Genomic DNA, 57,013 nt, shown 5'->3' with positions numbered 1-57,013 from the left:
ATGCCGATACCGGCGCGCAGGATCGGTACCACGGTAATTTTCTTACCGGCGATTTTCTCCACTTGTACGGGACCGGCCCAACCGGGGATCTCGTAGGTTTCCAGGGGCAAATCCTTGGTGGCTTCGTAAGTGAGCAACGCTCCGACTTCCTGAGCAAGCTCACGGAAGTTCTTCGTGCTAATGTCGGCACGGCGCATAAGGCCGAGTTTGTGTCGGATCAGCGGGTGGCGGATCTCGCGAGTGGGCATAGGAAAGGCTCCGGCGGCGGGCAAAAAAACCGGCCTAGATTAATCTATCCGAGGGTGTTGTCCTATAGACATCAAGTACGTTAGTCCATAAAGGCTTGATTGGAGCGCACGAGAAGCGTACCTTCGCCCGCTTTTCTTGCCACAGCACCCCCTTGGAGAGCGCCATGTCTGCTGATCTCGAGCATATCCGTCAAATCATGCACGAGGCTGACTGCCTGTACACCGAAGCGCAAGTCGAAGCAGCGATCGCCAAGGTCGGCGCGCACATTACTCGTGAAATGGCCGACACCAACCCGGTGGTCTTCTGCGTGATGAACGGTGGCCTGATCTTCGCCGGCAAATTGCTGACTCACCTGCAGTTCCCATTGGAAGCCTCTTACCTGCATGCCACCCGCTATCGCAATGAAACCAGCGGCGGCGACTTGTTCTGGAAGGCCAAGCCGGAAGTGTCTTTCATCGACCGTGATGTGCTGATCATCGATGACATTCTCGATGAGGGTCACACCCTGGGTGCGATCATCGACTTCTGCAAACATGCCGGCGCACGCAAAGTGCACACCGCCGTACTGATCGACAAAGACCACGACCGCAAGGCTCGTCCTGAGCTCAAAGCCGATTTCGTCGGATTGCCGTGCGTTGACCGTTATATCTTCGGGTATGGCATGGACTACAAGGGCTACTGGCGTAACGCCAATGGCATCTATGCCGTTAAAGGGATGTAATCGGTAGACGCCGTTTGCCGAGCTGGCCGCGGGGGCTTGTTTCTCGCCGCTTTCGAAGCCGGCGTCGCGCAGGTAGACTTCAAACCCCGTGTAAATGTCTGCAGGCTGGAGTCGGTAATGCGTAAAGATAAGAAACAGGTGATTGGCGACGAAATCGGTGACGACCAGATCAAGTTGTTCCTGGACTTCGAGCCGGTTGATGCGACGTCGCCGTCCCTGCACAAACTGATCAAGGCCTATCGCGGCCTGCGTATCGACGACTTCGAGCGTTTCCTGGGCTTTTTCAAAGAAGCAGGCCTGGACCTGGACGGCAAGGACGAGCATGGCCAGACCTTCGTCGACCTGATCAAGGACCAGCGCAACGCCGCCGAGTACATCGAACTGATCGACAACGCCCGCGGCTGATTGTCCGAGCAAAAAAAACGCCCCGGCTTTAGAGTCCGGGGCGTTTTGCTTTTAACGGTAGGAGCGAGCTTGCTCGCGAAGAACCTGAGAGCGGCGCCTTAATCCACTTGCGCCGCGTTATCGTTGACGTTTTTCGCGAGCGAGCTCGCTCCTACAGGTTCCACCAGCTCCAGGCTGATGTTGTTCTGCGTGTTGATCTTGCGATACAGCTCGGCGTCCGTCTCCAGCACTTTCTCGCGCGCCGGGAAGATCTCGTGCAGCTTGGTGGCCCATTCACCGGCGGCTTTCTGCGGGAAGCAGCGCTCGATCAGCTCCAGCATGATCGAGACGGTGACCGAAGCACCAGGAGACGCGCCCAGCAGCGCCGCAAGCGAACCGTCCTTGGCAGCAACCAGTTCGGTGCCGAACTGCAGCACGCCGCCTTTCTTCGGATCTTTCTTGATGATTTGCACGCGCTGGCCGGCCACTTCCAGGCGCCAGTCTTCGGCTTTCGCCTCGGGGTAGAAGCGACGCAGGGATTCCAGGCGCTGTTCCATGGACTGGCGCACTTCGCTGACCAGGTACTTGGTCAGGTCCATGTTGTCGCGGGCCACGGCCAGCATCGGGCCGATGTTGCCGGCGCGAATCGACATCGGCAGGTCAAGGAACGAGCCGTGTTTGAGGAACTTGGTGGTGAAACCGGCGTATGGCCCGAACAGCAGGGATTTCTTGCCATCCACCACGCGGGTGTCCAGGTGCGGCACGGACATCGGCGGCGAGCCCACGGCAGCCTGGCTGTAGACCTTGGCCTGGTGCTGCTTGACCACTTCCGGGTTGTCGCAACGCAGCCACTGGCCGCTCACCGGGAAGCCGCCGAAGCCTTTGCTCTCTTCGATGCCCGAGGCCTGCAGCAACGGCAGCGCCGCACCGCCAGCGCCGAGGAATACGAACTTGGCATCGACGTCGCGGCTGTTACCGCTGTTCACGTCCTTGATACTCACGGTCCAGCCCGCGCCGTTGCGCTTGAGGCCGGTCACGCGTTTGCAGTACTTGACCTGGGCGTCCGGCGAGCTGGTCAGGTGGCTGAGCAACTGATTGGTCAGGGCGCCAAAGTTGACGTCTGTGCCGTTCATCACACGGGTGGCGGCGATTTTTTCATCGAGCGGGCGGCCCGGCATCATCAGCGGCATCCACTCGGCCATTTCGCTGCGGTCTTCGGTGTAGTGCATGTCCGAAAACGCGTGGTGCTGGCTGAGGGTCTCAAAGCGCTTCTTGAGGAAGGACACGCCTTTGTCGCCCTGCACGAAGCTCAGGTGGGGCACCGGGCTGATGAACGACCTGGACGAGCCAAAGGTGCCCTTCTTGGTCAGGTAAGCCCAGAACTGCTTCGACACCTCGAACTGGGTGTTGATGTGCACGGCTTTCTTGATGTCGATGGAGCCATCGGCGGCCTGCGGCGTGTAGTTCAGCTCACACAGCCCGGCGTGGCCGGTACCGGCGTTGTTCCACGGGTTGGAACTCTCCGCGGCACCCGAATCCATCAGCTCAACGACTTCCAGCGTGAGGCCGGGGTCGAGCTCTTTGAGCAGTACGGCCAGGGTGGCACTCATGATGCCGGCCCCTACCAGTACTACGTCGACTGCTTCGTTATGCGCCATTTAACGCGTCTCCAAAATCTGCAGCACCAAATTGACGGCATGGCTGCCAGGAGTGATGGGGCGGTTCACGTGTTGCCCCAGGTTACCCATGGCCAGGATCGCCATGTCCGATTCGCAATTCTTTGCAACTTCAGCACACGCTTCCTGCCGGGCTAATCTGCCTATGAACGCATTCATGGGCGCCTGTGGCAATTCGACTTATGGTCAAAGCGTGCGATTCGTGCAACCAATCCGTAGCGGACAGGCTCAAGCTCCGGTTTTTGAGGAAGGCTCGATCCTGTGTAATTGGGCTGACCCAGACGCTGATGGTGCTTGTACAAACGCCAAACTATTCATTTGCTCGCCACACTCTTGTGAAGTTGTGAAAACCCGTTTTTTCACGCTCTTTTGAAGACGTGAACCTCAAAAAAGGGCTGCCCCAGCCTGGCACCTGGCCCGTAAACCTCTGCCGACACGCGGCAAAACGGGCAAACAACTCAAGTGGCCGAGCGCAATGGCAGCTCTGGCAGATTCGATAAAAGACGGGGTGGTTTGCAAAGGAAACAGCAAGCACGCCAGCTTCACTCGATCTGTGTGGGCGGCTCTCTGTGGGCGATTTTGGGGCTAATGCCTGGGCATTAACGATGCTGCGAGGCCCGATCAGGAGACGTCCTTATAATCGGGGGGAGATTGTAGCGAAGAACGTCAGTGAAATGGGCGTGTTTTATGACTTTTATTAGGGGCCTGGTCAGGAGGCCAACGCTTGCCGGTGTCGTGGGCGAAAAACCTTTGGGCTGACCCGGGCGCTGGCCGGCAGTGGGCGGTGCATCCAGCCCAGGTGAGTCTCGGTCACTTCCACCCAGCCTTCACCGACGGGCGGCAGGCTGCACTGCTTGAAGGCCAGGCAATGTCCGTGGGCATCAAGCAGGGCAAAGTGGCGATGACGAGCGTGGGACATGAACAGGGTCTTGAGAAGGCGCATGGCTGTGTACCTAGTGTGTTACATGCTTGAAGGTTGCCAGTGTGGCATGACACTGGGGTGACGAATTTATGCGAATTTGTAATTTGCGCAGGGGCTTCAGCCGCCGTTCAGGATCGCTGGTGAGTGGTGCGCGTGCACCGTTATACTGGCGTCCTGTCTGCACCTAGTCCTGGAGAAATGCGTATGTTGCAACGCCTGTTGTTCGGTTTGATCACTGTGACCAGTTTGACCCTTGTCGGCTGCGCCAACAGCCCGCAACAACTCAGCCCGCAACCTAAAGTCACCGCGCAGTTGGCGGCGGTAGGCCACGGCCAGCCGGTTTCGGTACGCGTGGTTGACGGTCGCCCGTCGCCAACCCTGGGTTCGCGTGGCGGCCTGTATCCTGAGACCGCACTGATTTCGGTGAACGGCCAGGATGTGCTGCCCAAGTTGCAGGCCCAGGCTGAAGCCGCTGTGCGTTTGCTGGGCTTTACGCCGACCAACTCGCCAGGCGTGCCGCAACTGACCGTGACCCTGGCCGAGCTGAAATACCAGTCGCCCAAAGACGGCCTGTATGTGACCGAGGCTTCCATCGGCGCTACCTTCAAGTCTGACGTCAGTGCCGGTACCCGCCGCTACAGTGGCCGCTACGCAGCCTCGCTCAACCAGCGGTTCGGCATGTCGCCCAACCAGGAAACCAACACCAAGCTGGTCAGCGACGTGCTCAGTGATGCCTTGACCCGCCTGTTCAAGGACCCAAGCATCGGTCAACTGCTCAGCGCGCAATAAGCCGCTCACAAAAAACCGGGCTCATCGCTGAGCCCGGTTTTTTTGTGCCCGTGGTTTTTGTCATGCGGCCGTATCGACATAAAAGTCCAGCATGCTCACACCGGTGAGCAGATCCAGCTCCGGCAGATCGGCATGCTGGTGCCCGCCGAGGGCGCAATACACCAGCCAATGGCGGTCCTGAACGTTGAACGCGAGACTGCCGATCAGCGCCTCCTGTTCCTCGCTCTGGGCGATCAAATACAGCCGATCCTGGTTTTGCGCATGCAACATGACAAGCTCCTCAAGCGTCGAAGGGCAACAGAGTGGCTTGTTAAGGTGACGTTCAGGTGACGGCGTAAATTACTGGATACATTAGCCGTCAATGGGGAAGGAGCATTAAATGCGCAGGAGGCGACTGTCGTTCAGGTGTGTACCTGGACTGATACCCGAAGACTGATTTACCGAGGTTTGCGATGGCGCTGCCCGCACTGCTCATTAATATTGTTGCCCTGTTGGTTGCCTGCTCGGGCGCCTGGGTGTTGTTCATCACCCGTCTGCATGCACAGCGTGCGATAGCTGACCTGGCCCTGCGCAGCGAAGAGCGCGCTATCGACCAACCGATGCTGTTTCTGGATACACGCACCGAACGGGCGCATCGCCTGGCGTACCGCGTCGGGTTCGCCTGCCTTGGCTTGGCCCTGGCCATCTCCTGGCTCAGCACCCGCTTATAATTCCACTGCGAAACCAAATGTGGGAGCGGGCTTGCCCGCGAAGGCGGTGTATCAGCCACTGAATCTTTAACTGAACCAACGCTATCGCAGGCAAGCCAGCTCCCACACTGGCCATGTACTGCCCGCAGAGTCAGCGCCTGCCACATATCCCCTGTGGGCTCACTATTACAGGGGGATGCCAGCCTTGACTCGGTATTGGTTGCGTACCGGCGTCGCATACTGCACCACCAGATAAGGCCGGTGCTCCGCCGGGCACTCGTTCAAGCGCCGCTCCCATTCCGCCTTCGCCTTGGCCAGCTCATCGGCCGGGAACACGTCCGCCGCCTTGGGCACCTGCAATTGCGGGTCGGCATCACTCCACTGCGCGTACGCCAGGTAGTGCACCGGAAACAAGCGGTAGCCACCGAGGATCTGCCGGTCCATTTCCGCGGCCAGCAGCTTGGTGTCTTCGAAACGCTCGGTGATCGGCGGCGCAAAGTTCACGTGCACTCGGCCTTTATAGCCGGTAATGCCCAAGGCAATGCTCACATCATCCTCTCCCGGTGCCTTGGTGTAGGTGCCGGTGGTGGCGCGGATATACAGCTCGCGGGCCTTGGCGGCATCGCAGGGGTCGTACTCGTAGCTGATGGACACAGGCGTCAGGTTCAACGACTGGATGACCTCGGCAAATGGCTCGTCCTTGCGGCTGACGTGGAACATCTTGAGGATCGCCGATTCGGTACGGTCATCGCCATCCTTGGCCCGGCCTTCAGCCTGGGCAATCCAGATCGACTGGCAGTCGTTGCGGATCGAATGGTTGATGTAGGCCGACAGCAAGTTGTAAGCCGCCATCTTCTCCTTTCGCCCGGTGATCGAACGGTGCACGATGAAGCTCTTGTTCAAGCGCATCAGGTCGCTGACAAACGGCTTTTGCAGCAGGTTGTCGCCGATGGCGATGCGCGGCGTCGGCAGGCCGGCGTGGTACACGGCGTAGTTGACGAAGGCCGGGTCCATCACGATGTCGCGGTGGTTGGCCAGGAACAGGTAGGCGGTGCCGGATTTCAGTTGCTCGACGCCGGTATAGGTCACGCCGTCGGTCGCCCGGTCAATGGTGTGGTCAACGTAGTACTCGACCTTGTCCTGCAGCGTGGCCACGGTGGTGACGCCAGCGAACTCGCGGCGCAGTTTGCGCGCAATCATTGGCTTGAGCAGCCAGCCCAGGGCGCCTGCAAAGCGCGGGAAGCGGAAGTGGGTCAGGATGTCCAGAAAGGCCTTGTCACTGAACAGGCGCGCCAGCACTGCCGGGACTTCGCTGTCGTTGTAAGGTCGGATGGTATCGAATTCGCCCATCATGCTCTCTTGTTAGAAACGGCTAGGGTAAGTAAAAGGAAATGTCAGGGTGCGGTCCGAATAAGGGGCCGGCCAAGAATAGCCCTGTAAATAGACCGGCGATTATACGCACAAGTCACCTAGGAGACTGCGATGCTCGAAACTGCGCTGTACGATTGTCCTTATTGTGGCGAAGCGGTCGAGACGACGGTGGATTTGTCTGGCGGGGACCAGACCTATATAGAAGACTGCCAAGTGTGTTGCCGGCCGATCACGTTCGACCTGCAAGTTGATGGTGAAGAGTGGATGCTTGAAACCCGCAGCGAAAATGAATAATGCGCAGCGAGAACGAATAAAAAGGTACGCCCATGCAGCGAATCTACGAACCGGAAAACCTGATGGAGGGCGAGTTGCTGCAGCAGATGCTTGCCAGTGAAGGCATCGAGGCGCACCTGGTGGGACGCCATTTGCTCGGTGGCACGGGCGAGTTGCCGATATTCGGCTTGCTGGGGCTGGAGGTCGATAACGACCAGGCCGCCTGCGCCCGCGAGCTGATCACCGCCTATATCGGCGCCCAACCCTTGCCCGGCGACGAACCCGACAGCTTCCCCGACGTATTGGTCTGTTAGGCTGTCGGTCGGTTTACCCCAAGAGTCGTGTTGCCCCATGTGTGGACGTTATGCCCTGTTTCGCTGGAACCCTGCCTTTGCTGCCTTGCCCGGCTTCCCCGCCGACCAGCAGGCCCAGTGGAACATCTCACCCAATGATTCGGTGCTGATCCAGCGCCTGAGCGAGGGCCGACTCACCCTGGCGCGTGCCCGTTGGGGCCTTACGCCGCCCTGGTTGACAGACCTGTCGCGCACCCCGGCCCATGCCCGCGCAGAAACCCTGGCCGAACAACCGATGTTTCGTGAAGCCTTCCGCTTGCGCCGTTGCCTGCTGCCCGCCAATGGCTTTTATGAGTGGCGCGGCACCCAGCGCAAGCGCCCGTACTGGCTCACGCCGGGGGAGGGCTCCACGTTGTTCTTTGCCGCAGTGTGGGAAGCGTATCCGGTGCAGGAGCAGGTGTGGCTGAGCACCGCGGTGGTTACCCAGGCGGCGCAAAGTCAGCGACGACCATTGATCCTGGACGCGGCAGGGCAGGCCGCCTGGCTCGATCCCGAGACTCCGCTGCAGGTGCTGCAGGGCCTGCTGGCGGCTGAGCCTGCCGTGCTGCGCGAGCGGGTGCTGGCCAATATGGTCAACGATCCGAAGCTCAATGGGCCGGAGTGCCTGACCCCGGCATGAGCTTTGTCCGTCGAGCCGCGTTCGGATGTATCTTAAATTCAGCGGTTAAACGTCCAGGGTATCTGGCGCAGATACAAATGACCGCCTACGATACGCGCCATGTTTTCAGGGAGCGTGTTCATGAAGAAGTCATTGGTGGTAAGTGGTTTGGTTGCAGCAATGCTGCTGGCGGGTTGCCAGTCGGTCAATACCACCAGCGGCGGCGCCGTTGGGGTAGAGCGCAAGCAGTACATGTTCAGCATGCTGTCGAGTCAGGAAGTCGACCAGATGTATGCCCAGTCTTATCAGCAGACCCTGGGTGAAGCCAGCAGCAAAGGGGTGCTGGACAAGACCAGCGCCAACGCCAAGCGCGTGCAGGCAATTGCCAAGCGCCTGATCGCCCAGGCTCCGACTTTCCGCGCGGATGCGGCCCAGTGGAACTGGGACGTGAACCTGATCAAAAGCGATGAGATGAACGCCAACTGCGGGCCAGGCGGCAAGATCCTGGTGTACAGCGGCTTGATCGACAACCTCAAGCTCACCGATGACGAGCTGGCTGCCGTGATGGGTCATGAAATCGCCCACGCACTGCGTGAACACGGCCGCGAAGCCATGTCCAAGGCCTACGGTATCCAGATGGCCAAGCAGGGCGCCGGGGCAATATTCGGTCTCGGCCAGGACAGCCTGGCACTGGCCGATACCGTGGCCAACTACGGCATGACCTTGCCCAACAGCCGCAGCAACGAAAACGAAGCCGACCTGATCGGCCTGGAGCTGGCCGCCCGCGCTGGCTACAACCCGAACGCGGCCATCACGTTGTGGAACAAGATGGCCAAGGCTTCGGAAGGCGCACCGCCGGAATTCATGAGCACGCACCCGGCTTCGGACAGCCGCATCGCGTCCTTGCAGGCGGCGATTCCGAAGGTGATGCCGCTCTACCAGCAGGCCAAGAAGTCCTGATCGACGCCGTGTAGGAGCGAGCTTGCTCGCGAAAAACGTCAACGATAACGCGTGTTGCCTGAATAAACGCGGCGCCGGTGAGTTTTTCGCGAGCAAGCTTGCTCCTACAGGCATCAGGGCAAACCATCTTCCGTGTTTGCCTTAGATCCAGCCGCTGCTCTGCATGGCCTTGTACACTGCAATAATCGCCAGCACGAAGAACGCCGTAGCCGCCAAGCGACGAATCAAGGTCAGCGGCAGTTTCTCCGCGGCAAAATTCCCCGCCAGCACCACCGGCACGTTGGCAATCAACATGCCCAGGGTGGTACCGATAATCACCAGCCACAGTTCCGGGTATTGCGCCGCCAGCATCACCGTGGCGATCTGGGTTTTGTCACCGATTTCGGCGAGGAAGAACGCAATCAAGGTGGTCAGGAAGGGCCCGAACTTACGGGTGGTACTGGCTTCGTCATCATCGAGTTTGTCCGGCACCAGGGTCCACAGCGCCGTGGCGCAGAAGCTCGCGGCGAGGATCCAGTGCAGCACCGCATCCGAGAAGAAACTCCCGAACCAGGCGCCCACGGCACCGGCCGCCGCATGGTTGGCCAGGGTCGCGGCAACGATGCCGGCGATGATCGGCCAGGGCTTGCGAAAGCGAGCAGCAAGGATGAGTGCGAGCAGTTGCGTCTTGTCGCCGATTTCGGCCAAGGCAACGATTGCGGTAGGAACGAGTAGTGAATCCAGCATCAGGTAGTTTCCAGGGGCGGGTCGACACGGCTATGACACGTACAGCCTTCCCGCCCCGGGTAAGGTGTGCGTGTCATAGGTCTTGTCAAACCCCGGTCCGTCTGTGCGGACTCCTGGGTCGCATACGCCATGGTCTGCTGACCAAGTATGTTGACGTATGCCGGACGAGCATGGCTCGTGGGAGACTACTCCCCTAGGACGCTGCGGATTCTGCCTAGGCAAAACCCATTCGGCAAGCGTTCTTTTTCAAACGTCCGTCAGGGGCGCTTGGCGCGGTAAATGCGAAAACCATTGCCTTCGGCCTTGATTGCGCAGATGCCCAAATGCTCTTCGATCAATGGCTGGTACTTCAGGAAGCTATTGGCAACCAGGCGAAGTTCGCCACCTTTTGCCAGGTGTTTCGCTGCTTTTCGCAGCAGGTTCTCCGTGGCGAAATAATCGGTGTGCACGCCGACATGGAACGGCGGATTGCTCAAAATCGCGTTCAAACCCATGGGCGCCGCGTCGATTCCGTCGCCGGTCAACACGTCGGCTTCCAGGCCGTTCGCTACCAGCGTCAGGCGACTGCTGGCAGCGGCGAAGGCATCCACATCCAGCATCGTCACGGTGTTATGCGGGTAGCGGCGTTTGACCGCAGCCCCCAGTACGCCAGCGCCGCAACCGAAATCGAGCAGGTTGCCGCTGGGCAGCTTGTCCAAGTGCTCCAGCAACAACTCGGTGCCGCGGTCCAGGCGACCATGGCTGAACACCCCTGGCAAGCTCACCACCTTCAGCGGACCTTCGGCCAGGGGTACGTCGAAGACCTGCGCCAGGCTCTCAAGCTCCACGGCTTGCGGCGCGTTAGCGACAGTGACCTGCCATAGTTGGCAATGCCGTGCGCTATCGAGCTTGCGCGGTTTGCCGAACGGAACCATCTGCTTGGCGGCACTTTCGATACCCCCCTTTTTCTCGCCCACCAGAAACAGCTCGGCGCCAGGCAGGCGCGCGGCCACGGCGTTGAGCAGGTAGTCGGTGAGGTCTTTGGACTTGGGCAGGAAAATCACCGCCGCATCAAAGGCGCGCTCGGGCACTGTCACGCCAAACTGGCTGCGTTCGGCGAAGCGCGCATCGAGCGCCGCCTGGTCACCGGCATGCCAGCACCAGCCGTGGGCATTGGGCAGGCGCCCAAGCAAATCGTCGGCAGGCAAACCTACGAGCAGCAGGTTGCCTTGAAAAAGTTCGGCCTGTCGAAGCAGTACTTCACTGCGCGGATCCATAGTCTGCTCCTTGAAAAGGGGCGCAGTTTATCAACTGACGACGCGCAGCGGGGCGCCGTTGAAAAAGCCCTGGGCGTTTTCCGTGAGCTGGACAACGATACGCTGCCGTGCTTCGCGACTGCCCCAGGCGTTGTGGGGCGTGACGATCAAGCGTGGAATGTCTCCCGCCAGCAGCGGGTTGCCATTGACTGGCGGCTCGACACTCAGCACATCAGTCGCCGCGCCGCCAAGGTGACCACTTCGCAGCGCGTCGGCCAGGGCCTGTTCATTGATCAAACCACCGCGCGCAGTATTGACCACAAATGCGCCGGGCTTGAGCAAGGCCAGTTCACGGGCGCCGATAAAGTCGCGGGTGTGTTCATTGAGTGGGCAATGCAGGGTCAGCGCATCGACCTGGGTCAGCAATTCGTCCAGCGGCACACGGTCGGCGCGGGCAGGGCGCCCAGGTATCGCGCCGAGCATCACGCGCATGCCGAACGCTTCGGCCAGGCGTGCCACGGCACTGCCCAATTCACCATGGCCGAGCAGGCCGAGGGTTTTGCCTTCCAGTTCGACGATCGGATGGTCCAGCAGGCAAAACTGTTTGGCATGCTGCCATTTGCCAGCGGCCACATCCTGTTGGTAATCCTTCAAGCGCGTGGCGAGGTTGAGCAACAGCATGATCGTATGTTGCGCCACCGACGGCGTGCCGTAACCCTGGCAGTTGCTCACGGTAATCCCCTGGGCGCGGGCCGCTTCAAGGTCGATATTGTTGGTGCCGGTGGCCGACACCAGGATCAGCTTGAGCTCGGGGCAGGCCGCCAGGGTTTGGGCTGTGAGCGGGATTTTGTTGCTGATGGCGACTTGGGCGCCCTGCAAGCGCTCCCGCACATTTTCTGGCGTGGTCTGTTCAAACAACTGCAACTGGCTGAAGCAGTCATGCAAACCGCTGAGGTCGAGGTCGCCCAAGTCCAGCGAAGGGTGGTCGAGGAAGACGGCGCGGCGATTGTTCATGATCAACTGTACCTTTTGCGACGAGGTTCGAAGGCGTAATCTGCCGAGCCTATCAGATGAAATAATCAGTTACTTAATGGAGTGAGCATGTACGTCGCCGAGTTTTTGACCGTAGCCTTGATTCACTTGTTGGCAGTGGCGAGCCCCGGCCCGGATTTCGCCGTGGTGGTGCGTGAAAGCGTGACCCACGGCCGCCGTGCTGGCACATGGACGGCCTTGGGCGTCGGTTCGGCGATTTTCCTGCATGTGGGTTACTCGTTGCTGGGTATCGGCTTGATCGTGTCCCAGTCCATTGTGTTGTTCAATGCGTTGAAGTGGGCCGCAGCCGCGTACCTGCTTTACATTGGCTTCAAGGCCTTGCGCGCCCAGCCGGCCAAGCCTGCGGCCGAGGGCGAGTTGCACCGTGAAGCGGGCGAGCGCACCCCACGCGGCGCTTTTACCGCAGGTTTTGTGACCAATGGCTTGAACCCCAAGGCCACGCTGTTCTTTCTGTCGCTGTTCACCGTAGTGATCAACCCGCACACGCCGCTGGCAGTGCAGGCCGGTTATGGGGTGTACCTGGCGGTGGCGACTGCGTTGTGGTTTTGCCTGGTGGCCATGTTGTTCAGCCAGCAGCGCGTGCGCGCCGGGTTTGCAAAGATGGGTCATTGGTTTGATCGGACGATGGGCGCGGTGTTGATTGCCATCGGGGTGAAACTGGCCTTTACCAGCATGAAATAATCATTTTTCTCAAGTGAGCACAATCCAGATGTGCGGGCTTGCTCGCGAATGCGGTGCTTCAGTCAAAGATATACCGGCTGACACTCCGCATTCCCGAGCAAGCCCGCTCCCACATTGGGTTTCATTAGGTCCTCGGTAATGGCGTAACGCTAGCATTTACTGGCCCCTGCAAATCATTCCTTTGGCTGATTTGGCTGAAACATAAGCGCTCTACAGTGCAGGTCTTCAAGCCAAGACCGTGCAGTCATTAAAGGGATTCTTATGTTGCAGACCCGTGTTATCCCGCCCGCCGAAGGTGCGTACCAATACCCGCTGTTGATCAAACGCCTGTTGATGTCCGGGACTCGCTACGAGAAAACCCGGGAAATTATCTATCGCGACAAGCTGCGCTACAGCTACCCGACGCTGATCGAGCGCGTCGCTCGCCTGGCCAATGTGCTGACCGAAGCCGGGGTCAAGGCCGGTGACACGGTGGCGGTGATGGACTGGGACAGCCACCGTTACCTGGAGTGTATGTTCGCCATCCCGATGATCGGCGCGGTGATTCACACTATCAACGTGCGCCTGTCGCCAGAACAGATTCTGTACACCATGAACCACGCCGAAGACCGCTTTGTGCTGGTCAACAGTGAGTTCGTGGGGCTCTACCAGGCGATTGCCGGGCAGCTCACTACCGTCGACAAGACCTTATTGATTACCGATGGTGACACCCACACCGCCGAGCTGCCCAACCTGGTAGGTGAGTACGAAACCCTGCTGGCCGCCGCCAGCCCCACCTATGACTTCAAGGACTTCGACGAAAACTCGGTCGCCACCACCTTCTACACCACCGGCACCACCGGCAACCCCAAGGGCGTGTACTTCACCCATCGGCAACTGGTGCTGCACACCATTGGCGTAGCGACCATCATGGGCAGCGTCGACAGCGTGCGGCTGCTGGGCACCAACGACGTGTACATGCCGATCACGCCGATGTTCCACGTACACGCCTGGGGCTTGCCGTATGTGGCGACCATGCTCGGGCTGAAACAGGTGTACCCCGGCCGCTACGACCCGGAATACCTGGTGGAACTGTGGCGCAAGGAGAAGGTGACGTTCTCCCACTGTGTGCCGACCATTCTGCAAATGGTGCTCAACGCCAAGGCTGCGCAGAACGTGGATTTCGGCGGTTGGAAAATCGTCATCGGCGGCAGCGCCCTGAACCGTTCGCTGTACGAAGCCGCCAAGGCCCGAGGCATTCAACTAACCGCCGCGTACGGCATGTCCGAGACCGGGCCGCTGGTATCCTGCGCTCACCTCAATGATGAGTTGATGGCTGGCAGCCAAGATGAGCGCACCACCTACCGCATCAAGGCCGGTGTGCCGGGGCCGTTGGTCGAAGCGGCAATCATGGACACCGACGGTCGTTTCCTGCCCGCCGATGGCGAAACCCAGGGCGAACTGGTGCTGCGCGCGCCGTGGCTGACCGAGGGTTACTACAACGAGCCGCACAAGGGCGCCGAGCTATGGTCCGGTGGCTGGTTGCACACCGGTGATGTGGCTACGCTGGATGCCTTTGGCGTGATTGATATTCGTGACCGCATCAAGGATGTGATCAAGACCGGCGGCGAATGGATCTCCTCCCTGGCCCTCGAAGATCTGGTCAGCCGTCACCCCGCCGTACGGGAAGTGGCGGTGGTAGGCATCGCCGATCCGCAATGGGGCGAGCGCCCCTTCGCCTTGTTGGTGGTGCGTGAAGGGCATGTGATCGATGCGCGAGAGCTCAAGGAACACCTCAAGCCTTTTGTCGAGCTGGGCCATTTGAGCAAGTGGGCGATCCCGAGCCAGATCGCCGTTGTTACTGAAATTCCCAAGACCAGTGTCGGCAAGCTCGACAAGAAACGTATCCGTGTCGACATCATCGAATGGCAGGCCAACAACAGCACGTTCCTGTCCACGCTCTAAACCCTCTCGCCGCGCCCGTTCGGGCGTGGCAATGCTCTATATCAAGCCTTTACTTGTGATTTGCCGAATTTCAGCCATCCTTCCCGCGTCGACCTTCGTCGGCGTGGCGAAAGGGTTGTGGCAGACAGGTTGGTGATGCAAATCACACTTTAGAGGGATCAAGCACTACCCCCCTCTGGCTATAGTCCCTTTCAGAGTTTTTCGCGGATGTTGCGCTTCGAGCCATGGAGGCTCGGTGGCGATGCGGCATTGGAATCGTTGTATCCCGGCCGTTACATCTGAAGAAAGGGCTCACTGCCATAACAATAAAATATGCACATGGAGTAGCGTCGATGACCTCAGTAAACCAGTTCTGGCGCCGGGCAAGACTGCCCCTGGCCGTCAGCCTCGCTTCTACGCTCGCCGGGCCGGCATTCGGCGTCAGTTTCAACATTGGTGAAATCGAAGGGAGCTTTGACTCGTCGCTTTCCGTGGGGGCGAGCTGGTCCACGGCCAAGCCCAATCGTGACCTGATCGGTGCCAACAACGGCGGCAAGGGTCTGTCTCAGACCTCCGATGACGGCCACCTGAACTTCAAGCGCGGCGAAACGTTCTCGAAGATCTTCAAGGGCATCCACGACCTGGAACTGAAGTACGGCGACACCGGTGTGTTTGTGCGGGGCAAGTACTGGTACGACTTCGAACTCAAGGACGAAAGCCGTCCGTTCAAGGACATCAGCGACAACAACCGCAAGGAAGGCGCCAAGTCTTCGGGCGGGCAGATTCTCGATGCATTCGTCTACCACAACTACTCGATTGCCGATGCGCCGGGTTCCGTGCGTTTTGGTAAGCAGGTCGTGAGCTGGGGCGAAAGTACCTTCATCGGCGGCGGCATCAACTCCATCAACCCTATCGATGTATCGGCATTTCGTCGTCCGGGGGCCGAGATCAAGGAAGGCTTGATCCCGGTGAACATGTTCTACGTGTCCCAGACGCTCACCGACAACCTGTCGGCCGAGGCGTTTTACCAGCTGGAGTGGGACCAGACCGTGACCGATAACTGCGGCACGTTCTTCTCGCAGCCGGACGTGATCTCCGATGGTTGCAGCAACAACCTGCGGGTACTGAACAAGCGTTCCACCATTCCTGCTGCCGCCCTGCCGACTCTGGGTGCCTTGGGTGTGGACGTGAACAGCGAAGGCGTACTGGTGCGTCGTGGTCCGGACCGTGATGCACGCGACAGCGGCCAGTTCGGCGTCGCTATGCGCTACAACTTCGAACCGCTGGATACCGAATTCGGCGCCTACTTCATGAACTACCACAGCCGTGCGCCGATCTTCAGCGCGCAGGGCGCGCCATCGGCGGCCTACACGCGTCCGCTGGGGCCACTGGGGGCCTTGCGGCCGTTGATCGTGGCGGGTAGCTCGAACTACTTCGTCGAGTACCCGGAAGATATTCGCCTCTACGGCCTGAGCTTCTCCACCACCTTGCCTACCGGCACCGCCTGGAGCGGTGAGTTGAGCTACCGTCCGAATGCGCCGGTGCAGTTGAGCACCACTGACATTCTGTTCGCCGGCGTCACGCCGATCCCCGGCTTTGGCAATGCGTCCGTGCTCAAGGGCACGCCAGGCCAGGACCTGCACGGCTACAACCGCAAGGAAGTCACCCAGTTCCAGACTACTTTCACGCACTTCTTCGACCAGGTCATGGGCGCCAGCCGCCTCACCACCGTCGGTGAAATCGGCGTGACCCACGTGGGTGGCCTGGAAAGCAAATCCCAGGCTCGTTACGGCCGCGATCCGGTGTTCGGCCCAGGCACGCTGCCAGGTGGGTTCTGCAACGCCCTCAACAACTCCACCGCCAACGGCGCCGGCTTGCCCAACGCTGCTGGCCTGAACACCAATTGCAATAACGACGGCTATACCACCGCAACGTCATGGGGCTACCGTGCCCGTGCCATCTGGGAATACCCGGACGTGTTCGCAGGCGTGAACCTCAAGCCCAACGTGGCCTGGTCCCACGACGTCAAAGGTTACTCGCCAGGCCCTGGCGGCAACTTTGAAGAAGGTCGCAAGGCGGTCAGCCTGGGCCTGGATGCCGAGTACCAGAACACCTACACCGCGAGCCTGGCGTACACCAACTTCTTTGGTGGCAAGTTCAGCACCGTGGATGACCGCGACTTTGTCGCCTTGAGCTTCGGCGCCAACTTCTAAGCACACTCTTTTCAAGTGGCATGTATTCAGGAAGACCAGAGCATGAAAATAACAAAAAGTCTGTTGCACGTGGGTGTGCTTGGGCTGTCGATCCTGGCGAGTAACGTCATGGCGGCAGTCTCGGCAGATGAAGCCGCCAAGCTCGGCACGACCCTGACCCCGATGGGCGCCGAGATGGCGGGTAACGCGGCCGGCACCATTCCTAAATGGTCGCCATTGCCGACCAATGCCGGCGCGGTGGACGCCCGTGGTTTCCTCGCCAACCCGTATGCCAGCGAGCAACCGCAGTTCACCATCACTGCGCAGAACGTCGAGCAGTACAAAGACAAGCTGGCCCCCGGGCAATACGCGATGTTCAAGCGTTACCCGGACAGCTTCAAGATGCCGGTGTACCCGACCCATCGCGGCGCCACCGTGCCGGCCGAGGTGTTTGCCTCGATCAAGAAAAACGCCACCACCACCAACCTGGTGTCCGGCGGCAACGGCCTGGAAAACTTCGAAACCGCCGTCCCGTTCCCGATTCCCAAGAGCGGCGTTGAAGTGATCTGGAACCACATCACCCGTTATCGCGGCGGCAGCGTGACCCGCCTGGTTACCCAGGCCACCCCGCAAACCAACGGTTCCTATAGCCTGGTGTACTTCCGCGACCAGTTCGTGTTTCGCGACAAGATGAAGGACTTCGATCCGAAAAACCCAGGCAACGTGCTGTTCTACTTCAAGCAGCAAGTGACTGCGCCAGCGCGCCTGGCCGGTGGTGTACTGCTGGTGCACGAAACCCTGGACCAGGTCAAAGAGCCGCGTTCGGCCTGGGTCTACAACGCCGGGCAGCGCCGTGTGCGTCGGGCGCCGCAAGTGTCCTATGACGGGCCGGGTACTGCCGCCGATGGCCTGCGCACCTCCGATAACCTCGACATGTACAACGGTGCGCCGGACCGCTACGACTGGAAGCTGGAAGGCAAGAAAGAGATGTACATCGCCTCCAACAGCTACAAGGTCGACGATCCCAAGTTCAAGTACGCCGACATCATCAAGGCTGGCCACATCAACCAGGACCTGGCTCGCTACGAGCTGCGCCGGGTCTGGCACGTGGTCGCCACCTTGAAGGAAGGCCAGCGCCACATCTACGCCAAGCGTGACTTCTACATCGACGAAGACACCTGGCAAGCAGCGGTGATCGACCACTACGACGGTCGCGGCCAACTGTGGCGCGTTGCCGAAGCACATGCCGAGAACTACTACGACAAGCAAGTGCCGTGGTACGCCCTGGAAACCCTCTACGACCTGCAGTCCGGCCGCTACCTGGCCCTGGGCATGAAGAACGAAGAGAAGCAGGCCTATGACTTCGGCTTCACCGCCAGCACCAGCGACTTCACCCCAGCGGCCCTGCGCCAGGACGGCGTTCGCTAACTGATCGCTCCCACGCTCTGCGTGGGAGCGCTTCCCGTGACGCTCTGCGTCACGCCTCAAAAGTCGACGCGCAGCGTCGAAGCCTGTATTCCTACGCAGAGCGTGGGAACGATCATTCCTGGATGGGCGCGTTGTTTTTGAGCGCTTCGCGAGCAAGCTCGCTCCTACTTCTTTCCAGGAGGCTGGACGGGATATTTCTTGTCGCAGTTCTTTTTCAGCCATTTGTTGCAAAGATCTACAATCCCGCCGCTTTTACCGCTAGTCTGCGGACATCTGCAATGCCGACAACAGCCTTCCACAAGAGCCCGGCGATGACTGATCTGTCCCGAACCCATGGGCCTGCCAGTGTGGTGATGCCGACCCTGGAAGGCCGCTTCTACCGGCCCCCGCTGCCTGACGGCTACGTGCTGCGCCCGCGCCTGTGCGAACGGCTGAATGCGGGCCTTGATGGGCGACTGTTGCTGGTCAGCGCGCCCGCAGGGTTTGGCAAGAGTTCGTTGGCGGTGGAGTTCTGCCAGGGCTTGCCTGCCCAGTGGCAAAGCCTGTGGTTGGGCCTGAGCCCTCGGGACAGCGACCCCGGCCGTTTCCTGGAGCGGCTGCTCGACGGCTTGCAACAGTATTTCCCGCAACTCGGCGCCCAATCCCTGGGGTTGCTGAAAATGCGCCAGCGTCACCAACCCTTTGCCTTCGAAGAATGGCTCGATGGCCTGCTCGACGAACTGGCAGTGCACCTGTCTGCACGTTCGCCGTTATTGCTGGTGCTGGATGACTATCACCTGGCCCAAGGCCCGGTGCTGGATCGCTGCCTGCAGTTTTTTCTCAATCATTTGCCTGATGGCCTGGTGGTGCTGGTCACCAGCCGGCAGCGTCCGGACTGGCACCTGGCACGCCTGCGCCTGTCGCGGCACCTGTTGGAACTGCATGAGCAAGACCTGCGCCTGACCCATGACGAGTCCCTGGCGGTGCTGGATGGACACGGCAATGCATTGCGCGGCGAGGCGTTGGAAAACCTGATCCGCCGTAGCGAGGGCTGGGTCGCCGGTCTGCGCTTTTGGCTGTTGGCGGCCTCCGAAGCCGGCAGTGAGAGCGCCTTGCCGCAAAGCCTGCACGGTGGCGAGGGTCTGATTCGCGATTACCTGCTCGAAGAAGTCATCGACTGCCTGCCTGCGGAGGTACAAGCGTTCCTGTACGACACCGCACCTCAGGAGCGCTTTTGCAGCGAACTATGCGACGCCGTCCGCGAGGCCCATGACAGCGCAGAAATCCTGCGCTATTTGCAGGCTCATCAAGTGTTCCTAGTGCCGTTGGATGAGCAAGGCCATTGGTACCGCTACCACCACTTGTTCTCCGACCTGCTGCGCACCCGCCGCGAGAAAAGCGCCACCTTGCCGCCGGCCAGTTTGCACTTGCGCGCCTGTCGCTGGTTTAACGCCCAGGGCTTGATCGACGAGGCGGTGGAGCAGGCGCTGCGGGCCGGGCATCTGGATGTGGCGGCGAACCTGGTGCAGAACCTGTCCGAAGAGCAACTGCTGGCAGAGCAGAATGTGGGCATGCTGTTGCGTTGGAAGATGGATTTGCCCGACAGCCTGCTGATCAGCACGCCACGTTTGATCGTTCTGTATAGCTGGGCGTTGGGGCTGGCGTGCCAATTGGATGCGGCACAGGAGCTGTCCAGTTACCTCAGCCGCTTCCTGCCTGCCCCGTCGGCCACCGCGCAAAAATCCATGTTGGCCCAGTGGTTGGCGCTGAGCGGGATTATTGCCCGTGGGCGTGGGGACCGTGAGCTGACCCAGCGCTATTGCCAAGAGGCGTTGGAAAGCCTGCCGCAAAAGCGTTACGGCCAGCGCCTGATGTGCCTTTCGACCCTGTCCAACCTGGCGATCGTCGATGCCGACCTGTGGCGCGCCCGTGGCCTGAACCGCGAATCGTTGGAACTGGCGCAGCGCGTCGGTAACCCCTTGTTTGAAGCCTTGGCCCATTACGACCGGGCCCGGGTACTGCAGGCGCGGGGGGAGATCCTGCGTTCCCTGGATGAAGTCCGTCAGGGCCTGGAGCGCTTGCATGGGCTCGCCTCCCAACGCCTATATGCCGTGCGCGCGCGCCTGTCGCTGTACGAAGGCTACCTGCTGCTGGTGCGTTACCAGCCCGAGGCCGGCCTGGCGCGTTTGCGCGCCGGCCTGGCCGAGGCCCGTGCCTGCCGCGATATCAGCGTGCTGATCGGGCACTGCGTCATCGCCAGCTTCGAAGGGCGGCGTAGGGAGTTTGCCAATGCTTTTGCCGAACTGGCCGAGGCCGAGCGCTTGATGCACATCTGGGATGTGCCGCCGATCTATTACCTGGCGATGATCACCCTGATCAAATGCGAGTTGTGGCTGGCCCAGGGGCGCACTGACCTGGCCGACGCCTGGCTGGCCCGCCTGGGGCAGACCTACAACGGCGAGCACGCCGCGGCGGCCCCCGAGTTTCATCCGCACCTGCCGCAACATATCGAGCTGCAACAAGCTGCGCTCGATGCCACGCGCCATCAGCCCGACAGCGCGCTGCAACGCCTGGAAGCGTTGGCCCAACAGGCCCATGACAGTGGGCGCCAGATGATTGCCCTGATGGCGCTGGTCCAGCAGGTGCAGTTACTTCTGGATAATGGCCTGGAAGCCAAGGCCCGGCCGGTATTCGCCCGTGCCCTGGAAGCCGGTTCGGGCGGTGCGTTGCAGCCGTTTCAACGGTTGTTGGAGGGTTATCCGCAGTGGATGCGCGATCAGTTGGGCAAGGATTCCCATGGGCTGCTCAATCAGAGCTTGCTGGCGTTGCTGCCCCAAGCCAGCGCAGTTGAAGCCATACCTCAACAGGAAACCCTCAGTACCCGAGAGCTGGCGGTGCTGCAACTGATTGCCCAAGGCTGTTCAAACCAGGAAATCAGCAACCAGCTGTTCATCTCCCTGCACACGGTGAAGACCCACGCCAGCCATATCAACAGCAAGCTCGGCGTGGAGCGTCGTACCCAGGCGGTGGCGCGGGCCAAGGCTATGGGCTTGCTGGCCTGAGCCCTGGGTTTATGGCGTGGCCGGGCAACCTTTGAGTGAGGTGTCGACGGTCTGATTGATCAGCGCCGCGAAACGCTTGAGGTTGTTCTGATGCGCCACCACCAACTCGTCGATGCTCGGCCCGGCAGGTGATTGCAAGGTGGTGCGGCAGGTCAAGGCCGGGCGATCGCCATTGACTTGCCTCAGGCGCCAGCGCACATCGAGCAATGCGTACTGCCCCGGTACCGAGTCAAACCGCTGCACGTCTACGCGTAACGCTACGGCTTGCCGGGCATTGCTGTTGGCCAATTGATCCACCAAGGCGCTCCTCAGTTCATCGGCGAGGGTGGCGGCCCACCATTGGGTTTCAAGAATCGCCAGGCCGCTGTCGCCCTGGCGAATCACGATCTGCGCACGGTCGACCTGAGGCGGCACGCTGATGCTCTCAATGCGTACACCGCCGGCCTCTGCACGCGTACTCGGGCTCAAGTGCGCCGGGGTCAGTGTATGAAAAGCGATGGGTTCACTGCGACAGGCACCGAGCAGCAGCAGGGCGCTCAGTAACGTGATCTTCAACGGCAATGTCATGGCGGCTCCAATGGTCATTTGCGGGGTGGCCCTTGCAGGTCCGTCGGTGCGGCGTTATCGGGGCGGCCGCGAATCAGCGACTCCGGATGCCGGCCCAGGTAATCCGAAAGCTCGCGCAGGGAGCGCGACATGCGTCCCAACTCGTCGAGGGTCTGGGTCAGTTGTTCACGCTGCGGCGAGTCTTCTGCCAGGGTTGAACTGGCCGATTGCAGGGTCTTGCTCACGTCGGCCAAGGTCGTCTGCACACCCGGCAGCGTCTTGGCGTTGAATTGCGCCAGGCCTTTGCGCAGTTCGACCAGGCTGGCGTCGAGGTTGCCGGCAATACGCTCGACAGGCAGTTGGCTGATCTTGTTGACGATGCCTTCGAACTTCTCTTGCAGCTGTTCCAGGTTGCCCGGGATGGTGGGGATGCCCACCGGACGCTGGTTCGGGTCGAACGCGACTTTCTCGGCCTTGGGGTAGAAGTCCAGGGCGATGTAGAGCTGGCCGGTCAGCAAGTTACCGCTGCGAGCCTGGGCGCGCAGGCCGTTTTCGATGAAGGTGCCGATCAGGCGCACGCCGGCTGCCTCATCGTCAGGGTTGTTGTTCATGGCCTTGAGCAACTTGGTGTGGGCCTCGCCGAGCAGTTGCGGGTAGATCACGATGCCGACATTGACCGGAAAGGTGCGCTTTTTCGCATCGAAATCCAGGTTGATCGACACAACCCTGCCGAACTCGACGCCGAGAAACTCCACCGGTGCGTCGACTTTCAGCCCGCGCAGGGCCTGATCGAAGCGCAGGACCATGTATTGCCCCCTGCCGTTGGGCGGGGCGAGGGCGCTTTGCTGGTCTTCGAACAATTCAAAGCTGCGACTTTCTTCGGCCGGTTTGTCATTGGGGTTGTAGGGCGGCGCCTGGAAGGCGATCCCGCCCATCAGCATGGAGGACAAGGATTCGGTTTTCAGCGCGAAGCCATTGGCACCGACGCTCAAGTCGACGCCGCTGGCATTCCAGAAACGCGTGTTCTCAGTGATGTACACATCATTGGGCGCGTGCACGAAGATTTCGACATTCACGCCCTTGCCCTCGTTGTCCAGCTCATAGGCCACTACCTGGCCCACCGGAATCTTGCGGTAATAGACGGGGGAGCCGATATCCAGGGAGCCCAAGGCCTGGGTGTGCAGGGTGAAGCGCTTGCCCGGCTCGCCGTAGGTGATGGGCGGCGGGTTTTCCAAGCCGGTGAAGTGTTTGGCGCGAGTCTCGGACTGGCCGATGTCTGCGCCGATGTAGTCGCCGGACAACAACGTGTCGATGCCCGACACGCCGCCTGCGCCGATGCGCGGGCGCACCACCCAGAATTTCGAATCTTCGCGGGTGAAGCTTTCGGCCTGTTTGACCAGTTCGACGGTGGCATTGACGCTTTTCTGGTCATCACTCAGGGCCACGGCGGTTACCTGGCCGATCACCACGTTGCGGTATTTGACCTCGGTTTTGTTGGCAACCAGCCCGCTGCCGGTCTTGAAGTTGAGTACGATGGTCGGCCCTTGTTGCATGACGCTGTGAATCACCAGCGAGATCCCCACCAGTACGGCGACAATCGGCACGATCCAGACCAGCGAGACACTGAAACGACGCGTCTTGATCACGGGTTGCCCCGCAGGGGTGTCAGCCTTGGATGAGCTCATCCGAGGTCTCCTCGTTATGTGGATTTTCCCAGATTAGCCGGGGATCAAAACTCATGGCCGCCAGCATCGTAAACACGACCACCAGGCCAAAAAACAGAATGCCCAGGCGCGGTTCGATCGTGCCCAGGGCTTGAAACTTCACCAGCGCGGCCACCAGGGCAACCACGATGACATCGAGCATCGACCAGTAGCCGATCAGTTCGATAAACCGAAACAGCTTTGAACGCTCCTTGCGCGCCCACTGGCTATTACGCTGCACGGTGACCAGCAGCAGCCCCAGCGACAGGAACTTGATACCCGGCACGGCAATGCTGGCGATGAAAATGATCAGCGCAATGTCCCAGGCGCCATGCTGCCAGAACTCCAGCACGCCACTCATGATGGTGCTGTCTGCGCCCGAGCCGAGCATGGTGGTGTTCATCACCGGCAGTAAGTTGGCCGGGACATAAAAGGCGAGGGCGGTGAGCATGTAGGCCCAGGTTCGGGTCAGGGACTGCACCTTGCGCCGATGCAGTGCGGCGCCACAGCGATCGCACTCGGTGGGCTCACGGCGCATGTCGCAGGGCTGGCCGCAGGTATGGCACAGGCACAGGTTCAGCTCGCGGGCGGTGGGCGGTGAATTCATACGGTGTCCCACAGGTCGCGTACATCGCGCCCGGCAATGCGGATCAGCAACAGGCTCAGGGCGGCCAAGGCGAACAGGCCGGTGCCAGGGATCACATCCAGCATGCCGGCCAGCTTGAAGACCGCGACCATCGCGCCCAGCAGGCACACCTCCAGCATGCTCCAGGGCCGGAGTGCTTCGAGCCAGCGCATGCACAGCTTGAATGCCGGCGAGCGCTTGCCGGCCAACGCGAAACTCAGCACCCAGATCAGCAACAGCAGCTGAAACACCGGCGCGATAATGATGGAAATCGCCGCGACCAAAGCAATGAACGTAATCGGCCCCAGGCTCAATGCAACGACTGAATCCCAGAGCGTCGCGCTGTTTTTCAAGCCCTGCAGGCTGATGCTCATCACCGGATAAAAGTTCGCAAAGGTCCACAGCACTGCGGCGGTCACCGTCAGGGCGAGGCGTTGCTGCACCGACAGGCCGTTATAGCGCTGCAGCACGCCAGAACAACGCACACACAGGGCTTTTTGATGTTTGGCGAGCGTGACTTTCTCGTACACGCAGTCGCAGTGTTCGCAGATGATCTGTTGATTCGCCATGGGTGTTGCTCCAAATGCGACTGACTGCAGCAGGGGATTTCAATGGCGCTTGCGTAGCTTAGCAGCGGATGGACCGCGTAATCGACTCCTTCCAGAGCAGGGCCAAGCTACACCATACTGCACTTGGAACGCGCCAGAGAGCTTGCAGGACACCCATGACTATTGAAAAACAACCGTTGATTCGCGAAACCTTTCCCGTCGGCCCGTTGCAGTGCAACTGCACCATCATTGGCGACCCGATCACTAAAAAAGCCATCGTGGTCGACCCCGGTGGCAATCACGAGTTGATCCTGGCGCGCCTTGATGCGCTGGGCCTGCAGGTGGTGAGCATTATCCACACCCATGCTCACCTCGATCATTTCCTCGCCTCCGGCCAATTGAAAGAAAAGACCGGCGCCACGCTGCATTTGCACAAAGATGATCAATTTTTATGGGACAACCTGGAAATGCAATGCCAGATGTTTCGCGTGCCCTACGTCCCGGTGCCGTCGCTGGATCGCTGGCTGGAGCATGACGAAGAACTGGCCTGCGGCTGTGGCGTAGCCTTGCACACCCCAGGGCATACGCCGGGCTCGATGAGTTTCTGGTTCGCCGACGCCAAGCTGTTGATCGCCGGCGATACCTTGTTTCGTCGCGGCGTAGGGCGCACGGACTTATGGGGCGGCGACCAGGCGACGATCGTGCGGTCGATCAAGCAGCGCTTGTATACGCTGGACGAGGGCGCGACGGTGGTCACTGGGCATGGGCCGGATACGTTGCTGGGCGATGAGATGCGGGAGAATCCTTTCGTGCGTGCGTGATGGCGTGATGGGTTGTCGGCTCTGATACAAGCCGGTACAGACACACAGACACAGGCCCGAGCCAAAGACAGCTATGCTTTACGCACCCCTCCACGGAATTTTTGCCGCTTGTCGCGTTCCAAACTCGGCACAGGTCCATTGCCAATGTCCTCTGCATCACAGAATGCAAAAGTAGGAGCTTCCTTCATGTTCACTCCGCGTCGTCTGCTTGTTGTCGCTACCGCCGTAGCCCTGTTGTCTGGCTGCGCCTCACCTAACCCTTATGACGGCAGCCAGGGACAGGCCAGCAATGGTTCCGAAAGCGGCATGAGCAAAACCGCCAAGTACGGCGGCCTAGGTGCGCTGGCTGGTGCATTGGCCGGTGCGGCCATCGACCATAACAACCGTGGCAAGGGCGCGCTGATTGGCGCAGTCGTTGCGGGTGCCGGTGCGGCGGGCTATGGCTACTACGCCGACCAGCAAGAGAAAAAACTGCGTGAAAGCATGGCGAACACCGGGGTCGAGGTGCAGCGCCAGGGTGACCAGATCAAGCTGATCATGCCGGGCAACATTACCTTCGCCACCAACTCGGACGCGATCTCCAGCAGCTTCTACCAGCCGCTGAACAACCTGGCCAACTCTCTCAAGCAGTTCAACCAGAACACCATCCAGATCGTTGGCTACACCGACAGCACCGGTAGCCGCCAACTGAATATGGACCTGTCCCAGCGCCGTGCGCAGAGCGTGGCCAACTACCTGACCTCCCAAGGCGTTAATGGTGCCAACCTGAGCGCACGCGGTGCCGGCCCGGATAACCCGATTGCCAGCAACGCCGACGTGAATGGCCGTGCGCAGAACCGTCGCGTCGAAGTCAACCTCGGCCCGATCCCTGGCCAGCAATACGGCCAGCCTGGTCAGCAGCAGGCGCCACAGCAGAACAACCAGTTTCAGGGCAATCCGTACCAGCAATACCAGTAAACCCTGGGCACTAAAAAGGGCGCCGTGCAGTCAATGCACGGCGCCCTTTTTTGATCGTTCCCACGCTCTGCGTGGGAATGCCCGCTCGGACGCTCCGCGTCCCACTGATGGCGCAAAAGTCGAGGCTTGTGCGGTGACGCGGAGCGTCACGGGATGCGTTCCCACGCAGAGCGTGGGAACGATCAGGCAGCTTCGATCTACATCAGTCGATGTATTCGAATACCTTGACGATCTTCTGTACGCCCGACACACCTTGCACCAGGTTGGCGGCGCGGGTGGCTTCTGCCTGGGTCAGCAGGCCCATCATGTAGACGATGCCGTTATCGGTGACGATCTTGATTCGCGAGCCTGGCACTGCACTGTCGGTCAGCATCTGGGCCTTGATCTTGGTGGTCAGCAAGGCATCGTTGCTGATGGCCAGCAGAGTGATCGGGTCCATGACTTGTAGTTCGTTGTGGACCTTCTTGACGCGTTGCACGCCGGCAGCGGCTTGCTCGGCCTGGGCCTTGAGATCGGCGCGGGGTGTTTGGCCTGCCAGCAGGACCACGCCGTTGAAGCTGGTCACCACGATGCGCGAGGCACCGTTGCCCAGGTCGGTAGCAGCCTTGGCGACGTTGACCTTGACCTTGGTTTCGATCAGCGAATCATCAATGGTGCTGCCGAAGGTGCGTGTGCCCCGGTCGTCCTGAATAGGGGTGTCCCGTGTAGCGGTGATAGCCGAGCTGCAGCCGCTGATGGCGACGCACAGCGTAATGGCCAAAAGACTGAGGCGATTAACGGTCATTCTTCACTCCCGAACAGTTGGCTGTCGATCAGATCGCACAGGCAGTGGATCGCCAGCAGATGAACTTCTTGGATACGTGCAGTGACATTGGCCGGGACGCGAATCTCCACGTCCTCGGGCAGCAGCAGCGAAGCCATGCCGCCGCCGTCGCGACCGGTCAAGGCTACGACAATCATTTCGCGATCATGTGCGGCCTGGATCGCTTGAATAATATTCGCCGAGTTGCCGCTGGTGGAAATCGCCAGCAATACATCGCCCGGCTGGCCTAGGGCGCGGATCTGCTTGGAGAAGATTTCGTTGTAGCTGTAGTCGTTGGCGATCGAAGTGATCGTCGACGAGTCGGTGGTCAATGCAATGGCCGGCAGGCTCGGGCGCTCGCGTTCGAAACGGTTGAGCAGCTCGGAGGAAAAATGCTGGGCATCGCCGGCCGAACCACCGTTGCCGCACGAAAGCATTTTGCCTTCGTTGAGCAAGGCATTGACCATGACCTGACTGGCTTGCTCGATGTGCGGTGCAAGTGCGTCCATCGCCTGTTGCTTGGTGTCGATGCTGGCCTGGAAAAGCTGGCGAATTCGGGATTGCATGTCCATCTGTGTGACCTTAAGTAGCGCGGCTGTTTGGCACAGGTAATGTGCAGCCCGCAATGCAAAGAGCAAAAGTGAGTGGTGAGGGTGCCCGGCGAATCAGCTGTCGAAGGCATTTTTAAGCCAGGTCAGATCAGCTGTGCCTGACGGGGTGCTTTCCATGGCAACCACATCGAAACGGCAGGGGCGGTCAGCCCAGTGATGCTCTTTTTGCAGGAAAAACTGCGCAGCGAGTATCAGCTTTTGACGCTTGCGCTCGTCGATACTGGCGAGCGCGCCACCCCATTGTGCGTGTTTTCTGTAGCGGACTTCGACGAATACTACTGTATCGCCGTCAAGCATGACCAGATCAAGCTCGCCGCGTTTACATAACCAGTTCTGCGCCAGAAGGCGCAGACCCTGTTGTTGCAGGTAATCGAGCGCATGCAGTTCGGCATCCTTGCCGCTTTGTGCGCTGGACCGCTGGGGCATCAGCGTGGGGTATCGGGCAGGCGCTGTATTTCGCCGCCGACGAACTTCGCCCACGGCATCTGGCGGTCCACGCGCTGGTTGGCGCTGATGCCCAGGTTGCCCGAGAGGCCGTCGACACGGGTGTCAGGCAGTGCCTTGAGCTGGCCCAGGCGTGGTGCCAGGCGGTAGGCATCGACGCCCATTGCGTAGAGGCGGCCCAGGCTGCCATTGGCTTGCGGCCATTGCGCCGCAACCTGGTTGCGCAGTGGGTCGGTGGTGTTGAGCAACCAAGGGGTTTCGCAGAACATCACGTTGGTCATGTCCAGGTACTGGTTACGGTCACCGCTGGCACTGAACACGTGGGAGGTTGCGTACACCGGCACATCGCCGGCGTATTGGAAGTTCAGGGTCGGCTTGATCTGCTGGGCCAGTTGTGGCGTGACAGCCAGGAAGATGAACTCGATGTCCTGGCGACGCGAAGGTTGGGCGGCTACGTCGGTGCCTACTGTGCTTTGCAGGCTCTTGGCGCGGCCTTCGCTCTTGCGCAGTTGGAACAGATCGGCGATCTGCTGGGCCAGGGCAACAGGCTGATCGACATATTCAACGCCCATGACAGTGCCGCCATTGGCTTCCCAATCCTGGCGGAACGCTTTGTAGACGCGCTCGCCCCATTCGCCACGGGGCACCATGGCGGCGGCACGGTGCAGGCCGTCGGCACGTGCACGGCGCGACACTTCGCGGGCTTCGTCTTCAGCGGCCAGGCCGAACTGGAACAACTGCGCCGGGCCTTGATCGGTCTCGCTGTAGTTCAGGGCTAGGGTGGTGATCGGCAGCTGCGGGCGCGCGCTGAGTTGCTTGACCAGCGGTTTTTCCAGCGGGCCGACGACCAGTTGCACGCCGGCGGCCTGGGCCGTGGCGTAGAAGTCGTCGAGGGAGCCCAGGCGCGAGCTGTCATAGAACTCGATGACCGGTGGCTTCTGCCCGGCTTGCTCAGCCTGGTAGTGAGCCGCCATGAAGCCTTCGCGCAGCGCTTTGCCCACAGCCGCCAGCGGCCCTTCCTGCGGCAGCAGCAGGGCGATCTTGTTCAGGGGCTGGCTGGCCAGTTCCTTGAGCTTGGTCAGCGGCGCTGGCAGTTGCACTGCAGCCGGGTGGCCCGGGTTCTGTGCGCGCCAGGTGTCGATGGCGGCTTGTTGTTGCTCCAGCGTACCGGCGCCCTTGACCGCCTGGGCCAGGGTGATCCAGCCATCGAGTGTCGGGTTGCCAGTGGCTTGCAGCTGTTCGGCTGGCAGCGCGGCAATCAATACCCAGATGGCCTCGTGGTTGCTGTTGGCAGCCTCACCCGTCAGCAGGGGCGCCATGGACACCCGCTCGCGAGCGGCGGCGAGGGTCTGCCCATCGGCTTCATAGGCACGTGCATGTACGGTACCGGTGCGGATCTGCTGGTCGGTCGGCAACTCCTTCAGGCTTTGCAGGCTGGGGTGGTTCAGCGCTGCCAAGGCCGCCTTGGGCTGGTTGCGCCCCATGGCCAGTTCTGCGGCCAGGGTGCTGGCAAATACTTGCGCGGCTGGCTTCAGGGCGTCCAGGGGCACTTGCGCAAGGATCTGCGAGGAGCGGCCGGGGTTGTTCTGCTGGTAAGCCAGGTCCGCCGCGCTCAGGCGCAGCAACGCGGCTTTTTCTGGCGTCTTGGCGTTCGTCGCCTGTTCGAGCAGTTGCTCGATACTGGCATCGGGCGTGCGTGGCAGTTCGCCAAGACTGGAGGAGGGCGAACTGGCGCAAGCAGCCAGCAAGGCAGCGAGGCAGAGGGCGGAGAGCAGCCGCAGGCAAGCGATCATGTAAGTGTTCCTGATACCGATCAAATTAGCGTGGAAGTGTACCCAAGCACTGGCCCAGGCGCGATGTTCATGGCGTTAAACCGTGGATTTAGGTCGTGCAAATGTTGTGTTTAGCTAATGGTGGCTGAAACGGCATCGGCCGTGATGGCATATTTTCAAGGCGTCTACGCGCTACAATGTGGCTTTTGCCAACCATCGAGGTGTGCGCTTTGACTGCTCCAGGTCCTTTGAATTCCACTGCTGGCTCGCTTTTTGTGGTGGCGACGCCCATTGGCAACCTGGACGACATCAGTGCCCGGGCGCTGAAAGTGTTGCGCGAGGTGAAATTGATCGCGGCAGAAGACACGCGGCACTCCCAACGGTTGATGCAGCATTTTGGTATCAGCACGCCATTAGCGGCCTGCCACGAACACAACGAACGTGAAGAGGGTAGCCGCTTTATCACACGTCTTTTGGCGGGTGATGACGTCGCGCTGATTTCCGACGCGGGCACGCCCCTGATTTCCGATCCTGGTTACCACCTGGTCCGCCAGGCCCGTGCCGCAGGTATCAATGTAGTGCCTGTTCCGGGAGCCTGCGCGCTGATTGCTGCATTATCGGCCGCCGGGTTGCCCTCGGACCGCTTTATCTTCGAAGGCTTCCTGCCCGCCAAGGCTGTAGGGCGTCGGGCGCGTCTGCAGGCACTTAAAGAAGAACCGCGCACCTTGATCTTCTATGAGGCTCCGCATCGTATCCTTGAATGCCTGCAAGACATGGAGCTGGTGTTCGGCGGTGAGCGCCTGGCCTTGCTGGCCCGAGAGTTGACCAAGACCTTCGAAACCCTCAAGGGGTTGCCGCTGGAGGAGCTGCGAGCGTTTGTCGAGGGCGACAGCAATCAACAACGTGGTGAATGCGTGGTGCTGGTAGCAGGCTGGACCGCGCCGGAGAATGAAGATGCGGTGGGCAGCGAGGCCATGCGCGTCCTCGATTTGTTGCTCAAGGAAATGCCACTCAAGCGCGCCGCCGCCCTGGCAGCGGAAATTACCGGCGTGCGCAAGAACGTGTTGTATCAGGTCGCGCTCGATAAGCAGAAGGCCGAATAGTTCCTGGGGCAAATCTGTATTTCGTCTGAACGTGATGGCAATGCCGCACTTTTAATACTTGTCCTCAAGCCGCCGTGCCGTTAACCTGCGCGGCGGAGAGTCGATTGGACAGTCGCTGCCCTCTATGAAAATTAGGGGGGGGAGGAAAGTCCGGGCTCCATAGGGCGAAGTGCCAGGTAATGCCTGGGAGGCGTGAGCCTACGGAAAGTGCCACAGAAAATAACCGCCTAAGCACTTCGGTGCCGGTAAGGGTGAAAAGGTGCGGTAAGAGCGCACCGCACGACTGGCAACAGTTCGTGGCTAGGTAAACCCCACTTGGAGCAAGACCAAATAGGGTCCCAAGGCGTGGCCCGCGCTGGGACCGGGTAGGTTGCTAAAGATGTCCAGTGATGGCCATCGTAGACGAATGACTGTTCAAGACAGAACCCGGCTTACAGATCGACTCTCCACCTTTTTTCCTTGCGTTCGAATCTCGTGCGCAAACCCGGTAGTAACGCAAGAATCCCTCCCTGCCAAATCATTGGCAGATGCATCTTCGTAATACCAAAAAAATCTTACTCTTAATAAATTACTTTAACTTTAGCCTCTAGCTCTCTGAGCCATTTGCCGTTGTTGAGTCAAAAACATCGCCAAACTCTCGTTTCTCCTCCTTTTGCACTCCTAAATCTCCGTTCTGTAAGGCTTTTCCTTGAATACGCGCCTTGACGGTGTGGTGGGCGCATTCCTATAGTGTGCGCAAGTGGCGGAAAGTGGCACAAAGTGGGTTTTTTGAACGTAAAACGCTAAAATTTGGAGAAACGCATCTGTGTTTCGCGGAGCTAACGCTATCAGTCTCGATGCAAAAGGCCGTCTCGCCATGCCGAGCCGGTATCGTGACGAGCTCATTTCGCGAAGTTCAGGGCAGTTAATCATCACGATTGACGCCGTTGACCCCTGTTTATGTGTTTACCCTCTCGATGAGTGGGAGTTGATTGAAACCAAGTTGCGCGCGCTGCCTTCATTGCGTGAAGAAAACCGCCGCCTCCAGCGTTTGCTGATCGGTAATGCCGTCGACCTTGAACTCGATGGCAGCGGTCGTTTCCTGGTGCCGCCGCGACTGCGCGAGTACGCCAGGCTCGACAAGCGCGCAATGCTGGTAGGCCAGCTGAACAAGTTCCAATTGTGGGACGAAGATGCCTGGGATGCTGTGTCTGCAGCGGACCTGGCTGCTATTCAACAACCGGGCGCCATGCCTGATGAACTGCGTGATTTGATCCTGTGACTATTGATAGCGGCTTTAACCACATCACCGTACTGCTTGACGAAGCCGTTGAGGCTCTCGCCGTACGTGCCGATGGCTGCTATGTCGATGGCACATTCGGCAGGGGCGGGCATAGCCGGTTGATACTCAGCCAGCTCGGGTCCGACGGCAAACTCCTCGGGTTCGACAAAGACCCTCAAGCGATTGCCACCGGGCAAGCGCTAGCGGCCGAAGACGGCCGCTTTGTCGTTGTGCAGCGCAGCTTTGCCGAGCTGGGCGCCGAAGTCGGCGAGCGCGGTATGGCGGGCAAGGTGGCCGGGGTTCTGCTCGACCTGGGCGTGTCTTCGCCACAGCTCGACGACCCGGAGCGCGGCTTCAGCTTCATGAACGACGGCCCCCTCGATATGCGTATGGACCCCACTCGTGGGGTCAGTGCCGCACAATTCATCGCCACCGCGCCGGTAGAAGAAATCGCCCGTGTGTTCAAGGAATACGGTGAAGAGCGCTTCGCCGGTCGAATGGCGCGTGCCGTGGTCGAGCGCCGCGAAATCCAGCCGTTCGAACGCACCGCTGACCTGGCCGAAGTGCTCAAGGTCGCCAACCCTGCCTGGGAAAAGGGCAAGAACCCGGCCACCCGCGCATTCCAAGGGTTGCGCATTCACGTCAATAACGAATTGGGCGATCTGGAGGCTGGCCTCGAGGCGGCGCTCGACGCCCTGGAAGTGGGCGGTCGCCTGGTGGTGATCAGCTTCCACTCCCTGGAAGACCGCATCGTCAAACTCTTCATGCGTCGTCTGGTAAAGGGCGAGTCCGATAACCTGCCGCGTAACCTGCCGGTGCGTTTCGAAGCCTTCGTGCCGAAAATCAAAATCCATGGCAAAGCGCAGTTCGCTTCCGAAGCCGAACTCAAGGCCAACCCACGTTCCCGTAGCGCCGTCATGCGTGTTGCGGAGAAATTGCGGTGAGCAAGCTTTTCGCCAAGCCCCTCCCGGGCGGCAGCTTCTTTATGTTGCTGCTGTTTGTCGGCGTGCTGGTGTCCGCGATAGCGGTGTCCTACAGCGCCCACTGGAACCGTCAGTTGCTCAATACCCTTTACGGGGAATTGAGCGTGCGCGACAAAGCCCAGGCAGAATGGGGCCGGTTGATTCTTGAGCAAAGCACCTGGACGGCCCACAGCCGTATCGAGGTGCTGGCTACCGAACAGTTGAAGATGCACATCCCAGGCGCGGCTGAAGTTCGCATGGTGGCGCCATGATGAAACTCGAAGGGGCACTCTACCCATGGCGCTTTCGCCTGATGCTTGGCTTGCTGGCATTGATGGTGGGCGCGATCGTCTGGCGCATCTTCGACCTTCAGGTCGTCGACCGCGACTTCCTGATCGGCCAGGGTGACGCTCGCAGCCTGCGGCACATCCCGATTCCTGCACACCGTGGCCTGATCACCGACCGTAACGGCGAGCCTCTGGCCGTCAGTACCCCGGTGACCACCCTGTGGGCCAACGCCAAAGAGCTGCAAGTTGCCAAGGACAAGTGGCCTGAACTGGCCGCTGCCCTCGGGCAGGACCGCAAGGCCCTGACCGAACGCCTGGAAGCCCAGGCCAATAAAGAATTCATCTACCTGGTTCGTGGGCTTACCCCTGAGCAAGGCCAGCAAGTGCTCGATCTCAAAATTCCCGGCGTCTACGGCATCGAGGAATTTCGGCGTTTCTACCCGGCCGGTGAAACCACCGCGCACATGGTGGGTTTCACCGACATCGATGACCACGGCCGCGAAGGTGTCGAACTGGCCTACGACGAATGGCTGGCCGGGGTTCCGGGCAAGCGTCAGGTCATCAAGGATCGGCGCGGCAGACTGATCAAGGACGTCCAGGTCACCAAGAACGCCAAGGCCGGCAAGCCTCTGGCGTTGTCGATCGATTTGCGTCTGCAATATCTGGCCAACCGCGAACTGCGTAACGCGATCATCGAGAACGGCGCCAAGGCCGGCAGCCTGGTGATCATGGATGTGAAAACCGGCGAGATCCTCGCCATGGTCAACCAGCCCACCTACAACCCGAACAACCGCCGCAACCTGCAGCCGGCGATGATGCGTAACCGCGCGATGATCGACGTGTTCGAACCCGGTTCGACCATGAAAGCCATCTCCATGAGCGCTGCCCTGGAAACCGGCCGCTGGAAACCCAGCGACAAGGTCGAGGTTTACCCAGGCACCTTGCAGTTGGGCAAGTACACCATTCGTGACGTGTCCCGCACCGAGGGGCCAGTGCTGGACCTGACCGGCATCCTGATCAACTCCAGTAACGTCGGCATGAGCAAGGTTGCTTTCGATATCGGCGGCGAGACCATCTATCACCTGGCGCAAAAGATCGGCCTGGGGCAACCCACCGGCCTCGACTTCCCGGGCGAGCGGGTCGGTAACCTGCCGAACTACCGCGAGTGGAGAAAAGCCGAGACTGCCACGCTGTCCTACGGCTACGGCCTGTCGGTGACCGCCATCCAGTTGGCCCACGCGTTCTCGGTATTGGCCAATAACGGCCGTATGGTTCCGCTGAGCCTGATCCACGTCGACGAAGCGCCAAAAGCCACCCAAGTGATCCCGGAAAACGTCGCCAAGACCATGCAAGGCATGCTGCAACAAGTGATCGAGGCACCGCGTGGCGTATTCCGCGCCCAGGTGCCGGCGTACCACGTTGCTGGCAAGTCCGGTACGGCGCGTAAGACCTCGGTGGGCACCAAGGGCTATGCCGAAAACTCCTACCGTTCTTTGTTCGCCGGCTTCGGCCCGATGAGCGACCCACGCTATGCCATCGTCGTGGTCATCGACGAGCCTAGTAAAGCCGGCTACTTCGGTGGCCTGGTTTCGGCGCCGGTGTTCAGCAAAGTGATGTCCGGCACCCTGCGCTTGATGAATATCACGCCGGACAACCTGCCGCCGACGCAACAAGCCAACGCTGGTCCACCGGCTGCCGCTGTTAAAGCCAATGGAGGGCGCGGCTGATGTCTCTTAGCCTGAACAAGATTTTTGCCCATGCCGGCCACGATCTGCTGATTCGTGAGCTGACGCTGGATAGCCGTAATGTACGCGCCGGTGACCTGTTCCTGGCGGTACCTGGCGGCAAGCTCGATGGCCGTGCGCATATCGCCGATGCCCTGCAACGCGGTGCGGCTGCGGTCGCCTATGAAGTGGAAGGCGCCACCGTGCTGCCGATCACCGATGTGCCGTTGATTCCGGTCAAGGGCCTGGCAGCGCAGTTGTCCGACATCGCCGGGCGTTTCTACGGTGACCCGAGCCGTCAACTCAACCTGGTGGGCGTGACTGGCACCAACGGCAAGACCAGTGTGACCCAGTTGGTTGCCCAGGCTTTGGACCTGCTGGGTCAGCACTGCGGCATCGTCGGCACCCTGGGCACCGGTTTCTATGGCGCGCTGCAAAGCGGCCTGCACACCACGCCAAACCCGATTGCCGTACAAGCGACCCTGGCCGACCTGAAAAAGGCCGGTGCCAAGGCGGTAGCCATGGAAGTGTCTTCCCATGGCCTGGACCAAGGGCGTGTCACCGCACTGGCTTTTGACGTGGCCGTGATGACCAACCTGTCCCGCGATCACCTCGACTACCACGGCACCATGGAGGCGTACGCCGCCGCCAAGGCCAAGCTGTTTGCCTGGAATGACCTGAAGTGCCGGGTGGTCAACCTCGACGACGCATTCGGCCGCCAACTGGCGGGCGAAGGGAGCGACGCGCGCCTGATCAGCTATAGCCTGCAAGATGCCAGTGCCTACCTGTATTGCCGCGAAGCCCAATTCAATGATGAAGGCGTGCGCGCCACATTGGTGACGCCGCAGGGCGAGCACCACTTGCGCAGCACCTTGCTCGGGCGGTTCAACCTGAGCAACGTGCTCGCCGCTATCGGTGCACTGCTGGGCCTGGACTATGCCCTGGATGAAATCCTGCGCGTACTGCCAAAGCTGGAAGGCCCGGCTGGTCGCATGCAGCGCCTGGGTGGCGGTACACAACCGCTGGTGGTGGTCGATTACGCCCATACTCCGGACGCCCTGGAAAAAGTCCTCGAAGCGCTGCGCCCACATGCCAAAGGCAAACTGCTTTGCCTGTTCGGTTGCGGCGGTGATCGCGATCGCGGCAAGCGCCCGTTGATGGCCGAAATTGTCGAGCGCTTGGCCGATGGCGTACTCGTCACCGACGATAACCCGCGCAGCGAAGACCCGAGCCAGATTTTCGACGACATCCGTGTCGGTTTCAAAGACGCCTCCAACGTCACTTTTGTGGCTGGTCGCGGCGCCGCCATTGCCCAGTTGATCGCCGGTGCCGGCGCGGACGACGTAGTAGTGCTCGCGGGTAAAGGCCACGAGGACTATCAGGAAATCAACGGTGAGCGCCATGCCTTCTCCGATCTGGTCGAGGCGGATCACGCCCTGACCGCCTGGGAGGTCGCCCATGCTTAAGGCGATGACGTTCAGCGAACTGGCCCAGGCTCTGTCGGCCCGTGTGCTGTCGAACGACTGCACATTCACCGGCGTCAGTATCGACAGTCGTAACATCCAGCCGGGGCAGCTGTTTGTCGCCCTGGCCGGCCCGCGTTTCGATGGTCACGACTACCTCAACGACGTTGCCGCCAAAGGTGCCGTCGGTGCCTTGGTACAGCGTGAAGTGGCCGATTCTGCCTTGCCGCAATTGCTGGTAGCCGACACCCGCCTGGCCCTGGGCCAACTGGGTGCGCTTAACCGTGCTGCTTTTGATAAGCCGGTGGCGGCCATTACCGGTTCCAGCGGCAAGACCACGGTCAAGGAACTGCTTGCTGGCGTCTTGCGTACGCGCGGGCCGGTACTCGCGACCCGTGGCAACCTGAACAATGATTTCGGCGCACCGCTGACCCTGCTCGAACTGGCCCCGGAACACACGGCGGCAGTGATTGAACTGGGGGCTTCGCGCATCGGCGAAATCGCCTACACCGTGGCGCTGACCCAGCCTCACGTGGCGATCATCAACAACGCCGGTACCGCTCATGTCGGTGAGTTCGGCGGTCCGGAAAAAATCGTCGAAGCCAAGGGCGAAATCCTTGAGGGCCTCGACGCCTCGGGCACTGCGGTACTGAACCTGGATGACAAGGCGTTCGAGACCTGGCGTGTACGCGCCGCCGGTCGCAAGGTCCTGACGTTTGCAGTGCTGAATGCCGCAGCCGATTTCCACGCCTCCAACATCAATGTCGATGCCCGTGGCTGCCCGTCCTTCACTTTGCACACCCCGCAAGGTGATGAGCACGTGCAGTTGAACCTGCTGGGTAACCACAACGTCGCCAACGCCTTGGCCGCCGCCGCTGCCGCCCATGCCCTGGGCGTGTCGCTGTTCGGTATTGCCACCGGCCTGGGCGCGGTGCAGCCGGTCAAGGGCCGCACCGTGGCGCAACTGGCTGGCAACGGCATGCGCGTGATTGATGACACTTACAACGCCAACCCGTCCTCCATCAATGCCGCTGTGGACCTGCTCAAAGGCTTTGATGGGCGCAAGGTGCTGGTGCTGGGCGATATCGGCGAATTGGGCGATTGGGCTGAACAGGGCCACCGTGAAGTCGGCGCCTATGCTGCCGGCAAAGTGGACGCGCTCTACGCCGTTGGCACAAACATGGCCCATGCGGTCAACGCTTTCGGCCCTGGCGCGCGGCATTTCCCGAGCCAGGCCGAGCTGATCCAGGCGTTGACGGCGGCTGAACATGACAAACACACAACCATTTTGATCAAGGGATCGCGCAGCGCGGTGATGGAAAACGTCGTCGCAGCCTTGTGTGGCTCAAGTACGGAGAAACATTAATGCTGCTGCTGCTGGCTGAGTATCTGCAACAGTTCCACAAAGGCTTCGCGGTCTTCCAGTACCTGACCCTGCGCGGGATTCTGGGTGTGCTGACCGCGCTGTCTTTGTCACTGTTCCTGGGGCCGTGGATGATCCGCACCCTGCAGAACCTGCAAATTGGTCAATCGGTTCGTAACGACGGCCCGCAGTCGCACCTGTCCAAGTCTGGCACGCCGACCATGGGCGGCGCGCTGATCCTGTCGTCCATTGGCGTCAGCACCTTGCTCTGGGCCGACCTGCATAACCGCTACGTGTGGGTGGTGTTGCTGGTGACCCTGCTGTTCGGTGCCATCGGCTGGGTGGATGACTACCGCAAAGTGATCGAGAAAAACTCCAAGGGGCTGCCAAGCCGCTGGAAGTATTTCTGGCAGTCGGTGTTCGGCCTCGCTGCGGCGATCTTCCTGTACACCACCGCGCCAAGTGCCGTGGAAACCACCTTGATCATCCCGATGCTCAAGGATGTGAGCATCCCGCTGGGTGTGGGCTTTGTGGTGCTGACCTACTTCGTGATCGTCGGCTCCAGCAACGCGGTGAACCTGACCGACGGCCTCGACGGCCTGGCGATCATGCCGACGGTGATGGTGGGCGGTGCGCTCGGCATCTTCTGCTACCTCTCGGGTAACGTGAAATTCGCTGAATACCTGCTGATTCCTTATGTGCCGGGCGCCGGTGAGTTGATCGTGTTCTGCGGCGCCTTGATCGGTGCCGGCCTGGGGTTCCTGTGGTTCAACACCTACCCGGCACAAGTCTTCATGGGCGACGTCGGCGCACTGGCGCTGGGCGCAGCCTTGGGCACCATCGCGGTGATCGTTCGCCAGGAAATCGTGCTGTTCATCATGGGCGGTGTGTTCGTGATGGAAACCCTGTCGGTGGTCATCCAGGTGGCGTCCTTCAAGTTGACCGGGCGTCGTGTGTTCCGCATGGCGCCGATTCACCACCACTTTGAACTCAAGGGCTGGCCTGAGCCACGCGTGATTGTCCGCTTCTGGATCATCACCGTGATTCTGGTACTGGTCGGCCTTGCCACCCTGAAACTGAGGTAGAAACGAGTGTCCCTGATCGCTTCAGACCACTTCCGCATCGTTGTCGGCCTCGGCAAGAGCGGCATGTCCCTGGTTCGCTTCCTGGCGAACCGGGGCACGTCGTTTGCCGTGGCCGATACGCGGGAAAATCCACCGGAGCTGGTCACGCTGCGCCGTGACTACCCGCACGTGGAAGTGCGTTGTGGCGAGCTGGATGTCGAGTTTCTGTGTCGTGCCGACGAGCTCTACGTGAGCCCAGGCCTGGCCCTGGCGACACCGGCCCTGCAAGCAGCTGCGGCCCGTGGCGTGAAGCTGTCTGGCGATATCGACCTGTTCGCACGCAACGCGAAGGCGCCGATCGTGGCCATCAGCGGTTCCAACGCCAAAAGCACCGTTACCACTCTGGTCGGCGAGATGGCCGCGGCGGCGGGCAAGCGTGTGGCCGTCGGCGGCAATCTTGGCGTGCCGGCCCTGGACCTGCTCAGCGACGACGTCGAGCTGTATGTGATGGAATTGTCGAGCTTCCAGCTGGAAACCACTCACGACCTGGGCGCTGAAGTGGCGACGGTATTGAACGTCAGCGAAGACCATATGGACCGCTACAGCGGCCTGCCGGCTTATCACCTGGCCAAGCACCGAATCTTCCGTGGCGCCAGGCAATTTGTCGTCAACCGCCAGGATGCCCTGAGCCGTCCGCTGATGGGCGAGGGCATGCCCTGCTGGACCTTCGGCCTCGGCAAACCTGACTTCAAAGGCTTCGGCATTCGTGAAGAGAACGGCGAGAAGTACCTGGCGTTCGAATTCCAGAACCTGATGCCGGTACGCGAACTGAAAATCCGTGGCGCACACAATCAGTCCAATGCCCTGGCGGCCTTGGCACTCGGTCACGCGGTTGGCCTGCCATTCGACGCCATGCTCGCGAGCCTGCGCACGTTTGCCGGGCTTGAGCATCGCTGCCAGTGGGTGCGCGATCTCTATGACGTCAGCTATTACAACGACTCCAAAGCCACCAACGTCGGTGCAGCCCTGGCGGCCATCGAAGGCCTGGGTGCCGATATCGACGGCAAGTTGGTGCTGATCGCCGGTGGTGATGGCAAGGGTGCCGACTTCAAGGACCTTAAAGCGCCAGTGGCCGCCCATTGCCGCGCCGTGGTGCTGATGGGCCGCGATTCGGACCTGATCGCCGCCGCCCTCGGTGACGCTGTACCGCAAGTACGCGCAGCTTCCCTGGATGATGCCATTGCCCAGAGCAAAGCCCTGGCCCAGCCTGGCGATGCGGTGTTGCTGTCGCCCGCGTGCGCCAGCTTCGACATGTTCAAGAACTATGAAGAGCGCGGCCAACTGTTCGCCCGCGCCGTGGAGGCTTTGGCATGAGCCTCAACCTGAGAAACATCATCAAGCCATACCCGTCGCCGATCATTACCGGGCGCGGCATTGACCTTGATTTCCCTATGCTCGCCGGTTGCCTGGCGCTGCTCGGCCTGGGCCTGGTGATGATCACTTCGGCGTCCTCCGAAGTGGCTGCCGTGCAGTCGGGCAACACGCTGTACATGATGATCCGCCACCTGGTGTACCTGGTGATCGGCCTGGGCGCCTGCATCGTCACCATGATGATTCCGATTGCCACCTGGCAGCGTCTGGGTTGGCTGATGCTGATCGGTGCGTTCGGCTTGCTGGTCATGGTGATCGTCCCGGGCATTGGCCGCGAGGTGAACGGTTCGATGCGCTGGATCGGCTTCGGCGCGTTCAACGTGCAGCCTTCGGAAATCGCCAAGGTGTTCGTGGTGATCTACCTCGCCGGTTACCTGGTGCGCCGTCAGAAAGAAGTACGCGAAAGCTGGATGGGCTTCTTCAAGCCGTTCATCGTGCTGCTGCCCATGGCTGGCCTGCTGCTGATGGAGCCCGACTTCGGGGCCACGGTCGTGATGATGGGCGCCGCCGCCGCGATGCTGTTCCTGGGTGGGGTAGGGCTGTTCCGCTTCACCTTGATGGTGGTGCTGGCGGTGGCGGCCGTGACCATTCTGGTACAGGCGCAACCCTATCGGATGGCGCGTTTGATCACCTTTACCGACCCCTGGTCCGACCAGTTCGGCTCCGGCTACCAGTTGACCCAGGCGCTGATCGCGTTCGGTCGCGGCGAGTGGCTGGGTGTGGGCCTGGGCAACAGTGTGCAGAAGCAGTTCTACCTGCCGGAAGCCCACACCGACTTCGTGTTCTCGGTATTGGCCGAAGAGTTGGGTGTGGTGGGTTCGCTGTGCACCGTGGCACTGTTTGTATTCGTCTGTGTGCGCGCCATGTACATCGGCTTGTGGGCCGAGAAGGCCAAGCAGTTCTTCGCCGCCTACGTTGCCTATGGGTTGGCCTTCCTGTGGATCGGCCAGTTCCTGATCAACATCGGCGTGAACGTCGGCCTGCTGCCGACCAAGGGCCTGACCTTGCCGTTCCTCAGTTACGGCGGCAGCTCGTTGGTGATTTGCTGCGCCTGTCTCGGGTTGTTGCTGCGTATCGAGTGGGAGAGTCGCACCCACCTGGGCAGCGAAGAGATGGAGTTCAGCGAGAGCGACTTCGCCGAGGAGCCGACTCATGGGCGCTAACGTGCTGATCATGGCGGGCGGTACCGGGGGGCATGTGTTCCCGGCCCTGGCCTGCGCCCGTGAATTCCAGAACCGTGGCTACACCGTGCACTGGCTGGGTACGCCCCGTGGCATCGAAAACGAATTGGTGCCCAATGCCGGTTTGCCGCTGCATTTGATCAACGTCACCGGGTTGCGCGGCAAGAGCAAGTTGTCATTGCTCAAGGCGCCGTTCGTGTTGCTCAAGGCGGTCATGCAGGCGCGCAAGATCATTCGCGAGTTGAAGCCGGTGTGTGTGCTTGGCTTTGGTGGTTATGTGACCGGCCCTGGTGGCGTTGCGGCGAAACTCGCGGGCGTGCCGGTGATCGTCCATGAACAGAACGCCGTCGCCGGTACCGCCAACCGCCTGCTGGTGCCATTGGCCGCGCGGGTGTGTGAAGCCTTTCCGAAAACCTTCGCCGCCTCCGACAAGCTTCGCACCACCGGTAACCCGGTGCGTACCGAACTGTTCATGGCCATTGCGCGTGACGCGCTGGCCGGGCGCAAGGCTCACCTGCTGATCCTGGGCGGAAGCCTGGGTGCCGAGCCACTGAATAAATTGCTGCCTGAAGCCGTTGCGCAACTTCCTGAGGATGTGCGCCCGGAGATCTTCCACCAGGCCGGCAAGAACCACGATGAAGTCACCGCCGTGCGTTATCGCGAGGCCGGTGTAGAGGCCAATGTACAGCCCTTCATCAAAGACATGGCCCAAGCCTATGGCTGGGCCGACCTGGTGGTCTGCCGCGCTGGTGCGCTGACCGTCAGTGAACTGGCGGCCGCCGGTCTGCCGTCCTTGCTGGTGCCTTTGCCCCACGCCATCGACGATCACCAGACCCGCAACGCCGAATATTTGGCCGGGGAGGGCGCTGCCTTCCTGCTGCCGCAAAGAACGACTGGCGCCGCCGATTTGGCCGCACGCCTGACCGAGGTTTTGATGCAACCGGAACGACTCAACAGCATGGCGAGCACCGCAAGCCGCCTGGCCAAACCTGACGCAACCCGCACCGTGGTCGATATCTGCCTGGAGGTGGCCCATGGTTGAGAATCAGAAAGCCATGCCGCAACCCGAGATGCGCCGCATCCGTCGTATTCACTTCGTCGGTATCGGTGGCGTGGGCATGTGCGGGATTGCCGAAGTGTTGCTGAACCTGGGCTACCAGGTGTCCGGCTCGGACTTGAAAGAGTCGCCGGTCACCGAGCGCCTGAAGTCCTTTGGCGCACAGATCTTCATCGGCCACCGTGCCGAGAACGCCGCCGAGGCTGACGTGCTGGTGGTGTCCAGCGCCGTGAATACGTCCAACCCGGAAGTGGCCACCGCCCTTGAGCGCCGTATCCCTGTGGTACCGCGTGCCGAGATGCTTGCCGAGCTGATGCGCTATCGCCACGGCATCGCCGTGGCCGGTACCCATGGCAAGACCACCACCACCAGCCTGATCGCCTCGGTGTTTGCCGCCGGTGGCCTGGACCCGACCTTCGTCATCGGTGGCCGCCTGAATGCAGCTGGCACCAATGCCCAACTGGGTACCAGCCGCTACCTGATCGCCGAAGCCGATGAAAGTGACGCGAGCTTCCTGCACCTGCAACCGCTGGTTGCCGTCGTCACCAACATCGACGAAGACCACATGGCGACCTACGACGGCGACTTCAACAAGTTGAAGAAAACCTTCGTCGACTTCCTGCACAACCTGCCGTTCTACGGGTTGGCGGTGGTGTGCCTGGACGACCCGGTGGTGCGTGAAATCCTGCCCCAGGTCAAACGCCCTACCGTGACCTACGGCTTCAGCGAAGACGCCGACGTGCGCGCAATCAATGTGCGCCAGGAAGGCATGCAAACCTTCTTCACCGTGCTGCGCCCCGATCGCGAGCCTCTGGACGTGTCGGTGAACATGCCGGGCAATCACAACGTGCTGAACTCTTTGGCGACCATCTGCATTGCCACCGATGAAGGCGTCAGCGATGAAGCCATCGTCGAGGGCCTGTCGCGCTTTGCCGGTGTGGGCCGTCGCTTCCAGGTCTACGGCCAACTGCCGGTCGAAGGCGGTGACGTGATGCTGGTGGACGACTACGGGCACCACCCGACCGAAGTTGCGGCCGTTATCAAGGCCGTGCGCGGTGGTTGGCCGGAGCGCCGGCTGGTGATGGTGTACCAGCCGCACCGCTACAGCCGCACCCGCGACCTGTACGACGATTTCGTCAATGTACTGGCCGATGCCAACGTGCTGCTGCTGATGGAAGTCTACCCGGCCGGTGAAGAACCGATCCCGGGCGCTGACAGCCGCAAGCTGTGCAACAGCATCCGCCAGCGCGGCCAGTTGGACCCGATCTACATCGAGCGTGGTGTGGACCTGGCGCCTATCGTCAAGCCGCTGTTGCGTGCTGGTGACATCCTGCTGTGCCAGGGGGCCGGTGATATCGGTGGCCTTGCGCCCAAATTGCTGGCGAGCCCGCTGTTTGCAGCCGCCGCCAAGGGGAAGTCGAAATGACCACTGATTACGGCTCCCTGTTTTCCACCCTTGAGCCTGCCGACTTCGGTCGCGTGGCCGTGTTGTTCGGCGGCAAGAGCGCCGAGCGCGAAGTGTCGCTCAAGTCCGGCAATGCGGTGCTTGAGGCGCTGCAAAGTGCTGGCGTGAACGCGTTCGGTATCGATGTGGGCGATGACTTCCTTGCCCGCCTGCAGGCCGAGAAGATCGACCGTGCCTTTCTCATTCTTCACGGCCGCGGCGGTGAAGACGGCAGCATGCAGGGCCTGCTCGAATGCGCCGGCATCCCTTACACCGGCAGCGGCATCCTCGCGTCGGCCTTGGCGATGGACAAGTTGCGCACCAAGCAGGTGTGGCACAGCCTGGGCATTCCGACCCCACGTCACGCCGTACTGTGCAGTGAAGACGATTGTATTTCTGCGGCCAAGGAACTGGGCCTGCCTTTGATCGTCAAACCAGCCCATGAAGGCTCCAGTATCGGCATGGCCAAAGTGAACTCGGCCGCCGAATTGATCGACGCATGGAAAGCGGCAAGTACCTACGATTCGCAAGTGTTGGTGGAACAGTGGATTTCCGGTCCCGAGTACACCATCGCCACCCTGCGTGGCCAGGTATTGCCGCCCATCGCTTTGGGCACGCCCCACACCTTTTATGACTACGACGCCAAGTACCTGGCTTCCGATACTCAGTACCGGATCCCGTGTGGGCTCGAAGCAACCAAGGAACAGGAATTGATGGACCTCACGGCGAAAGCCTGTGAGGCGCTGGGTATCGCCGGTTGGGCGCGGGCAGACGTGATGCAGGATGACCAAGGGAATTTCTGGTTCCTTGAAGTCAACACCGCACCGGGCATGACCGATCACAGCCTGGTTCCCATGGCAGCCCGTGCCGCCGGTCTGGATTTCCAGCAGTTAGTGCTGGCGATCCTGGCCGACAGCATTGAGCCAAGAGGCTAAACACATGAACGGCGCATCGCTTCGTCATCAGCCCCCACAAGCACCGAGCCGCAAGCCGGTGCCACGGGGTGCAAGCCGAATGGTGGCTAAAGAGCCGATGTCGGCGCGCCTGCCAAAAGCCAACTTTGGTTTTATCAAGGCGCTGTTCTGGCCGGTGCTGCTGGTGGTGCTGGGCTTTGGCACGTACGAAGGCGCGCAGCGTCTGTTGCCGTATGCCGACCGGCCGATCACCAAGATCAGCGTGCAGGGCGACTTGAGCTACATCAGCCAGCAAGCGGTACAGCAGCGCATCGGCCCATACCTGGCGGCGAGCTTCTTTACCATCGACCTGGCCGGCATGCGCTCGGAGCTGGAACAGATGCCGTGGATCGCCCACGCCGAAGTTCGCCGAGTATGGCCGGACCAGGTCACGATTCGCCTGGAAGAACAACTGCCCGTGGCCCGTTGGGGCGATGAAGCGCTGTTGAACAACCAGGGCCAGGCGTTCACTCCGCGTGAGCTGGCCAACTATGAACACCTGCCGCAGCTGTTCGGGCCGCAGCGGGCGCAGCAGCAAGTGATGCAGCAGTACCAGGCCTTGAGCCAGATGCTGCGGCCACTGGGCTTCTCCATTGCACGCCTGGAATTGCGTGAGCGGGGCAGCTGGTTTTTGACGACCGGGGCAGGCAGTTCCGGCCCGGGCATCGAGTTGTTGCTGGGACGCGACCGCTTGGTGGAAAAGATGCGCCGCTTTATTGCCATCTATGAAAAAACCTTGAAAGAACAGATTACGAACATTGCGAGCGTCGACCTGCGTTACGCCAACGGCCTGGCCGTCGGCTGGCGTACACCGGCTGCGCCCACGGCAGCACAACCCGCTGTCGCGAAGAATTAAGAAGAGGCAGGACCCATGGCAAACGTGCAAAGCGGCAAAATGATCGTCGGTCTCGATATCGGCACCTCCAAGGTGGTGGCGCTGGTGGGCGAGGTCGGGGAAGACGGCGCGATCGAAATCGTCGGTATTGGCACGCATCCGTCCCGGGGCCTGAAGAAGGGCGTGGTGGTGAACATCGAGTCCACCGTGCAATCGATCCAGCGCGCCATCGAAGAAGCGCAGCTGATGGCCGGTTGCCGGATTCACTCGGCGTTCGTCGGCGTGGCTGGCAACCACATCCGCAGCCTGAACTCCCACGGCATCGTGGCGATCCGCGACCGTGAAGTCAGCTCGGCCGACCTTGAGCGCGTCCTCGACGCTGCCCAGGCCGTGGCGATCCCGGCGGACCAGCGCGTGCTGCACACCCTGCCGCAGGACTACGTGATCGACAACCAGGAAGGCGTGCGCGAGCCCCTGGGCATGTCGGGCGTTCGCCTGGAAGCCAAGGTCCACGTGGTGACCTGCGCCGTCAACGCCGCACAGAACATTGAAAAATGCGTGCGCCGCTGCGGCCTGGAAATCGACGACATCATTCTCGAGCAGTTGGCCTCGGCCTACTCGGTCCTGACCGACGACGAAAAAGAACTGGGCGTGTGCCTGGTGGACATTGGCGGCGGCACCACCGACATCGCGATCTTCACCGAGGGTGCGATCCGTCACACCGCCGTGATCCCGATTGCCGGCGACCAGGTCACCAACGACATCGCCATGGCGCTGCGCACACCGACCCAGTACGCCGAAGAAATCAAGATCCGCTACGCCTGCGCCCTGGCCAAGCTGGCCGGTGCCGGCGAGACCATCAAGGTGCCAAGCGTGGGTGATCGTCCACCTCGCGAGCTGTCGCGCCAGGCCCTGGCCGAAGTGGTCGAGCCACGCTACGACGAACTGTTCACCCTGATCCAGGCTGAACTGCGCCGCAGCGGCTACGAAGATTTGATCCCGGCCGGCATCGTGCTGACCGGTGGCACCTCGAAGATGGAAGGCGCGGTCGAGTTGGCCGAGGAAATCTTCCACATGCCGGTGCGCCTGGGCGTGCCCCATGGCGTGAAGGGCCTGGGCGACGTGGTGCGTAACCCGATTTATTCCACCGGTGTGGGCTTGCTGTTGTACGGGCTGCAAAAGCAGACCGACGGCATTTCCCTGTCGGGCCCGAGCATCCGTGACAGCTACCGCAGCGACGACGAGGCGAAAGCGCCATTGTTCGAGCGGCTGCAGGCTTGGGTAAAAGGCAATTTCTAAAGATTTACCGCGACACCGCAACACCCGCAATAAGCAGTAGGCGAAAAAACTAGAGAAAATGAAAGGAGAGGGAACATGTTCGAACTCGTAGACAACATCCCCGCTAGCCCGGTTATCAAAGTAATCGGTGTCGGCGGTGGCGGCGGCAACGCTGTCAACCACATGGTCAAGAGCAACATTGAAGGCGTTGAGTTCATCTGCGCCAACACTGATGCCCAGGCGCTCAAAAGCATCGGCGCCCGGACCATCCTGCAATTGGGCACCGCGGTGACCAAAGGCCTCGGCGCTGGCGCCAATCCGGAAGTCGGCCGTCAAGCCGCCCTGGAAGACCGCGAGCGTATTGCCGAAGTGCTGCAAGGCACCAACATGGTGTTCATCACCACTGGCATGGGCGGCGGTACCGGTACCGGTGCGGCCCCGATCATTGCCGAAGTGGCCAAGGAAATGGGGATTCTGACCGTTGCTGTCGTGACGCGTCCGTTCCCGTTCGAAGGCCGCAAGCGCATGCAGATCGCCGACGAAGGTATCCGTCTGCTGTCTGAAAGCGTCGACTCGTTGATCACCATCCCCAACGAGAAACTGCTGACCATCCTGGGCAAGGATGCCAGCCTGCTGTCCGCCTTCGCCAAGGCTGACGATGTACTGGCCGGTGCCGTTCGCGGTATCTCCGACATCATCAAGCGCCCAGGCATGATCAACGTCGACTTTGCCGACGTACGTACGGTCATGAGCGAAATGGGCATGGCGATGATGGGCACTGGCTGCGCCAGCGGTCCGAACCGTGCACGCGAAGCCACCGAAGCGGCCATCCGCAACCCGTTGCTCGAAGACGTGAACCTGCAAGGTGCACGCGGCATCCTGGTGAACATCACCGCCGGTCCCGACCTGTCCCTGGGTGAGTACTCCGACGTGGGTAGCATCATCGAAGCCTTCGCTTCCGAGCACGCCATGGTCAAAGTCGGTACCGTTATCGATCCGGACATGCGCGATGAGCTGCATGTAACCGTGGTTGCTACCGGCCTGGGTGCAAAAATCGAGAAGCCTGTGAAGGTCATCGACAACACCCTGCACACCAGCCAGGCCAGCCAGGCAGCTGCCGCTCCAGCCCCTGCTCGCCAGGAACTGCCGTCGGTCAACTACCGTGACCTGGACCGTCCGACCGTGATGCGCAACCAGGCTCAGGCCGGTGCTGCGGCGTCCCGTAGCCCGAATCCGCAAGATGACCTGGACTACCTGGACATCCCGGCATTCCTGCGTCGTCAGGCCGATTAATGGAATGTATCAGGGCTATGAAGGTGATTGGTGTTCAGCAAAGGTCTGGTCTGCTATTATCGCCAGCCTTTGTTGATACCAGTTCGCAATTTGCGCTGAAGCGGTCCAAGCCATGATTAAACAACGCACCCTGAAGAATATTATTCGTGCCACAGGTGTAGGTCTGCACTCCGGGGAGAAGGTATACCTGACCCTCAAGCCTGCACCTGTCGACACCGGCATCGTGTTTGTGCGTGCCGACCTGGACCCTGTGGTGCAGATTCCTGCTCGCGCGGAAAACGTTGGCGAAACCACTATGTCGACCACATTGGTCAACGGTGACGTCAAAGTGGACACGGTGGAGCACTTGCTCTCGGCCATGGCTGGCCTGGGCATCGATAACGCCTACGTCGAGCTCTCCGCGTCCGAAGTCCCGATCATGGATGGCAGCGCTGGCCCCTTCGTATTCTTGATTCAATCTGCCGGCCTGGAAGAACAGGACGCAGCCAAGAAGTTCATTCGCATTCTGCGGGAAGTGACAGTAGAAGACGGCGACAAGCGCGCCACCTTCGTCCCGTTCGAAGGCTTTAAAGTGAGCTTTGAGATCGATTTCGATCACCCGGTATTCCGTGACCGCACCCAAAGTGCAAGCGTGGATTTTTCCAGCACTTCGTTCGTAAAAGAAGTCAGCCGCGCCCGCACCTTTGGTTTCATGAGTGACATCGAGTACCTGCGCAAGCACAACCTCGCACTCGGCGGCAGCGTGGAAAACGCCATTGTGGTCGACGCGGATGGTGTACTGAACGAAGACGGCCTTCGCTATGAAGACGAATTCGTGAAGCACAAGATCCTCGATGCAATCGGTGACCTCTACCTGCTGGGCAATAGCCTGATAGGCGAGTTCAAAGGCTTCAAGTCGGGCCACGCCCTTAACAACCAGCTGCTGCGCAAGTTGATTGAGCAGACAGACGCTTGGGAAGTCGTGACCTTCGAAGATGCCAGCACCGCACCGATCTCTTACATGCGTCCCGTTGCGGCGGTGTAAGTAACAACTCTCTTTCTTTAGTTTTGAAAGGCTACCTTCGGGTGGCCTTTTTTTATGCCCGACGAAGATCCAAATGTGGGAGCTGGCTTGCCTGCGATAGCGGCCTGCCAGTTAGCTTATAGGTAGCTGACCCACCGCCATCGCAGGCAGCCAGCTCCCACACCTGACCTCATCAGTTTGAGGTTTTTGAAACATCCACTATCCGGTTACGGCCGCTGTGCTTGGCCTGATACAACGCCTGGTCAGCCTTGAGCAGCAGGTCTTCAAGGGAGATACGGCTGTGCTTCTGCCAGGTACTCAGTCCGATGCTCACAGTGATCGGTTGCTCATCCCCGGCCACTCTCGGCAAGTGCTGGACCCCCTTGCGGATATGCTCGGCGATCACCCACGCGCCCTTGGCGTCGGTATTGGGCAGCACCACCGCGAACTCTTCACCGCCATAACGCGCCGCCAGGTCGGCAGGGCGGCGGATATGGCTGGCGATCACATGCGCGACTGCACGCAACGCCTCATCGCCGCCCTGGTGACCATGGCGGTCGTTGAAGGCCTTGAAGTGGTCCACATCGATCATCAGTACGCTCAACGACTCGGTGGAGCGTTGTGCCCGGTCCCATTCCAGCCGCAAGCGTTCGTCCAGCGTGCGACGGTTGGCCAGGCCGGTAAGGGCGTCGGTGGCTGCCAGTTCTGACAGCACCTGTTCAGCCCGATGGCGGCGGCGCAACTCCATGCACAGTGCCCAAGTCAGCCACAACAGGCCCACGCACAACACTCCGGTCGCGATGCTGACCAGCCACGCCGCACGCCGCCAGGGTGCGAACATTTCATCGCTGGACAAGGCCACCGCCACGATCAGCGGCAAGTTGCCCACATTCGAAAAACTGTAGAGCCGTGCCTGGCGATCGACACTGGAGATACTTTGGAAGCTGCCGTCCCGTTCGCGCAGCATGCGCGCCACATTCGGGCGCTGGCTCAGGTCCTTGTCGACGATATCTGCTTCCAGCAGAGGCTCTTGCGCCAGCAGGATGCCTTGGTGGTTGAGCAGGTTGATGGTGCTGTTGCTGCCGATGTTCAAGCTGCTGAACAACTGATGAAAGTACGACAGGCGCATGGACGCGACCGCCACTCCCAGGAAACGCCCATCCGGTGACGAAACGCGACGGCTGAACGCGATGCGCCAGGGGTCGGCACACTGGCAGCGCGCCATGAACGGGCGGCTGATATACAAGCCCAGGTCGGGGTTGGTGCGGTGCGCCTGAAAATAGTCCCGATCGGCAAAGTTACCCAGCTTTGGCGTGAGCAGGGACGAATCGGCAATCACCTCGCCGGCCGGGTCCAACAGCAGGATATCGCCCTTGTAGGGCGCCGCTGCGGAACGATCAAACAGCACCAAGTGCCTGATGCTCTCTGAAACGTCTTGCAGGTCGGTGCGCTCGGTGGCGCTGATCAAGCCTTTGAGGGCCATGTCGTAAAGTTCGACATTGCGCAGCACATCAGCGTCGATCAATTGAGTGATGGTGTTGGCGGTGCGCTTGGCCGTCTGCAGGGTGTTGGCATGTTCACGAATCAGCAGCGCAGTGACGACCCCCACGATCAGCAACACCGTGAGCGTGCTGCCCAGGATCAGCAGGCGCTCCGGGCGGCGGTTAGGGCGGGTAGGGCTTGAACTCATCAGGCACACTTCTGCATTGAGAATGCCCTTAGCGTAGTAGCAACTCTTAAATATGGCTGTAGGAGCGAGCTTGCTCGCGAAAAACTCACAGACGCCGCGTTTATTCAGGAAGCACGCGTTATCGTTAACGTTTTTCGCGAGCAAGCTCGCTCCCACCTGTACTCAGAACACGTTGATCGGGTAATCCACGATCACACGGTATTCATCCACATCGCGGTCCACTGCAGAGTAGCCATTGCTGCCGCGATTGGTCGCCCATTGCAGGCGCACGGCCAAGTCCTTGGCCTTGCCGCCCTGCACCACATATTTCAGGTCGATATCGCGCTCCCAGTGCTTGGCGTCCTTGCCATCGGCGCTGTACCAGTTGCTGTAGCCACGACTGTTGGGGTCGACCTTGGTCAGGTCGGTCTTGCCGCTGATGTAGGACACGGCGGACGTCAGGCCGGGCACGCCGAGGCCGGCGAAGTCGTAGGCGTACTTGAGCTTCCAGGAGCGCTCGTTGGGCCCGTTGAAATCCGAGTACTGCTGGGAGTTGTCCAGGTACACGCTGTCGCCCTGGGTGATGTAGTCGAACGGCGTGTTGCCATTGACCCGCTGATAAGTCGCCGTGACGCTGTGGTTGCCCACGCCCACGGTGAAATGCAGGCTGTAGGTGTTGTTGTCGATATCCCCCAGCAGCGATTGGCCGGTGTCCTGGGTATGGTAGTAGTGCAGGCCGGGCGTCAGGCTGACCAGGTTGTTCAGGGCATAGGTGTATTCCAGGTCGTAGTAATACTGGTGCCAGACGTCCTTGAGTTCGGAGGCGTACAGGTTGCTGGTCAGCCCCTCGATCCCGCTGAACGACACGCCAGCCCAGTCCAGATGCTGGCTGTCGGTGTTGGCGGGCAGTGTGCCGTAGCTGGTGCCGATGCGCCGATGGCCGCTCTGGTTGTAGAGCTTGGTAAAACTGGCCTGGCCACCTTCGATCATCCAGCCGTCAAAGCTGTGGTTGGTCAGGCTCACGCCACGGAAAGTCTGCGGCAACATGCGCGTCATGCCGCCGGCGATCACCGGGTTGTTGAGGAACAGGTCGCCGGCTTTCAGTTCGGTGTCGAAGGCGCGCAGCTTCAAGGTGCCGCCAGCCGTCGAGAACGAACCCGGCGCTTTGCCGTTGCCGCTGCCATACGGAAGGATGCTGGAACCATCCGTACCACCACCGCCGTCGAGCTTGAGGCCGAGCATGGCATTGACGTCCAGGCCGAAGCCGACGGTGCCCTGGGTGTAGCCGGATTCGAAGGTGCCGATAAAGCCCTGGCCCCATTCCTTGCTGTCATCGGTATGAATATCGCGCCGGTCGCGGTTCATGTAGTAGTTGCGGGTGTTGATCGTGAGGTGTGAACCCTCGACGAAACCTTCGACGGGCGGGGCGTCTGCCGCGTGGGCAAGGGGGATGATCGTTGCTGCGATTGCGAGGAATAACGGGGTGAACGTCAGCGAGTTCTTCACCGGTGGAGCTCCTTTGGTCAATCATGAACGGCCAGTGTCGTGGGGGTGTGCCCGGCCTTTTTTCACGGCAAAAAAAAGCCGCTGAAGTCAGCGGCTTTAAGACAGATTCCCAGTGTAGAGCCCTGGAAATAAGTCGAGGGAAATTCGGGTGAGTGGTCAGCTGCCTTTGCCGTCGCGCATCATCGATGCGTCAAAGTAACGCAGGCGAGCGGTGCGATACAGAGTGTAACAAGATAATAACTATTGCCCAAACCGCAACAGTGAGGGCCATGGGATCTTCTGTGGGAGCTGGCTTGCCTGCGATGCAGACACCTCGGTATGCCAGGCCTACCGTGGTGATGCTATCGCAGGCAAGCCAGCTCCCACATTTTGACCGAGTTGTTTAGATCGGCAGGGTGATACCAAACGTATTGCCACCGCCTTCACTACGCACAAACACATCCCCCCCATGCATCAACGCAATCGCCTTGACGATGGCCAGCCCCAGCCCATGATTGGCCCCGCTGTTGCTGCGCGATGCATCCACCCGATAGAAGCGTTCGAACAGGCGTGGCAAGTGTTCGCTGGCAATGACCTCGCCGGGGTTGGTCACGCCAATCGTCACCTGGTGTGCCTGCACTTCAATGTGCACGTCGATGACGTGCCCCGGCGCCGTGTGTTGCACGGCATTGCTCAGCAGGTTGATCAGTGCGCGACGCAGGTGGGCCTTTTCGATCTGCACCACGGCATCGCCGTGCACGCGCACTTCGACCTGGGCGTCTTCGAGGATGAAGTCCAGGTAGTCGAGGGTGGTGGCCACTTCATCGGCCAGGGCGCTTTCGATCAGCTTGGTGGCCTTGCTGCCCTGGTCGGCGCTGGCGAGGAACAGCATGTCATTGATGATCGAGCGCAGCCGTTCCAGTTCTTCCAGGTTCGATTGCAGCACCTCGAAATACTGCTCCGCCGACCGACCGCGAGTGAGGGCCACCTGGGTCTGGCCGATCAGGTTGGTGAGCGGCGAACGCAGTTCATGGGCGACGTCGGCGTTGAACGATTCCAGGCGCGAATACGCCTGCTCGACACGGTCGAGGGTGGCGTTGAACGAATTGACGAACTGGCTCAATTCCGGCGGCAGCGGCGACAGGTGCAGGCGCCCGGAGAGTTTCGGCGGTGCAAGCTTTTGCGCCTCATCCGAGAGTTTGCCCAGGGGCTTGAGGCCGATACGCGCGACCCAGAACCCCAACAGTGCCGCCAGTACCACACCGACCAGCGCCAGGCTGACCAATGCCACCAGCAAGTGATGCTGGGTGGCGCGGAAGTTCTCCGTGTCGATGGCAATCATGAAGCGCAGCGCCGGGCGCTGGTCCTTGGCTGCAAACTGGCTGACCAGCACCTTGAAGGGATAATCGTGACCCGGCAGGCGCAGGTCGCGCTTACCCGTGGCGCCCTCGGCAAAGGCACGAATCTGCGCATCCGGCTCACCGTATTCGTAGCTCGGGTCGCTGCTGACCACCCAGAAACGGATGCGCTTGTCTTCTTCCCCCAACAGCTTGAGCTTGGACCTGATCTTGGCCCAATGCTCCGGCGTGCCGAAGCGATTGATCGACGACTCCAGTACGCTGTAGCGCGCATCCAGCTCGGCACCTGGCAACAACCCCAGGCCACGGTCGACCTGCTGGTACAGCGCGCCGCCGATCAACAGAAAGATCAGCAGCGCCACCAGGGTGAACATGCCACTCAGGCGCAGGGCGATGGAATTAGCGACCACAGTGGTTTCCCTGCATGCGATTCTCCAGCACATAGCCCATGCCACGAATGGTGTGCAGCAGCTTGTGTTCGAACGGCCCGTCGAGCTTGGCGCGCAGACGCTTGATCGCCACTTCCACCACGTTGGCGTCGCTGTCGAAATTGATGTCCCAGACCATCTCGGCAATCGCAGTCTTGGACAGGATCTCGCCCTGGCGCCGCGCCAATACGCTGAGCAGCGAGAACTCCTTGGCGGTCAGGTCCAGGCGCAGGCCGTTGCGGCTGGCCTTGCGACTGATCAGGTCGATCCACAGGTCTGCGACGGTGACCTGCACCGGTTCGTGGCCGCCGCTGCGGCGGGTCAGGGCTTGCAGGCGGGCCACCAGTTCCAGGAACGAAAACGGCTTGCCCAGATAATCGTCGGCGCCTTCGCGCAGGCCGCGGATGCGGTCTTCAACGCGCTCCCGAGCGGTGAGCATGATCACCGGCGTCTGCTTGCGGGCGCGTAAGGCACGCAACACACCGAAGCCATCCAGGCCGGGCAGCATCACGTCGAGCACGATCACGGCGTAATCGTTTTCCAGCGCCAGGTGCAGGCCCTCGATACCTTCCCGGGCCACATCGACGGTGTAGCCTTGCTCGGTCAGGCCGCGGTGCAGGTAGTCCGCGGTTTTTTCTTCATCTTCAATAATCAGGACGCGCATGACCGCCTCAGTGTGTGGTCGCCAGCGTCAGCGCTGGTTTGGGCCTGTGGAAAAAACGTTCAAGGTACAAGTATATGACCGGCGTGGTGAACAGCGTCAGCGCCTGGCTCACCAGCAAGCCACCGACCACCGCGATGCCCAGCGGCTGGCGCAGTTCCGCCCCAGGGCCTGCGCCGAGCATCAACGGCACCGCACCGAGCAACGCGGCAAGGGTGGTCATGATGATCGGCCGGAACCGCGTGACGCAGGCTTCATAAATCGCATCTTCGGGCGGCAGCCCGCGTACCCGCTGCGCCTCCAGGGCGAAGTCGATCATCAAGATACCGTTTTTTTTCACGATGCCGATCAGCAGCACCAGGCCGATCAAGGCCATGATCGAAAAGTCCTGTCCCAGCAGCCACAGCATGATCAGCGCACCGAGGCCCGCCGAGGGCAGGGTGGAAATGATCGTCAGCGGGTGCGCAAAACTCTCATACAGCACACCCAGGATAATGTAGACCGCTACCAGCGCCGCGAGGATCAGCCAGGGTTGGCTGGCCAGCGAGCTCTGGAACGCCTGGGCCGCACCCTGGAAGTTGCCGATGATTGTGCTCGGCATCCCGATTTCGTTCTTGGCCTGGTCGAGCATGATCACTGCGTCGCCCAGGGCCACGCCGGGCGCGAGGTTGAATGACAGGTTGGCGGCGGGGAACATGCCGTCATGGCTGATGGACAACGGCCCGACTGTGGGCGGGTCGACTTTGGCCAAGGCCGACAGCGGCACCATTTCATTGGTCAGTGGCGAGCGCAGGTAAAAATAGTCGAGGCTTTCGGCCTTGCCGCGCTGTTGGCTGTCCAGTTCAAGTATCACTTGGTACTGGTTGATCTCGGTCTGGAACTCGTTGATCTGGCGCTGGCCGAAGGCGTCGTACAACGCCTGGTCGACATCGGTGGCGGTCAGCCCGAAGCGCGCGGCGGCCTGACGGTCGATGCTGATATGGGTGATGCTGCCGCCCAGTTGCAGGTCGTTGGACAGGTCGCGAAACGCCCGGTTGGCGCGCAGTTTTTCGGTGAGGCGCTGGGTCCAGGTGTTCAGCGTCGGGCCATCGTTGCTCTTGAGCACGTATTGGTACTGGGCGCGGCTGGGGCCGGAGCTCAGGTTGATGTCCTGGCCGGCGCGCAGGTACAGCACGATGCCCGGCACCTTCGCCAACTGCGGGCGGATGCGGTCGATGAACTGGCTGGCGGACACATCGCGCTCACTGCGGTCTTTCAAGGCGATCCAGAAGCGGCCGTTGGCGATGGTCTGGTTGCTGCCGGTAACGCCCACCGAATGGGAAAACGCCTGCACCGCCGGGTCGGCCTTGACGATCTCGGCCAGGGCCTTGTGCTTGGCGACCATGTCCTTGTACGACACATCGGCCGCCGCTTCGCTGGTGCCGAGCACGAAACCGGTGTCCTGCACCGGGAAGAATCCCTTGGGAATGAACACATAGCCGACCACCGCCAGGGCCAGGGTTACCACGAAGATCGCGGCCATGCTGCGTTGGTGCGCCAGGGCACGGCGCAGGTTGCGCGCATAGCCGGCCAGCAGGCGTTCGCTGAAGCTGGGTTTGGCGTGGGCAGGGTGGGTAG

53 protein-coding genes, 1 other RNA gene and 1 riboswitch (1 of these 55 cut by a window edge) are annotated in these 57,013 nt (G+C 60.8%); of the genes, 33 read left to right on the top strand and 21 right to left on the bottom strand.

Annotation, left to right across the window (positions count from 1 at the left end; all coding sequences use genetic code 11):
• Positions 1-248, bottom strand: partial view of a uracil phosphoribosyltransferase gene (upp, locus tag GIV26_RS00270; RefSeq protein ID WP_003188608.1) — the 5' portion only. It extends 391 nt beyond the left edge of the window; 248 of the gene's 639 nt are visible here — the first part of the coding sequence; it begins with the start codon at positions 246-248; its stop codon lies off the left edge, out of view.
• Positions 249-412: 164 nt separating this feature from the next.
• On the opposite strand from upp, the gene GIV26_RS00265 reads away from it, so the two are divergent.
• Both GIV26_RS00265 and GIV26_RS00260 read left to right on the top strand, forming a co-directional pair.
• Complete coding sequence (locus tag GIV26_RS00265) at positions 413-970, top strand: hypoxanthine-guanine phosphoribosyltransferase (protein ID WP_003188610.1); 558 nt, start codon at positions 413-415, stop codon at positions 968-970.
• A 117-nt stretch (positions 971-1,087) separates the two neighbouring features.
• On the top strand, positions 1,088-1,375 hold the full coding sequence (locus GIV26_RS00260; RefSeq protein WP_003188614.1) for a PA4642 family protein: 288 nt from the start codon (positions 1,088-1,090) through the stop codon (positions 1,373-1,375).
• A gap of 98 nt (positions 1,376-1,473) precedes the next feature.
• On the opposite strand, the gene mqo is transcribed toward GIV26_RS00260, so the two are convergent.
• Positions 1,474-3,012 (bottom strand): malate dehydrogenase (quinone), encoded by a 1,539-nt coding sequence (mqo, locus tag GIV26_RS00255; protein WP_034126319.1) that lies wholly within the window; start codon positions 3,010-3,012, stop codon positions 1,474-1,476.
• Between the two features lie 727 nt (positions 3,013-3,739).
• On the bottom strand, positions 3,740-3,973 hold the full coding sequence (locus GIV26_RS00250) for a hypothetical protein (RefSeq protein WP_034126320.1): 234 nt from the start codon (positions 3,971-3,973) through the stop codon (positions 3,740-3,742).
• Between the two features lie 183 nt (positions 3,974-4,156).
• Between GIV26_RS00250 and GIV26_RS00245 the strand changes: the two genes are divergently transcribed.
• The gene (locus GIV26_RS00245) at positions 4,157-4,741 is read left to right on the top strand and encodes a YajG family lipoprotein (RefSeq protein ID WP_034126321.1); all 585 of its coding nucleotides are present in this window, start codon (positions 4,157-4,159) and stop codon (positions 4,739-4,741) included.
• 60 nt (positions 4,742-4,801) lie between these two features.
• Here GIV26_RS00245 and GIV26_RS00240 read toward each other — a convergent pair whose 3' ends face one another.
• Positions 4,802-5,011 carry a hypothetical protein gene (locus tag GIV26_RS00240; protein WP_003188620.1) on the bottom strand — a complete coding sequence of 70 codons (210 nt, stop codon included), beginning with the start codon at positions 5,009-5,011 and terminating at the stop codon, positions 4,802-4,804.
• A gap of 182 nt (positions 5,012-5,193) precedes the next feature.
• On the opposite strand from GIV26_RS00240, the gene GIV26_RS00235 reads away from it, so the two are divergent.
• Positions 5,194-5,451, top strand: a complete 258-nt coding sequence (locus GIV26_RS00235; RefSeq protein WP_034126322.1) for a hypothetical protein — start codon at positions 5,194-5,196, stop codon at positions 5,449-5,451.
• A 165-nt stretch (positions 5,452-5,616) separates the two neighbouring features.
• Here the strand turns inward: GIV26_RS00235 and GIV26_RS00230 are convergent, their stop codons facing one another.
• Positions 5,617-6,780 (bottom strand): 1-acyl-sn-glycerol-3-phosphate acyltransferase, encoded by a 1,164-nt coding sequence (locus tag GIV26_RS00230; protein WP_169918829.1) that lies wholly within the window; start codon positions 6,778-6,780, stop codon positions 5,617-5,619.
• Between the two features lie 132 nt (positions 6,781-6,912).
• Here GIV26_RS00230 and GIV26_RS00225 point away from each other — a divergent pair, with 132 nt between their 5' ends.
• The 4 genes from GIV26_RS00225 (at position 6,913) to GIV26_RS00210 (ending at position 8,985) form a co-directional block, all read left to right on the top strand.
• A complete protein-coding gene (locus GIV26_RS00225; protein ID WP_054897012.1) occupies positions 6,913-7,095 on the top strand; it encodes a CPXCG motif-containing cysteine-rich protein in 183 nt (60 codons plus the stop codon).
• 32 nt (positions 7,096-7,127) lie between these two features.
• Positions 7,128-7,388 carry a putative signal transducing protein gene (locus tag GIV26_RS00220; protein ID WP_032893538.1) on the top strand — a complete coding sequence of 87 codons (261 nt, stop codon included), beginning with the start codon at positions 7,128-7,130 and terminating at the stop codon, positions 7,386-7,388.
• Positions 7,389-7,425: 37 nt separating this feature from the next.
• Complete coding sequence (locus GIV26_RS00215; protein WP_236279302.1) at positions 7,426-8,046, top strand: SOS response-associated peptidase; 621 nt, start codon at positions 7,426-7,428, stop codon at positions 8,044-8,046.
• Positions 8,047-8,166: 120 nt separating this feature from the next.
• On the top strand, positions 8,167-8,985 hold the full coding sequence (locus GIV26_RS00210; RefSeq protein ID WP_014716953.1) for a M48 family metallopeptidase: 819 nt from the start codon (positions 8,167-8,169) through the stop codon (positions 8,983-8,985).
• A 141-nt stretch (positions 8,986-9,126) separates the two neighbouring features.
• On the opposite strand, the gene GIV26_RS00205 is transcribed toward GIV26_RS00210, so the two are convergent.
• The 3 genes from GIV26_RS00205 to GIV26_RS00195 form a co-directional block, all read right to left on the bottom strand.
• Positions 9,127-9,711, bottom strand: a complete 585-nt coding sequence (locus tag GIV26_RS00205) for a TMEM165/GDT1 family protein (protein WP_054897011.1) — start codon at positions 9,709-9,711, stop codon at positions 9,127-9,129.
• Positions 9,712-9,798: 87 nt separating this feature from the next.
• Positions 9,799-9,918: riboswitch (yybP-ykoY riboswitch) on the bottom strand.
• Between the two features lie 50 nt (positions 9,919-9,968).
• A complete protein-coding gene (locus GIV26_RS00200; RefSeq protein ID WP_236279301.1) occupies positions 9,969-10,967 on the bottom strand; it encodes a class I SAM-dependent methyltransferase in 999 nt (332 codons plus the stop codon).
• A 30-nt stretch (positions 10,968-10,997) separates the two neighbouring features.
• On the bottom strand, positions 10,998-11,963 hold the full coding sequence (locus tag GIV26_RS00195; RefSeq protein WP_236279346.1) for a 2-hydroxyacid dehydrogenase: 966 nt from the start codon (positions 11,961-11,963) through the stop codon (positions 10,998-11,000).
• A gap of 84 nt (positions 11,964-12,047) precedes the next feature.
• Here GIV26_RS00195 and GIV26_RS00190 point away from each other — a divergent pair, with 84 nt between their 5' ends.
• From GIV26_RS00190 to GIV26_RS00170, 5 genes are all read left to right on the top strand, one after another.
• Positions 12,048-12,680 carry a LysE family translocator gene (locus tag GIV26_RS00190; protein WP_014716957.1) on the top strand — a complete coding sequence of 211 codons (633 nt, stop codon included), beginning with the start codon at positions 12,048-12,050 and terminating at the stop codon, positions 12,678-12,680.
• A gap of 261 nt (positions 12,681-12,941) precedes the next feature.
• Entirely contained in the window at positions 12,942-14,624 is a 1,683-nt protein-coding gene (locus GIV26_RS00185; protein WP_236279300.1) for a fatty acid--CoA ligase, read from the top strand.
• A 332-nt stretch (positions 14,625-14,956) separates the two neighbouring features.
• Positions 14,957-16,816 carry a DUF1302 domain-containing protein gene (locus tag GIV26_RS00180; protein WP_197880151.1) on the top strand — a complete coding sequence of 620 codons (1,860 nt, stop codon included), beginning with the start codon at positions 14,957-14,959 and terminating at the stop codon, positions 16,814-16,816.
• A gap of 42 nt (positions 16,817-16,858) precedes the next feature.
• Positions 16,859-18,223, top strand: coding sequence for a DUF1329 domain-containing protein (locus GIV26_RS00175; protein WP_236279299.1), 1,365 nt, complete (start codon positions 16,859-16,861; stop codon positions 18,221-18,223).
• A gap of 311 nt (positions 18,224-18,534) precedes the next feature.
• On the top strand, positions 18,535-21,264 hold the full coding sequence (locus GIV26_RS00170; protein WP_236279298.1) for a LuxR C-terminal-related transcriptional regulator: 2,730 nt from the start codon (positions 18,535-18,537) through the stop codon (positions 21,262-21,264).
• 9 nt (positions 21,265-21,273) lie between these two features.
• On the opposite strand, the gene GIV26_RS00165 is transcribed toward GIV26_RS00170, so the two are convergent.
• From GIV26_RS00165 to GIV26_RS00150, 4 genes are read right to left on the bottom strand one after another with little or no spacing between them, the layout of a single operon-like run.
• Positions 21,274-21,831 (bottom strand): PqiC family protein, encoded by a 558-nt coding sequence (locus GIV26_RS00165; RefSeq protein WP_186607363.1) that lies wholly within the window; start codon positions 21,829-21,831, stop codon positions 21,274-21,276.
• A 14-nt stretch (positions 21,832-21,845) separates the two neighbouring features.
• Entirely contained in the window at positions 21,846-23,495 is a 1,650-nt protein-coding gene (locus tag GIV26_RS00160) for a PqiB family protein (RefSeq protein ID WP_073524099.1), read from the bottom strand.
• Positions 23,476-24,120 (bottom strand): paraquat-inducible protein A, encoded by a 645-nt coding sequence (locus GIV26_RS00155; protein ID WP_054919304.1) that lies wholly within the window; start codon positions 24,118-24,120, stop codon positions 23,476-23,478. The genes GIV26_RS00160 and GIV26_RS00155 overlap by 20 nt, the downstream gene beginning before the upstream one ends.
• Positions 24,117-24,707 (bottom strand): paraquat-inducible protein A, encoded by a 591-nt coding sequence (locus GIV26_RS00150; protein WP_057976879.1) that lies wholly within the window; start codon positions 24,705-24,707, stop codon positions 24,117-24,119. Before GIV26_RS00150 ends, GIV26_RS00155 begins: the two co-directional genes overlap by 4 nt.
• Positions 24,708-24,862: 155 nt before the next feature.
• On the opposite strand from GIV26_RS00150, the gene GIV26_RS00145 reads away from it, so the two are divergent.
• Together GIV26_RS00145 and GIV26_RS00140 are read left to right on the top strand one after the other, a co-directional pair.
• A complete protein-coding gene (locus GIV26_RS00145; RefSeq protein ID WP_236279297.1) occupies positions 24,863-25,507 on the top strand; it encodes an MBL fold metallo-hydrolase in 645 nt (214 codons plus the stop codon).
• A gap of 186 nt (positions 25,508-25,693) precedes the next feature.
• The gene (locus GIV26_RS00140; protein ID WP_019816951.1) at positions 25,694-26,464 is read left to right on the top strand and encodes an OmpA family lipoprotein; all 771 of its coding nucleotides are present in this window, start codon (positions 25,694-25,696) and stop codon (positions 26,462-26,464) included.
• A 202-nt stretch (positions 26,465-26,666) separates the two neighbouring features.
• Here GIV26_RS00140 and GIV26_RS00135 read toward each other — a convergent pair whose 3' ends face one another.
• From GIV26_RS00135 to GIV26_RS00120, 4 genes are all read right to left on the bottom strand, one after another.
• Positions 26,667-27,248, bottom strand: coding sequence for a BON domain-containing protein (locus tag GIV26_RS00135; RefSeq protein WP_003188655.1), 582 nt, complete (start codon positions 27,246-27,248; stop codon positions 26,667-26,669).
• The gene (locus GIV26_RS00130) at positions 27,245-27,838 is read right to left on the bottom strand and encodes a phosphoheptose isomerase (protein ID WP_236279296.1); all 594 of its coding nucleotides are present in this window, start codon (positions 27,836-27,838) and stop codon (positions 27,245-27,247) included. Before GIV26_RS00130 ends, GIV26_RS00135 begins: the two co-directional genes overlap by 4 nt.
• A gap of 93 nt (positions 27,839-27,931) precedes the next feature.
• Complete coding sequence (locus GIV26_RS00125; protein WP_054898902.1) at positions 27,932-28,303, bottom strand: YraN family protein; 372 nt, start codon at positions 28,301-28,303, stop codon at positions 27,932-27,934.
• On the bottom strand, positions 28,303-30,114 hold the full coding sequence (locus GIV26_RS00120; RefSeq protein WP_236279295.1) for a penicillin-binding protein activator: 1,812 nt from the start codon (positions 30,112-30,114) through the stop codon (positions 28,303-28,305). Before GIV26_RS00120 ends, GIV26_RS00125 begins: the two co-directional genes overlap by 1 nt.
• 176 nt (positions 30,115-30,290) lie before the next feature.
• On the opposite strand from GIV26_RS00120, the gene rsmI reads away from it, so the two are divergent.
• The 18 genes from rsmI to lpxC all read left to right on the top strand — a co-directional run bounded on the left by rsmI (position 30,291) and on the right by lpxC (position 49,816).
• Entirely contained in the window at positions 30,291-31,196 is a 906-nt protein-coding gene (gene rsmI / locus GIV26_RS00115) for a 16S rRNA (cytidine(1402)-2'-O)-methyltransferase (RefSeq protein ID WP_020301255.1), read from the top strand.
• Between the two features lie 96 nt (positions 31,197-31,292).
• Positions 31,293-31,646, top strand: an RNA gene (rnpB, locus tag GIV26_RS00110) — RNase P RNA component class A.
• A 355-nt stretch (positions 31,647-32,001) separates the two neighbouring features.
• Complete coding sequence (mraZ, locus tag GIV26_RS00105; protein ID WP_004371993.1) at positions 32,002-32,457, top strand: division/cell wall cluster transcriptional repressor MraZ; 456 nt, start codon at positions 32,002-32,004, stop codon at positions 32,455-32,457.
• A complete protein-coding gene (gene rsmH / locus GIV26_RS00100; RefSeq protein ID WP_054898900.1) occupies positions 32,454-33,401 on the top strand; it encodes a 16S rRNA (cytosine(1402)-N(4))-methyltransferase RsmH in 948 nt (315 codons plus the stop codon). The genes mraZ and rsmH overlap by 4 nt, the downstream gene beginning before the upstream one ends.
• On the top strand, positions 33,398-33,691 hold the full coding sequence (ftsL, locus tag GIV26_RS00095) for a cell division protein FtsL (protein ID WP_003188663.1): 294 nt from the start codon (positions 33,398-33,400) through the stop codon (positions 33,689-33,691). The genes rsmH and ftsL overlap by 4 nt, the downstream gene beginning before the upstream one ends.
• Positions 33,691-35,433, top strand: coding sequence for a peptidoglycan D,D-transpeptidase FtsI family protein (locus tag GIV26_RS00090; RefSeq protein ID WP_019816949.1), 1,743 nt, complete (start codon positions 33,691-33,693; stop codon positions 35,431-35,433). The genes ftsL and GIV26_RS00090 overlap by 1 nt, the downstream gene beginning before the upstream one ends.
• Complete coding sequence (locus tag GIV26_RS00085) at positions 35,433-36,896, top strand: UDP-N-acetylmuramoyl-L-alanyl-D-glutamate--2,6-diaminopimelate ligase (RefSeq protein WP_054898899.1); 1,464 nt, start codon at positions 35,433-35,435, stop codon at positions 36,894-36,896. Before GIV26_RS00090 ends, GIV26_RS00085 begins: the two co-directional genes overlap by 1 nt.
• On the top strand, positions 36,889-38,259 hold the full coding sequence (locus GIV26_RS00080; protein ID WP_054919285.1) for a UDP-N-acetylmuramoyl-tripeptide--D-alanyl-D-alanine ligase: 1,371 nt from the start codon (positions 36,889-36,891) through the stop codon (positions 38,257-38,259). The genes GIV26_RS00085 and GIV26_RS00080 overlap by 8 nt, the downstream gene beginning before the upstream one ends.
• Positions 38,259-39,341 carry a phospho-N-acetylmuramoyl-pentapeptide-transferase gene (gene mraY / locus GIV26_RS00075; RefSeq protein ID WP_003188670.1) on the top strand — a complete coding sequence of 361 codons (1,083 nt, stop codon included), beginning with the start codon at positions 38,259-38,261 and terminating at the stop codon, positions 39,339-39,341. The genes GIV26_RS00080 and mraY overlap by 1 nt, the downstream gene beginning before the upstream one ends.
• Before the next feature lie 6 nt (positions 39,342-39,347).
• Entirely contained in the window at positions 39,348-40,694 is a 1,347-nt protein-coding gene (murD, locus tag GIV26_RS00070) for a UDP-N-acetylmuramoyl-L-alanine--D-glutamate ligase (RefSeq protein ID WP_236279294.1), read from the top strand.
• Entirely contained in the window at positions 40,691-41,914 is a 1,224-nt protein-coding gene (gene ftsW, locus GIV26_RS00065; RefSeq protein WP_003188673.1) for a putative lipid II flippase FtsW, read from the top strand. The genes murD and ftsW overlap by 4 nt, the downstream gene beginning before the upstream one ends.
• Positions 41,904-42,974 (top strand): undecaprenyldiphospho-muramoylpentapeptide beta-N-acetylglucosaminyltransferase, encoded by a 1,071-nt coding sequence (gene murG, locus GIV26_RS00060; protein ID WP_200582730.1) that lies wholly within the window; start codon positions 41,904-41,906, stop codon positions 42,972-42,974. The genes ftsW and murG overlap by 11 nt, the downstream gene beginning before the upstream one ends.
• Positions 42,967-44,415, top strand: coding sequence for a UDP-N-acetylmuramate--L-alanine ligase (murC, locus tag GIV26_RS00055; RefSeq protein WP_003188677.1), 1,449 nt, complete (start codon positions 42,967-42,969; stop codon positions 44,413-44,415). The genes murG and murC overlap by 8 nt, the downstream gene beginning before the upstream one ends.
• Positions 44,412-45,368, top strand: coding sequence for a D-alanine--D-alanine ligase (locus tag GIV26_RS00050; protein ID WP_072447110.1), 957 nt, complete (start codon positions 44,412-44,414; stop codon positions 45,366-45,368). Before murC ends, GIV26_RS00050 begins: the two co-directional genes overlap by 4 nt.
• A 4-nt stretch (positions 45,369-45,372) precedes the next feature.
• The gene (locus GIV26_RS00045) at positions 45,373-46,242 is read left to right on the top strand and encodes a cell division protein FtsQ/DivIB (RefSeq protein WP_019816943.1); all 870 of its coding nucleotides are present in this window, start codon (positions 45,373-45,375) and stop codon (positions 46,240-46,242) included.
• Between the two features lie 15 nt (positions 46,243-46,257).
• Positions 46,258-47,520 carry a cell division protein FtsA gene (gene ftsA, locus GIV26_RS00040; RefSeq protein WP_003188682.1) on the top strand — a complete coding sequence of 421 codons (1,263 nt, stop codon included), beginning with the start codon at positions 46,258-46,260 and terminating at the stop codon, positions 47,518-47,520.
• A gap of 75 nt (positions 47,521-47,595) precedes the next feature.
• Complete coding sequence (ftsZ, locus tag GIV26_RS00035; RefSeq protein ID WP_003188685.1) at positions 47,596-48,792, top strand: cell division protein FtsZ; 1,197 nt, start codon at positions 47,596-47,598, stop codon at positions 48,790-48,792.
• Between the two features lie 112 nt (positions 48,793-48,904).
• Positions 48,905-49,816 (top strand): UDP-3-O-acyl-N-acetylglucosamine deacetylase, encoded by a 912-nt coding sequence (gene lpxC, locus GIV26_RS00030; RefSeq protein ID WP_003171886.1) that lies wholly within the window; start codon positions 48,905-48,907, stop codon positions 49,814-49,816.
• 172 nt (positions 49,817-49,988) lie between these two features.
• Here lpxC and GIV26_RS00025 read toward each other — a convergent pair whose 3' ends face one another.
• From GIV26_RS00025 to GIV26_RS00005, 5 genes are all read right to left on the bottom strand, one after another.
• Positions 49,989-51,485: a GGDEF domain-containing protein gene (locus tag GIV26_RS00025; RefSeq protein ID WP_181123744.1), complete on the bottom strand. Its 1,497-nt coding sequence runs from the start codon at positions 51,483-51,485 to the stop codon at positions 49,989-49,991.
• Between the two features lie 162 nt (positions 51,486-51,647).
• Positions 51,648-52,970: an OprD family porin gene (locus GIV26_RS00020; protein ID WP_236279293.1), complete on the bottom strand. Its 1,323-nt coding sequence runs from the start codon at positions 52,968-52,970 to the stop codon at positions 51,648-51,650.
• 382 nt (positions 52,971-53,352) lie between these two features.
• Positions 53,353-54,717: a heavy metal sensor histidine kinase gene (locus GIV26_RS00015; RefSeq protein WP_054898816.1), complete on the bottom strand. Its 1,365-nt coding sequence runs from the start codon at positions 54,715-54,717 to the stop codon at positions 53,353-53,355.
• Entirely contained in the window at positions 54,707-55,399 is a 693-nt protein-coding gene (locus GIV26_RS00010) for a heavy metal response regulator transcription factor (protein WP_127880829.1), read from the bottom strand. Before GIV26_RS00010 ends, GIV26_RS00015 begins: the two co-directional genes overlap by 11 nt.
• A gap of 7 nt (positions 55,400-55,406) precedes the next feature.
• Positions 55,407-57,013: efflux RND transporter permease subunit (locus tag GIV26_RS00005; RefSeq protein WP_236279292.1), on the bottom strand; the 1,607-nt coding region annotated here is incomplete at its 5' end.

This window comes from Pseudomonas sp. PA-1-3F, from assembly GCF_021609665.1.
Classification (GTDB): domain Bacteria; phylum Pseudomonadota; class Gammaproteobacteria; order Pseudomonadales; family Pseudomonadaceae; genus Aquipseudomonas; species Aquipseudomonas paracarnis.
This window is presented reverse-complemented; position numbering and strand designations above follow the sequence as displayed.

Coding starts and splice junctions, on each gene's coding strand:
- GIV26_RS00235 (WP_034126322.1), top strand. CDS start 5,194: ATGGCGCTGCCCGCACTGCTCATTAATATTGTTGCCCTGTTGGTTGCC.
- GIV26_RS00265 (WP_003188610.1), top strand. CDS start 413: ATGTCTGCTGATCTCGAGCATATCCGTCAAATCATGCACGAGGCTGAC.
- GIV26_RS00225 (WP_054897012.1), top strand. CDS start 6,913: ATGCTCGAAACTGCGCTGTACGATTGTCCTTATTGTGGCGAAGCGGTC.
- GIV26_RS00120 (WP_236279295.1), bottom strand. CDS start 30,114: ATGATCGCTTGCCTGCGGCTGCTCTCCGCCCTCTGCCTCGCTGCCTTG.
- GIV26_RS00140 (WP_019816951.1), top strand. CDS start 25,694: ATGTTCACTCCGCGTCGTCTGCTTGTTGTCGCTACCGCCGTAGCCCTG.
- GIV26_RS00250 (WP_034126320.1), bottom strand. CDS start 3,973: ATGCGCCTTCTCAAGACCCTGTTCATGTCCCACGCTCGTCATCGCCAC.
- GIV26_RS00170 (WP_236279298.1), top strand. CDS start 18,535: ATGACTGATCTGTCCCGAACCCATGGGCCTGCCAGTGTGGTGATGCCG.
- GIV26_RS00190 (WP_014716957.1), top strand. CDS start 12,048: ATGTACGTCGCCGAGTTTTTGACCGTAGCCTTGATTCACTTGTTGGCA.
- ftsZ (WP_003188685.1), top strand. CDS start 47,596: ATGTTCGAACTCGTAGACAACATCCCCGCTAGCCCGGTTATCAAAGTA.
- GIV26_RS00230 (WP_169918829.1), bottom strand. CDS start 6,780: ATGGGCGAATTCGATACCATCCGACCTTACAACGACAGCGAAGTCCCG.
- GIV26_RS00080 (WP_054919285.1), top strand. CDS start 36,889: ATGCTTAAGGCGATGACGTTCAGCGAACTGGCCCAGGCTCTGTCGGCC.
- GIV26_RS00085 (WP_054898899.1), top strand. CDS start 35,433: ATGTCTCTTAGCCTGAACAAGATTTTTGCCCATGCCGGCCACGATCTG.
- ftsW (WP_003188673.1), top strand. CDS start 40,691: ATGAGCCTCAACCTGAGAAACATCATCAAGCCATACCCGTCGCCGATC.
- rsmI (WP_020301255.1), top strand. CDS start 30,291: ATGTGGCTTTTGCCAACCATCGAGGTGTGCGCTTTGACTGCTCCAGGT.
- GIV26_RS00240 (WP_003188620.1), bottom strand. CDS start 5,011: ATGTTGCATGCGCAAAACCAGGATCGGCTGTATTTGATCGCCCAGAGC.
- GIV26_RS00260 (WP_003188614.1), top strand. CDS start 1,088: ATGCGTAAAGATAAGAAACAGGTGATTGGCGACGAAATCGGTGACGAC.
- GIV26_RS00165 (WP_186607363.1), bottom strand. CDS start 21,831: ATGACATTGCCGTTGAAGATCACGTTACTGAGCGCCCTGCTGCTGCTC.
- GIV26_RS00155 (WP_054919304.1), bottom strand. CDS start 24,120: ATGAATTCACCGCCCACCGCCCGCGAGCTGAACCTGTGCCTGTGCCAT.
- ftsA (WP_003188682.1), top strand. CDS start 46,258: ATGGCAAACGTGCAAAGCGGCAAAATGATCGTCGGTCTCGATATCGGC.
- GIV26_RS00145 (WP_236279297.1), top strand. CDS start 24,863: ATGACTATTGAAAAACAACCGTTGATTCGCGAAACCTTTCCCGTCGGC.
- GIV26_RS00185 (WP_236279300.1), top strand. CDS start 12,942: ATGTTGCAGACCCGTGTTATCCCGCCCGCCGAAGGTGCGTACCAATAC.
- GIV26_RS00220 (WP_032893538.1), top strand. CDS start 7,128: ATGCAGCGAATCTACGAACCGGAAAACCTGATGGAGGGCGAGTTGCTG.
- murG (WP_200582730.1), top strand. CDS start 41,904: ATGGGCGCTAACGTGCTGATCATGGCGGGCGGTACCGGGGGGCATGTG.
- GIV26_RS00245 (WP_034126321.1), top strand. CDS start 4,157: ATGTTGCAACGCCTGTTGTTCGGTTTGATCACTGTGACCAGTTTGACC.
- GIV26_RS00050 (WP_072447110.1), top strand. CDS start 44,412: ATGACCACTGATTACGGCTCCCTGTTTTCCACCCTTGAGCCTGCCGAC.
- GIV26_RS00180 (WP_197880151.1), top strand. CDS start 14,957: ATGACCTCAGTAAACCAGTTCTGGCGCCGGGCAAGACTGCCCCTGGCC.
- GIV26_RS00215 (WP_236279302.1), top strand. CDS start 7,426: ATGTGTGGACGTTATGCCCTGTTTCGCTGGAACCCTGCCTTTGCTGCC.
- GIV26_RS00200 (WP_236279301.1), bottom strand. CDS start 10,967: ATGGATCCGCGCAGTGAAGTACTGCTTCGACAGGCCGAACTTTTTCAA.
- GIV26_RS00205 (WP_054897011.1), bottom strand. CDS start 9,711: ATGCTGGATTCACTACTCGTTCCTACCGCAATCGTTGCCTTGGCCGAA.
- GIV26_RS00045 (WP_019816943.1), top strand. CDS start 45,373: ATGAACGGCGCATCGCTTCGTCATCAGCCCCCACAAGCACCGAGCCGC.
- GIV26_RS00130 (WP_236279296.1), bottom strand. CDS start 27,838: ATGGACATGCAATCCCGAATTCGCCAGCTTTTCCAGGCCAGCATCGAC.
- GIV26_RS00090 (WP_019816949.1), top strand. CDS start 33,691: ATGAAACTCGAAGGGGCACTCTACCCATGGCGCTTTCGCCTGATGCTT.
- GIV26_RS00135 (WP_003188655.1), bottom strand. CDS start 27,248: ATGACCGTTAATCGCCTCAGTCTTTTGGCCATTACGCTGTGCGTCGCC.
- GIV26_RS00175 (WP_236279299.1), top strand. CDS start 16,859: ATGAAAATAACAAAAAGTCTGTTGCACGTGGGTGTGCTTGGGCTGTCG.
- GIV26_RS00025 (WP_181123744.1), bottom strand. CDS start 51,485: ATGAGTTCAAGCCCTACCCGCCCTAACCGCCGCCCGGAGCGCCTGCTG.
- GIV26_RS00160 (WP_073524099.1), bottom strand. CDS start 23,495: ATGAGCTCATCCAAGGCTGACACCCCTGCGGGGCAACCCGTGATCAAG.
- lpxC (WP_003171886.1), top strand. CDS start 48,905: ATGATTAAACAACGCACCCTGAAGAATATTATTCGTGCCACAGGTGTA.
- mqo (WP_034126319.1), bottom strand. CDS start 3,012: ATGGCGCATAACGAAGCAGTCGACGTAGTACTGGTAGGGGCCGGCATC.
- GIV26_RS00150 (WP_057976879.1), bottom strand. CDS start 24,707: ATGGCGAATCAACAGATCATCTGCGAACACTGCGACTGCGTGTACGAG.
- mraY (WP_003188670.1), top strand. CDS start 38,259: ATGCTGCTGCTGCTGGCTGAGTATCTGCAACAGTTCCACAAAGGCTTC.
- GIV26_RS00010 (WP_127880829.1), bottom strand. CDS start 55,399: ATGCGCGTCCTGATTATTGAAGATGAAGAAAAAACCGCGGACTACCTG.
- GIV26_RS00210 (WP_014716953.1), top strand. CDS start 8,167: ATGAAGAAGTCATTGGTGGTAAGTGGTTTGGTTGCAGCAATGCTGCTG.
- murC (WP_003188677.1), top strand. CDS start 42,967: ATGGTTGAGAATCAGAAAGCCATGCCGCAACCCGAGATGCGCCGCATC.
- GIV26_RS00125 (WP_054898902.1), bottom strand. CDS start 28,303: ATGCCCCAGCGGTCCAGCGCACAAAGCGGCAAGGATGCCGAACTGCAT.